General features: G+C 66.1%; 38 protein-coding genes. 18 read left to right on the plus strand and 20 right to left on the minus strand.

Going from position 1 to position 41,708, the window contains the following annotated elements:
• Nucleotides 1-556, minus strand: a 556-nt coding sequence (locus ISS20_RS07995) for an ATP-binding cassette domain-containing protein (protein ID WP_291435496.1), incomplete at its 3' end; no start/stop codon positions are given.
• A 35-nt stretch (nucleotides 557-591) separates the two neighbouring features.
• Nucleotides 592-2,538: an AMP-binding protein gene (locus ISS20_RS08000; RefSeq protein ID WP_291435430.1), complete on the minus strand. Its 1,947-nt coding sequence runs from the start codon at nucleotides 2,536-2,538 to the stop codon at nucleotides 592-594.
• Nucleotides 2,539-2,719: 181 nt separating this feature from the next.
• Here ISS20_RS08000 and ISS20_RS08005 point away from each other — a divergent pair, with 181 nt between their 5' ends.
• The gene (locus ISS20_RS08005) at nucleotides 2,720-4,465 is read left to right on the plus strand and encodes an AAA family ATPase (RefSeq protein ID WP_291435432.1); all 1,746 of its coding nucleotides are present in this window, start codon (nucleotides 2,720-2,722) and stop codon (nucleotides 4,463-4,465) included.
• A gap of 5 nt (nucleotides 4,466-4,470) precedes the next feature.
• Entirely contained in the window at nucleotides 4,471-5,286 is an 816-nt protein-coding gene (locus ISS20_RS08010) for a general secretion pathway protein GspB (protein ID WP_291435434.1), read from the plus strand.
• Nucleotides 5,287-5,420: 134 nt separating this feature from the next.
• On the opposite strand, the gene ISS20_RS08015 is transcribed toward ISS20_RS08010, so the two are convergent.
• Nucleotides 5,421-6,632: an ABC transporter substrate-binding protein gene (locus tag ISS20_RS08015; protein WP_108497014.1), complete on the minus strand. Its 1,212-nt coding sequence runs from the start codon at nucleotides 6,630-6,632 to the stop codon at nucleotides 5,421-5,423.
• Nucleotides 6,633-6,798: 166 nt separating this feature from the next.
• Here ISS20_RS08015 and ISS20_RS08020 point away from each other — a divergent pair, with 166 nt between their 5' ends.
• Nucleotides 6,799-7,524, plus strand: a complete 726-nt coding sequence (locus tag ISS20_RS08020; protein WP_291435437.1) for a Crp/Fnr family transcriptional regulator — start codon at nucleotides 6,799-6,801, stop codon at nucleotides 7,522-7,524.
• Between the two features lie 98 nt (nucleotides 7,525-7,622).
• Here the strand turns inward: ISS20_RS08020 and ISS20_RS08025 are convergent, their stop codons facing one another.
• A complete protein-coding gene (locus ISS20_RS08025) occupies nucleotides 7,623-9,335 on the minus strand; it encodes a methyl-accepting chemotaxis protein (RefSeq protein ID WP_291435439.1) in 1,713 nt (570 codons plus the stop codon).
• 405 nt (nucleotides 9,336-9,740) lie between these two features.
• On the opposite strand from ISS20_RS08025, the gene ISS20_RS08030 reads away from it, so the two are divergent.
• The 6 genes from ISS20_RS08030 to ISS20_RS08055 all read left to right on the plus strand — a co-directional run bounded on the left by ISS20_RS08030 (nucleotide 9,741) and on the right by ISS20_RS08055 (nucleotide 17,487).
• Nucleotides 9,741-10,634, plus strand: coding sequence for a DUF4394 domain-containing protein (locus tag ISS20_RS08030; RefSeq protein ID WP_291435441.1), 894 nt, complete (start codon nucleotides 9,741-9,743; stop codon nucleotides 10,632-10,634).
• Complete coding sequence (locus ISS20_RS08035; RefSeq protein WP_291435443.1) at nucleotides 10,631-11,302, plus strand: methylamine utilization protein; 672 nt, start codon at nucleotides 10,631-10,633, stop codon at nucleotides 11,300-11,302. The genes ISS20_RS08030 and ISS20_RS08035 overlap by 4 nt, the downstream gene beginning before the upstream one ends.
• Nucleotides 11,302-13,635, plus strand: coding sequence for an EAL domain-containing protein (locus tag ISS20_RS08040; protein ID WP_291435445.1), 2,334 nt, complete (start codon nucleotides 11,302-11,304; stop codon nucleotides 13,633-13,635). Before ISS20_RS08035 ends, ISS20_RS08040 begins: the two co-directional genes overlap by 1 nt.
• Nucleotides 13,636-13,775: 140 nt before the next feature.
• A complete protein-coding gene (locus ISS20_RS08045) occupies nucleotides 13,776-14,903 on the plus strand; it encodes a pseudouridine synthase (protein WP_291435447.1) in 1,128 nt (375 codons plus the stop codon).
• Between the two features lie 63 nt (nucleotides 14,904-14,966).
• Entirely contained in the window at nucleotides 14,967-16,268 is a 1,302-nt protein-coding gene (locus ISS20_RS08050; RefSeq protein ID WP_291435449.1) for an alpha/beta hydrolase, read from the plus strand.
• A gap of 283 nt (nucleotides 16,269-16,551) precedes the next feature.
• Nucleotides 16,552-17,487: an exopolyphosphatase gene (locus ISS20_RS08055; RefSeq protein ID WP_291435450.1), complete on the plus strand. Its 936-nt coding sequence runs from the start codon at nucleotides 16,552-16,554 to the stop codon at nucleotides 17,485-17,487.
• A gap of 53 nt (nucleotides 17,488-17,540) precedes the next feature.
• On the opposite strand, the gene aqpZ is transcribed toward ISS20_RS08055, so the two are convergent.
• Nucleotides 17,541-18,236, minus strand: coding sequence for an aquaporin Z (gene aqpZ / locus ISS20_RS08060; protein ID WP_291435452.1), 696 nt, complete (start codon nucleotides 18,234-18,236; stop codon nucleotides 17,541-17,543).
• A gap of 322 nt (nucleotides 18,237-18,558) precedes the next feature.
• Between aqpZ and htpG the strand changes: the two genes are divergently transcribed.
• Nucleotides 18,559-20,535 (plus strand): molecular chaperone HtpG, encoded by a 1,977-nt coding sequence (gene htpG / locus ISS20_RS08065; protein ID WP_291435454.1) that lies wholly within the window; start codon nucleotides 18,559-18,561, stop codon nucleotides 20,533-20,535.
• 191 nt (nucleotides 20,536-20,726) lie between these two features.
• Here the strand turns inward: htpG and ISS20_RS08070 are convergent, their stop codons facing one another.
• From ISS20_RS08070 to ISS20_RS08120, 11 genes are all read right to left on the minus strand, one after another.
• Nucleotides 20,727-21,035 (minus strand): hypothetical protein, encoded by a 309-nt coding sequence (locus tag ISS20_RS08070; protein ID WP_291435456.1) that lies wholly within the window; start codon nucleotides 21,033-21,035, stop codon nucleotides 20,727-20,729.
• 60 nt (nucleotides 21,036-21,095) lie between these two features.
• Nucleotides 21,096-21,863 carry a response regulator transcription factor gene (locus ISS20_RS08075; protein ID WP_291435458.1) on the minus strand — a complete coding sequence of 256 codons (768 nt, stop codon included), beginning with the start codon at nucleotides 21,861-21,863 and terminating at the stop codon, nucleotides 21,096-21,098.
• A 147-nt stretch (nucleotides 21,864-22,010) separates the two neighbouring features.
• On the minus strand, nucleotides 22,011-23,069 hold the full coding sequence (locus ISS20_RS08080; protein ID WP_291435460.1) for a serine/threonine protein kinase: 1,059 nt from the start codon (nucleotides 23,067-23,069) through the stop codon (nucleotides 22,011-22,013).
• A 46-nt stretch (nucleotides 23,070-23,115) separates the two neighbouring features.
• Nucleotides 23,116-24,210, minus strand: coding sequence for a DUF2855 family protein (locus tag ISS20_RS08085; RefSeq protein WP_291435462.1), 1,095 nt, complete (start codon nucleotides 24,208-24,210; stop codon nucleotides 23,116-23,118).
• A gap of 105 nt (nucleotides 24,211-24,315) precedes the next feature.
• On the minus strand, nucleotides 24,316-25,752 hold the full coding sequence (locus ISS20_RS08090; RefSeq protein WP_291435464.1) for a bifunctional serine/threonine-protein kinase/universal stress protein: 1,437 nt from the start codon (nucleotides 25,750-25,752) through the stop codon (nucleotides 24,316-24,318).
• Complete coding sequence (locus ISS20_RS08095) at nucleotides 25,749-26,507, minus strand: metallophosphoesterase family protein (protein WP_291435466.1); 759 nt, start codon at nucleotides 26,505-26,507, stop codon at nucleotides 25,749-25,751. Before ISS20_RS08095 ends, ISS20_RS08090 begins: the two co-directional genes overlap by 4 nt.
• A 131-nt stretch (nucleotides 26,508-26,638) precedes the next feature.
• The gene (locus ISS20_RS08100; protein WP_291435468.1) at nucleotides 26,639-27,025 is read right to left on the minus strand and encodes a DUF1304 domain-containing protein; all 387 of its coding nucleotides are present in this window, start codon (nucleotides 27,023-27,025) and stop codon (nucleotides 26,639-26,641) included.
• A 273-nt stretch (nucleotides 27,026-27,298) separates the two neighbouring features.
• Nucleotides 27,299-27,715, minus strand: coding sequence for an organic hydroperoxide resistance protein (locus ISS20_RS08105; RefSeq protein ID WP_056060042.1), 417 nt, complete (start codon nucleotides 27,713-27,715; stop codon nucleotides 27,299-27,301).
• A gap of 72 nt (nucleotides 27,716-27,787) precedes the next feature.
• A complete protein-coding gene (locus tag ISS20_RS08110; protein ID WP_099731384.1) occupies nucleotides 27,788-28,252 on the minus strand; it encodes a MarR family transcriptional regulator in 465 nt (154 codons plus the stop codon).
• A 271-nt stretch (nucleotides 28,253-28,523) separates the two neighbouring features.
• Nucleotides 28,524-29,342, minus strand: a complete 819-nt coding sequence (locus ISS20_RS08115) for a crotonase/enoyl-CoA hydratase family protein (RefSeq protein WP_291435471.1) — start codon at nucleotides 29,340-29,342, stop codon at nucleotides 28,524-28,526.
• A 203-nt stretch (nucleotides 29,343-29,545) separates the two neighbouring features.
• Nucleotides 29,546-30,394 (minus strand): 3-hydroxybutyryl-CoA dehydrogenase, encoded by an 849-nt coding sequence (locus tag ISS20_RS08120; RefSeq protein WP_146870108.1) that lies wholly within the window; start codon nucleotides 30,392-30,394, stop codon nucleotides 29,546-29,548.
• A 128-nt stretch (nucleotides 30,395-30,522) separates the two neighbouring features.
• Here ISS20_RS08120 and ISS20_RS08125 point away from each other — a divergent pair, with 128 nt between their 5' ends.
• Both ISS20_RS08125 and ISS20_RS08130 read left to right on the plus strand, forming a co-directional pair.
• Nucleotides 30,523-32,112, plus strand: a complete 1,590-nt coding sequence (locus tag ISS20_RS08125) for a choline dehydrogenase (RefSeq protein WP_291435475.1) — start codon at nucleotides 30,523-30,525, stop codon at nucleotides 32,110-32,112.
• A 188-nt stretch (nucleotides 32,113-32,300) separates the two neighbouring features.
• Entirely contained in the window at nucleotides 32,301-33,038 is a 738-nt protein-coding gene (locus ISS20_RS08130; RefSeq protein WP_291435477.1) for a hypothetical protein, read from the plus strand.
• 165 nt (nucleotides 33,039-33,203) lie between these two features.
• Here the strand turns inward: ISS20_RS08130 and ISS20_RS08135 are convergent, their stop codons facing one another.
• The 4 genes from ISS20_RS08135 to ISS20_RS08150 are packed head-to-tail and all read right to left on the minus strand — an operon-like array spanning nucleotide 33,204 to nucleotide 35,914.
• A complete protein-coding gene (locus tag ISS20_RS08135) occupies nucleotides 33,204-33,533 on the minus strand; it encodes a hypothetical protein (protein ID WP_291435478.1) in 330 nt (109 codons plus the stop codon).
• Complete coding sequence (locus ISS20_RS08140) at nucleotides 33,530-34,552, minus strand: GAF domain-containing protein (protein WP_291435480.1); 1,023 nt, start codon at nucleotides 34,550-34,552, stop codon at nucleotides 33,530-33,532. Before ISS20_RS08140 ends, ISS20_RS08135 begins: the two co-directional genes overlap by 4 nt.
• Nucleotides 34,545-35,066: a hypothetical protein gene (locus tag ISS20_RS08145; RefSeq protein ID WP_291435482.1), complete on the minus strand. Its 522-nt coding sequence runs from the start codon at nucleotides 35,064-35,066 to the stop codon at nucleotides 34,545-34,547. Before ISS20_RS08145 ends, ISS20_RS08140 begins: the two co-directional genes overlap by 8 nt.
• The gene (locus ISS20_RS08150) at nucleotides 35,063-35,914 is read right to left on the minus strand and encodes an ABC transporter permease (RefSeq protein WP_291435484.1); all 852 of its coding nucleotides are present in this window, start codon (nucleotides 35,912-35,914) and stop codon (nucleotides 35,063-35,065) included. The genes ISS20_RS08145 and ISS20_RS08150 overlap by 4 nt, the downstream gene beginning before the upstream one ends.
• Nucleotides 35,915-36,016: 102 nt before the next feature.
• On the opposite strand from ISS20_RS08150, the gene ISS20_RS08155 reads away from it, so the two are divergent.
• The 6 genes from ISS20_RS08155 to cynS form a co-directional block, all read left to right on the plus strand.
• Entirely contained in the window at nucleotides 36,017-37,225 is a 1,209-nt protein-coding gene (locus ISS20_RS08155; protein WP_291435485.1) for a PAS domain-containing sensor histidine kinase, read from the plus strand.
• On the plus strand, nucleotides 37,222-37,917 hold the full coding sequence (locus ISS20_RS08160; RefSeq protein ID WP_291435486.1) for a response regulator transcription factor: 696 nt from the start codon (nucleotides 37,222-37,224) through the stop codon (nucleotides 37,915-37,917). The genes ISS20_RS08155 and ISS20_RS08160 overlap by 4 nt, the downstream gene beginning before the upstream one ends.
• A 146-nt stretch (nucleotides 37,918-38,063) precedes the next feature.
• Complete coding sequence (locus tag ISS20_RS08165) at nucleotides 38,064-39,470, plus strand: CmpA/NrtA family ABC transporter substrate-binding protein (protein ID WP_291435488.1); 1,407 nt, start codon at nucleotides 38,064-38,066, stop codon at nucleotides 39,468-39,470.
• Nucleotide 39,471: 1 nt separating this feature from the next.
• A complete protein-coding gene (ntrB, locus tag ISS20_RS08170; protein WP_291435490.1) occupies nucleotides 39,472-40,341 on the plus strand; it encodes a nitrate ABC transporter permease in 870 nt (289 codons plus the stop codon).
• Nucleotides 40,331-41,215 carry an ABC transporter ATP-binding protein gene (locus ISS20_RS08175; protein WP_291435492.1) on the plus strand — a complete coding sequence of 295 codons (885 nt, stop codon included), beginning with the start codon at nucleotides 40,331-40,333 and terminating at the stop codon, nucleotides 41,213-41,215. The genes ntrB and ISS20_RS08175 overlap by 11 nt, the downstream gene beginning before the upstream one ends.
• Nucleotides 41,216-41,327: 112 nt before the next feature.
• Nucleotides 41,328-41,708: cyanase (cynS, locus tag ISS20_RS08180; protein ID WP_291435494.1), on the plus strand; the 381-nt coding region annotated here is incomplete at its 3' end.

Below are 41,708 nucleotides of genomic sequence, written 5' to 3' on the forward strand. Positions count from 1 at the left end.
TGGGTTCATCGAGCAGCAGCACCTGTGGCTCCATGGCCAGGGCCCGGCCCAGGTCCACGCGCTTTTGCAGGCCGTAGGGCAGTTGGCCCACGGGGGTCTTGCGGTAGGCCTGGATTTCGAGGAAGTCGATGATGTGCTCGACGTACTCGCGGTGGCGGATTTCCTCGCGCTCGGCCGGGCCGATGCGCAGCGCCTGCATCAGCAGGTTGCTTTTGATCTTGAGGTTGCGGCCAGTCATGATGTTGTCGATCACGCTCATGCCCTTGAACAGCGCCAGGTTCTGGAAGGTGCGGGCCACGCCCATCTCGGCCACCTGGCGCGAGTTCATGTGGTCAAACGTCTTGCCCCGGAAGGTGATGGAGCCTTCGGACGGCGTGTACACGCCGTTGATGCAGTTGAGCATGGAGCTTTTGCCTGCGCCGTTGGGGCCGATGATGGCGCGGATCTCATGCTCTTTCACGTTGAACGAGATGTCGGTGAGCGCCTTCACGCCGCCAAACCGGAGGCTGATGTTCTTGACGTCGAGGATGACGTCGCCGATCTTTTTGGTGGTCATGGTGGGGGGCTTCTCCAGCGGGTACGGCGCGGGTTTCATGCGGCGCTCTTCACAGGCGCAAACGTCTTCGTGTCCGACAGCTTGAGCGTGGCGCTCACGCTGCCCGTGCGGCCGTCTTCAAACTTCACCTGGGTCTCGATGTACTGCTCTGTGCGGCCTGCGTACAGCGCATCCACCAGAACGCCGTACTTGTCGGCAATGAAGCCCCGGCGGACCTTGTTGGTGCGCGTGAGCTCGCCGTCGTCGGCGTCCAGTTCCTTGTGCAGCACCAGGAAGCGGCTCACTTGGCTGCCGGCCAGCATGGCGTCGGTCGCCAGGTCGGCGTTGACCTTCTCGATGCACTCGCGGATCAGTTCATACACCTCGGGTTTTTGCGCCAGGTCGGTGTAGCCCGCATAGGGCAGGTTGCGGCGCTCGGCCCAGTTGCCCACGGCGTCGAAGTCGATATTGACCATCACGCAGACCTTCTCGCGCTTGTCGCCCAGTGCCACCACTTCCTTGATATGCGGGAAGAACTTGAGCTTGTTCTCCACATACTTGGGCGCAAACATGGCGCCGTCGTTGGCGCCGCCCATGATGCGGCCCACGTCCTTGACGCGGTCGATGATCTTGAGGTGACCGTGCGCGTCCAGAAAGCCTGCATCGCTGGTGTGGTACCAGCCGTCGGCCGTCAGCACCTCGGCGGTGGCGGCGGGGTTCTTGTAGTACTCCTTGAGCAGGCCGGCGGACTTGACCAGGATCTCGCCGTTGTCTGCCACCTTGATCTCGACACCGCGGATCGGCACGCCCACGGTATCGGCGCGCGCCTGGTTGTCGGGCTGCAGGCAGACGAACACGGCGGTCTCGGTGGAGCCGTACAGCTGTTTCAAGTTGATGCCGATGGAGCGGTAGAACGTGAACAGGTCCGGCCCGATGGCCTCACCCGCCGTGTAGGCCACCCGCACGCGGCTGAAACCCAGGTTGTTGCGCAGAGGTCCGTACACCAGCAGGTTGCCCAGCGCGTACTTGATCTTGTCGATGGCGCTCACGGTCTCGCCGTCCATCAGCGCCGGGCCCACGCGCTTGGCCACCGACATGCAGGCCTCGAACATCTTGCGCTTCAGGGTACCCGCGTCTTCCATGCGGATCATCACGCTGGTCAGCAGGCCTTCAAAAATGCGGGGCGGTGCGAAGTAGTAGGTGGGCCCCACTTCTTTCAGGTCGATGGTCACGGTGCTGGCCGACTCGGGACAGTTGACCACGTAGCCGCAGGCCAGCCACTGCGCGTAGCTGAAGATGTTCTGGCCGATCCAGGCCGGCGGCAGGTAGGCCAGCACTTCCTCGCTGCTGGTGAGCTTGTCGAATTCGGCACCGGCAGAAGCGCGGTCGAGCAGGGTGCTGTGCGTGTGCACCACGCCCTTGGGGTTGCCGGTGGTGCCCGAGGTGAAGAACATCGCTGCCACGTCGCCCGGCTGCACCTTGGCCACCTCGGCCTTGAACCAACCGGGGTTCTTCGCCGCAAACGCCTTGCCAGCCTCGATCAGCGCGTCCAGCGCGGCGAGGCCCGGCTCTGCGTAATTGCGCAGGCCACGCGGGTCGTCAAAGTAGATGTTGGAGATCTGCGGGCATTGCTCGCGGATTTCGAGCAGCTTGTCCACCTGTTCCTGGTCTTCCACCAGGCAAAAGCGCACCTCGGCGTTGTTGAGCGGGAAGATGCATTCGGCGGCCACCGCGTCCTGGTACAGCGGCACGGGGATGGCGCCCAGCGACTGGGCGGCCAGCATGGTGGCGTACAGGCGTGGGCGATTCGCGCCCACCACCACCATGTGTTCGTGGCGTTTCAGGCCCGCCAGGTGCAGGCCGGCCGCCACCTGTTCCACCAGGCGCACCAGGTCGGCCCAGCTGTGGGTTTGCCAGATGCCATATTCTTTTTCGCGCAGGGCCGGGGCATTGGGGCGCTCGGCGGCGTGCTTGAGCAGCAGTTGCGGGAACGTGGTCAACATTGCAGGTTCCTGAAAGTGAGAAGGTGTCAGCCCGGTGACTGCCGGGCGCGCAAGCTTGTGTTTGCGTGTTGGGTTCGATGCTAGGACGCACTTTGACGTTATCTTGTCTTTCTGACGACAATTTAAGGGAAACTACCTGTCGGGTTAAACCCTGCCTCGGCCCGGCGGTATGCTTGTTCGCATGTACGCCCCGTTCTTCGGCCTCCAGCATCCGCCGTTCTCCATTGCCCCCGACCCCCGCTACCTGTTCATGAGCGAGCGTCACCGCGAGGCGCTGGCGCATCTGCTGTATGGCCTGGACGCAGGCGGCGGTTTTGTGCTGCTCACCGGCGAGGTGGGCGCTGGCAAGACCACGGTGTGCCGCTGTTTTCTGGAACAGATCCCGCCGCACTGCAATGTGGCCTATATCTTCAACCCCAAGCTCACGGTGGGTGAGCTGTTGCGCTCCATTTGCGATGAGTTTGGTGTGCCCCACCAGCCCTCGGTGGCAGGGGTGGAGACGGTCAAGGATTACATCGACCCGCTCAACGCCTCGCTGCTGGCGGCGCATGGCGCCGGGCGCAATACGGTGCTGATCATCGATGAGGCGCAGAACCTGTCGGCCGACGTGCTGGAGCAGCTGCGCCTTTTGACCAACCTGGAAACCAGCGAGCGCAAGCTGCTGCAGATCATCCTCATCGGCCAGCCCGAGCTGCGCACCATGGTTGCCAGCCCTGCCCTGGAGCAATTGGCCCAGCGGGTGATTGCGCGCTTTCACCTCGATGCGCTGAGCGCGCAGGAAACCCAGCAGTACATTGCCCACCGCCTGGCCGTGGCGGGCCTGCAAGGGCCGCTGCCGTTCAGCCGGAGTGCCATCCGGCGGGTGCATGCGCTGTCGCGCGGCATTCCCCGGCGCATCAACCTGCTGTGCGACCGGGCGCTGCTGGGCGCCTATGCCGCCGGTGTGCGCGAGGTCAGCGCCCGCATCGTCCAGCGCGCGGCGAGTGAGGTGTTTGATGCGCCCGCGTCGGCTGCTGCCGCGCGCAACGCCCGGGGCCTGTGGCCGCGCTGGGCGGTGGCGGGCCTGGGCGTGGTGGCGGGGGCAGCCCTGGTGGCGGGCGGCTGGGCACTGGGTAGCTGGCCGCAATGGTCTCGGCAAGGCGCCGTGTCATCGACGGTGTCTGCAGGCGCTATGGCCAGCAAAACGCCAGCCAGCGCGCCACCCAGCAGTGCTGCGAGCACAGCGGTGGTAACAACGTCCCCGGCCCCTGCGGCAGGGGCCTCGGCTCCGCGTGGGGCAGCTCCGTTGGCCCTCACGGATTTGCAGCAGTTTGTGTCCACGCTGCCGTCCAGCGACGCTGCCGCCTGGCAGGCGCTGGCCTCGGCCTGGGGTGCCCGTGTGGCCGACGGCGCCGACGCCTGCGCGGCATTGCCCCGCGACGGCCTGCGCTGCTACCGCAACCGCCGCGCGGGCCTGAACCTGGTGCGGCAGATCGACCGTCCGGTGCTGCTCACGCTGTTCCCGTCCGAAGAGGGCGACGTGGCGGTGTCGGCCGTGCTGCGCCGCCTGGACGGCGACACGGCCACGCTCGAAGGCGCGGGCCGCACGGTGCGTGTGCCCGTAGCCGAACTGGCCCAGGTGTGGCGTGGCGACATTGCCACGCTGTGGCGCACGCCGCCCGACATGCCCGACAAAGGCGACCTGGCGGAGACCCCCGCCGGTGCCGCCTGGCTGGACCAGCAACTGGCCACGGCTGCGGCCGGGGGCACGCGCGCTGCCGCACCTGCGGCCGGCCGCGCGACCACGCCGGCCCAGCGCCAGTCCCGCATCCAGCGGTTCCAGCTGGCCCAGGGGGTGACCCCGGACGGCCGGGCGGGGCCCTTGACCCTCATGCTGCTCAACCGTGTCAGCGGCGTGAGCGAACCGCGCTTGCGCACCGGAGGCTGAACCCAGTGTCTTACATCCTTGACGCGCTGCGGCGCGCAGAAGCCGAGCGGGGCCGTGGCGCCGTGCCCGGCATCCATACCCCGGCGGTGCCTGTGCCCGGCGCCGTGCCGGTGGCAGGGCGGTCGGCCATCAGCCCGGTGCTGTTGGCTGTGGCGGTAGTTGCTGTGGCCGCAGTGGCGGCCGGCGGTACCTGGTGGTTCTTGCAGCGGCCTGTGCCTGCGGGCGCAGTCGTGGTCGCCGCAGCGCCCGCTACCCCCGCTGCTGTAGCTCCGTCCGTGCCTGCGGTGGCGTCCATAGCGCCGCCCGCAGCGCCAGCGGCTGTCGTGGCCTCCCCGGAACCGGCCCCTGCCGTGGTGGCGGCGGTAACGCCGCCTCCGGCGCCAGCGCCCCGCGCCGCGGCACCGCAGCGGGAGCGGCCTGCGCCCGTGCCCAGTTCCTCCGTGGCGCCGCGCCCCCCCGCCACAGTCCCCGAACGGTCACGCCCTGCAGAGCCTGCCCCCCGCGAGCGCGCGCCAGCGGCCCCAGCGCCGCGTGTACCCGAAATGGCTGCTGCCAGTCCCGCTCCCACAGCGGCACCGGTAGCTACGGGCACCGTGTTTGCCCAGGCCGACCTGCCCGAGGCCGTGCGGGCGCAGTTGCCGTCGCTCAAGATTTCTGGCGTCACCTATTCCAGCAACCCGGTGTACCGCATGGCCATCGTCAACGGGCAAGTGCTGCACGAGGGCGATCCGGCCGGGCCGGGCCTGCTGCTGGAAAAGATCGAGCCGGGCCGCACCATCTGGTCGTTCAAGGGCTACCGGTACGGGCTGGCTTCGCAATAGCAGAATTTGGGCGAAATCGGCCGGTAGCGCTAGTGCAATATGCGTCGATAGCTATTTAATTGGTAGCAATTGTGCGGGCATCCGCTGAGCCACCTGCGCCGCTCACATCTGCGCAGAACTGGCGTGACCCGTGGCTATCGCAAGAACCGCCCGTCGCGCCCCACCAGCGTGAGCTCCACAAAGCGCGAGGCGTTGCGGTCCGGCGTGCTGGCGCTGATCTCGAAACCGCCCAGATCCCACTTTTTCAGGTTCCAGGTGGCGTCGATGAAGGCCGCACGCGTGGGGTTGCGGCCTGCACGCTGCAGGGCCTCGGCAAAGACCCGGGCATTGATGTAGCCCTCCAGCGCCAGGTGCGAGGGCTCGGCCGTGGCGCCCGATGCCTTCCAGGCCGCCTGGAACTCGCGCACCACGGGCATCACCACGTTGGAGGGCAGGGGCACCACCTGCGAAATCGCCATGCCCGTGGCGTCCGCGCCCAGGGCCTTGACGGTGGCCGGGGTGCCCATGACCGACAGCGCGTACAGCGTCACGCCCCGCTTGAGCGCGCGGAACGCCTTCACGAACTCCAGCGTGGGCTTGCCCGCCAGGCCAATCACGATGGCCTCCAGGTTGCCGCCAGCCAGCTTGGCCGCTGCGCTGCCCGCGTCCGAGGCGTTGTTCTCCACCGTCACCGTGGTGGCTTCGGGCAGTTTCAGCCGGTCCATGGACTGCTTGGCCGCGTTGAACACCTCTTTGCCGAACGAGTTGTTCTGGTAGACGATGCCAATGCGCTGGATGCCGATGGTGGACAGGTGCTGCACCAGCTTTTCGGCCTCGTCGGCATAGCTGGCGCGGATGTTGAACACGTTGCGGGCGTTCTTGGTGCGGCTGAGCTGCGCGCCGGTGAAGGGCGCAAAAAACGGGATGCCGCTCTCGATCACCTTGGGCAGCATGGCGTCGATCATGGGCGTGCCCATGCAGTTGAACAGCGCAAAGTACCCAGGGTCGGCCAGAAACTGCTCCACATTGGCCAGCGCCTTGGGCACGTCGTAGGTGTCATCCTGCGTGACGAGTTCGACGGCCTTGCCATGCACGCCGCCGCGCGCGTTGATGCCCGCAAATGCGGCCTTGGCGCCCTGGTGCATGGCCGAGCCCAGGTCGCCCAGCGGGCCGGTGAGGGCGGTGGATTGCGCAATCTTGATCGCGCCCTCCTGCGCGCGGGCCGCGCCGCTCCAGCCCAGCCCGGGCAGGCCGACGGCCGCTGCGGTGGCGGCTGCGGCGGCCAGCACCTGGCGGCGGGCCAGGGGGCGCGGCGCGGTGGGCGCGGGTGGGACGGTGCGTGCGGTGATGGAAGGGTGTTGGGTCATGGTGCTTGTCTCCTCGGGGGCTCCGGCCCTGTACGGGCGGGGCGCGAGGCGACATCATCCCGTCACGATTGGCATTTTTTTGTCGGTCTGGCGACAATTGGGATCGTGGTATTCCCGCATGCCGAGGCGGCTGCGGGGCGCCCTTTTTCGTGAGAACCTTTGCGCCATGGACCCACGCACCCACCAGGACCTGTCGCTGCACCAGCGGCGCCGTTCGCCCACGCCGCAGGAGCTTGACGGTATTCCGTGGCTCGACTTGCTGCTGCCCGCCGAGCGAGAGCGCGCCGTGGCCTCGTTGCTGGTGGGGGACGCCAAGGCGGGCGACTATGTGTGCCGCGTGGGGCGCCCGGTGACCTACTGGTTTGGGGTAGTGGAGGGCCTGCTCAAGATGAGCACCGACAACGCACAGGGCCAGACCATGACCTATGCGGGCCTGCCGCCCGGCGGCTGGTTTGGCGAGGGCACCACCATCAAGCGCGAGCCCTACCGCTACAACATCCAGGCCCTGCGCAAGAGCGTGGTGGCCGGGCTGCCGATTGACAGCTTTCACTGGCTGCTGGACCACTCCATCGGCTTCAACCGCTTTGTGATGAACCAGCTCAACGAGCGCCTGGGCCAGTTCATTGCAGCCCGCGAGATCGACCGCCTGAACAACCCCGATGTGCGTGTGGCGCGCAGCCTGGCGTCGCTGTTCAACCCCGTGCTGTACCCGGGCGTGGGCGAGGTGCTGCGCATCACGCAGCAGGAGCTGGCCTATCTGGTGGGGCTGTCGCGCCAGCGGGTGAACGAGGCGCTGGCGGCGCTGGAGGCGCAGGGGGCGATCCGGGTGGAGTACGGCGGCCTGCGGGTGCTGGACCTGGCGGCGCTGCGGTCCAGTGTGACTGCCCCCTGAGGCGCTGTGCGCCTTCGCCCTGAGGGGACGACGCCCTCGCAGCGGGGCGGCTGTTGCTTGGCATCCCGGGCGTGGAACGCGCCCGATTGAAAGTCCAGTTAGCTACGTGGCAGTGCGGGAGCGCGGGATGTGGCTGAGGCCAGGTGGCGCGGAGCCGCCGCGCGCGTTGGCGCTGGCACCGCCATGGGCGATGCAGAGGGGGAGGCCGTGCCCCAGCTGTTATCGTCGCCCCCGTCGCGCGTCAGGCGGAAGGTGCCCACCATCTGCGTCAGGCGCCCGGCCTGGTCCTTGAGGCTGTCGGCAGCGGCTGCGCCTTCTTCCACCAATGCGGCGTTTTGCTGGGTCATCTCTTCCAGCGCACCCACCGACTGGCTCACATGCCCGATGCGCTGGCTTTGCTCCTGCGTGGCCGCCGTGATCTCGCCCATGATGTCGGACACGCGGCGCACCGACTGCACCAGTTCTTCAATGGTCTTGCCGGCGTGGTTGACGAGCGTGCTGCCCTCTTGCACCTGGTCCACGCTGGTACCGATCAGTGCCTTGATCTCGCGCGCTGCATTGGCCGAGCGGCCCGCCAGATTGCGCACCTCGCCCGCCACCACGGCAAAGCCCCGGCCCTGCTCGCCCGCGCGGGCGGCCTCCACAGCCGCATTCAGCGCCAGGATGTTGGTCTGGAAGGCGATGCCGTCGATCACACTGATGATGTCGGCGATCTTGCGCGAGCTGGCGCTGATGGTGTCCATGGTGCGGACCACCTGCGACACCACCTCGCCGCCACGTGTTGCGGCATCGGACGCGGTGGACGCGAGCTGGTTGGCCTGGCGGGCCGAGTCCGCGCTTTGCGACACCGTGCCGGTCAGGTCCACCAGCGCCGACGCGGCGCCCTGCAGGTTGTGCGAGGTCTGTTCGGTGCGCTGGCTCAGGTCCAGGTTGCCAGAGGCCACCTCGGAGCTGGCCACCAGGATGGAGTCGGCAGTCTGGCCGATCTCGCCCACCAGGGTGCGCAGGCGCTCTTGCATGGCGGCGATGGCTTCGAGCAGACGACCCGTCTCGTCGTGGATGCGCACTTCGACTTGCGAGGTGAGGTCGCCGCGCGCAATGCGCTCGGCCACCACCACCGCGCGGCCAATGGGTGCGGTGATGCTGGCCGTGATGCGCCAGGCAATCAGCGCGCCCAGGCCAATCGCCAGCAGTACCAGCAGCCCGCCCACCATCCGGGCGCTGCTCTGGGTTTGCTCTGCAGAGGCCGTGGCTTCGGCGTTCAGGGTGTTCTGCAGCTCGATCAGCTCGCGCAGCTTGGCGCGCCAGGCGGTTTCTGCGGGGGCCACGCGCGTCATCAGTGCCAGGGTGGCGCTCACGGTGTCGCCGTCGTCAGCGGCCTTGATGGCACTGTCGAGCTCGGGGCGGGTCTTGCCGCCCAGGGCCTGCACCTCGCCCAGCAGCTTGAGTTCTGCGGCGGTGGCGGTGGCGGGGGTGAGCAGCTGGGTCAAAGCGGCTTCTTGCGTGGCGTATTCCTTGAGCGTCTTGCCCACGGCCACGATCTGCTCGCGCGCCTGCTTGGGGTCGATGTCGTTGAGCATGGCGGCCGAGCGGCTCTGGATGCCGATGGCGCTCACGCTCTCCAGCATGCCGTTGACCAGCTTGGCTTTGTTCGCGCCCACGCCGGTGATCTGAATCATCTGATCGTGCACTTTGCCCACGGACAGCTGGCCCACTGCCGCCACCGCGACCAGGAGCACCAGCATGCAGCCAAACCCCAGGCTGAGCCGGCTGGAGATCGACAGGGATTTGAGGGTGGAAGCAGCCGACATGGGGGTCCTTGGGTATCGAAAAGGATCAAAGCGTGATCAAACGGGGGCCTCTGCGCAAAGCAATAACGGTGCCCACCGGCCTCATCGCGCCCGCTGAGCAGGCGCTGGGGTCGGTGCAGTGTAGGCAATAACAACAAAATGTGTCATGAGCGTTGAGGATGGTCCCATGCCCGATCTGCATAGCTGTATTTGTTACAAATGCAGCCATGCACAACCCTGGTGCGCTGGCGCCAAAGTGCAACAGAAGGTGGTTCGCAAACTATCGATAAAAACGCTATTGATGCAGGTAATGCGTGCTCACGTTGCTATCAAAAACAAAGTGAATACAGGGCTTGGGGTTTGCCCTTGCATCTGCCACGGGAGCAACCGATCAGGTATAAACCTGTAACACCTGCGAGGCCCTTCATGTATCCGTTTTTTCCCTCCTCCACGCTGCGCGCTGCCGTCGCTGCTGCGGCCCTGGCCGTGCTGGCCGGCTGTGCTGCCCCCCGGCCCGACACTGGTTTGCGCGAAACCCTGGTGGCCGTCACGGCCTCGCATGAACTCATCACCTTCCATGCCGCGCAGCCCGATCGCATCTTGGAGAGGCGCCCGGTAACCGGCCTGGCGCCCGGCGAGCGGCTGGTGGGTATTGACTTTCGCGTGGCCAAGGGCGTGCTGTATGCGCTGTCCCAGGCGGGGCGCCTGTACACGCTGGACATCCCTACGGGCGCGCTGCGCCCGGTGGGGCCCGCGCCCGCCGCGCTGGCGCTGCAGGGCGCGGTGTTTGGCTTTGACTTCAACCCGGCGGCTGACCGTATCCGGGTGGTGTCCAACACCGGCCAGAACCTGCGCCTGCACCCCGACACCGGGGCTGCGGTTGATGGCGACGCTGCCGTGGAGGGGGTGCAGCCGGACCCGAGCCTGCGCTACGCCTGGGGCGACGTGAACGCCCGCCGCAAGCCTGACATTGCCGGTGCGGCCTACACCTACAACCCCAACGACAGCAAGATCACCACCAACTACGCCATCGACCGTGCTCTGGGCGTGCTGGTGATGCAGGGCTCTCGCGAGGGCACTCTGCCCGTGGTGTCGCCCAATGCCGGGCAGCTGCGCACCGTGGGCCCGCTGGGGCTGGGGCCGCTCACGGATGTGAGTTTTGACATTGCCGATGTGGGCAACACCGCACTCATCGCGGTGCGCACCGGCGCCGATACCCAGACCCGGCTGCACAAGGTGGACCTGGCAACGGGTGCCACCCGCCCCCTGGGCGTGGTGGGCGACGGCGCGCCGCTGGTGGGCCTGGCGATCGAACCATGAGGCTGGGCGGCGCGCCGAGGCTGCGGGCACGCGCGGGGCGCGGTGCCTTGGGCGCCAGCTTGCTGGGCATAGCGGCGACGGTGGCCTCACTGGCATGGCTGACCCCCGCCGCCCAAGCTGGCACGGTGCAGGTTGATGTGACAGACGCTGCTGGCAAGCCGCTGGCCGATGCGGTGGTGTTTCTGGACTCCGCCGAAGCGCGCAAGCAGGTCAAACCGCTGACTGGTGTGGAGATGGCGCAGGAGAAGCGGCAGTTTGTGCCCGGCTTGCTGGTGGTGCCGGTGGGCACCGAGGTGCTGTTCCCCAACCGCGACTCGGTGCGGCACCATGTGTATTCCTTCTCGCCCGCCAAGAAGTTCGAGCTCAAGCTCTATAGCGGCACGCCGTCCAACCCGGTTTTGTTTGATAAATCTGGCGTGGTAGCTCTGGGTTGCAACATCCACGACCAGATGGTGGGTTGGGTGCTGGTGGTGGACACGCCGTACTACGCCCGTACTCCCGCCGCCACGGGAAAGGCGCAGCTCGACAACGTGCCGCCCGGCACCTACACGCTGCGCACCTGGCACACCCGTCTGCCGGTGGGCGCCCCGGCCCTGGAGCAGGCGCTGTCCGTGCCCAACACGGGCTCAGCTACGGCTTCGGTGCGCATGACGGGGTTGCAGCCTTGATGCGGCTGCGCCTGGCCCGGCGCAGCCTGATCCTGCGGTTGGTGGGGTTGTCGTTGCTGCTATTGCTCATCGTGCAGGCGGCAGGGTTTGCCGTGGTGCGCGCCAGCATCGACCGCAATGCGCGCGCCCAGATCGCGCGGGCCCTGGACCTGGACGAAAACATCTGGCGCCGCCTGCTGGACCAAAACGCCGAACAGCTGCGCCAGGGATCGGCCCTCCTGGCGGCTGACTACGGGTTTCGCTCGGCGGTCAACTCTGGGGATGAGGAAACCATCCAGTCTGTGTTGGAGAACCATGGCAGCCGCATCGGCGCGGCCGTGACGGCGCTGTTGGGTACCGACCTGGAGCTGCGTGCGTTCAGCCTGTCCGACAGCATGGAGCAGTTCCCAGACACGCTCCGGCAGGTGGTGCCGCGCCTGGCACAGCAGCCCCAGGGTAGCCAGATCGTCGTGATGGACGGTGTGCCCTACCAGTTTGTGATGGTGCCTATGCGGGCGCCGGTGGTCATTGGCTGGGTGCTGATGGGTTTTCGCATCGACCAGTCGCGTGCCGACGAAATGCGGCAGCTCTTGTCGGTGCATGTGGCCCTGATGGTCAAGGCCCCGGGAGGGGCGATGACCCTGCCGGTCAGTACCTTGCCCGCGGATGCGCAGGCCTTGCTGCTGGGCAGCGGCGGCGCGGCGGGCGAGCTGCAGACGGCCGAGGGTACCTTGCTTGCGCGCTCCAGCCCGCTCGACAGCGTGGGTGGCGAGGTGTATTCGCTGTTGCTGCGGTCGGTGGATGAAGTGGTGGCACCTTACCGGCAGCTGGAGGTGCTGCTGGCCATCATCACCGTGGCGGGTGTGCTGCTGTTTGCGGTGGGCGCAGGCCTGGTGGCGCAACGGCTCACCACGCCCCTGCGCTCGCTGCTGGCGGCCACTCAGCGGCTGTCGCGCGGTGAATACGATGTACCGCTGGAACACACTGACCGCACCGACGAGATCGGCAACCTGGCCCGCTCTTTCGACCACATGCGCGTGGACATTGGCGCGCAGCAAACCGAGATCCGCCGCTTGGCCTACTGGGACCGCCTGACAGGCCTGCCCAACCGGGAGCGGTTTCGTGACGCCGTGGTGCAGGCCATTGCCGGCAGTGCCGTCCCCGCGCAGCCGCTCGCAGTTCTTACGCTGGACCTGGACCGATTCAAGCATGTCAATGATGTGCTGGGCTACGCATTTGGCGACCGCCTGCTGCAGGCTGTGGCCGAGCGCCTGCGTCTGCAGGTGCGTTCGCCCGACGACATGGTGGCGCGTCTCGGGGGTAACGAATTCGCCATCCTGCTGCAGCGCGCCGACGCCGCAGCCGCGCACGAGATTGCCCAGCGCATCAACCAGTCGTTTGTGGAGCCGCTGGCTTTTGAGGACCAGACGGTGGACCTGAGCGCGGGCATTGGTTTTGCCTGCTGGCCGGGCGATGCAGGTGACGCCGACACGCTGCTCAGCCGCTCTGAAATCGCCATGTATGCCGCCAAGCGCAAGCTCAGCGGGGCGTTGCAGTACGACGCGGCGTTTGATTCGTCCAGTGCGCAGACCCTGTCGCTGCTCACCGAACTGCGCCACGCCGTGGAGCACCACGAGCTGCGCCTGTACCTGCAACCCAAGGTGCCCTTGCATGGGCAGTCGGGCCTGGCGGCCGAGGCACTGGTGCGATGGCAGCACCCGCAGCGCGGACTGGTGCCGCCCATGCAGTTCATCCCGTTTGCCGAACAGACCGGCTTTGTGCGCCACCTCACGCTGTGGATTTTTGAAGAAGTGGCGCGCCTCCTGGCGGACCCGCGCACGCAGGGCCTGCCACTCAGGGTATCGGTCAACCTCTCCACCCGCGACCTGCTCGACCCCGAGCTGAGCAACCGGCTGGCCGACATCCTGGCGCGCCACGGGGTCGAGGCCAGTGCCTTTTGCCTGGAGATCACCGAAAGCGCCATCATGGACGACCCCCAGCGTGCCGAGGCCATGCTCAACCGCCTGTCCGAGCAGGGCTTCAAGCTGTCCATCGACGATTTCGGCACCGGCTATTCGTCGCTGGCCTACCTCAAGCGCCTGCCGGTCGATGAGCTCAAGATCGACAAGTCGTTTGTGATGGGCATGGAGACGGGCGAGGACGACGCGATGATCGTGCGCTCGACCATCGACCTGGCGCATAACCTCGGGCTCACGGTGGTGGCGGAAGGCGTGGAGACCGCCGCCATCCTGGAGCGCCTGCGCATCCTGGCCTGCGATGAGGCGCAGGGTTATCACATTGCGCGTCCCCTGCCGGTGGACGACTTTCTGGCCTGGCAGGCGCGCCAGGGTTAAGGCGACCCTGAACCAGTCTCCGCGACGCGCCGTGCGCAAGGGGCTTGTTCCGCGTTGCCTTGGGCTTTTTTTCTATTCTTTTCTGGCCCTCACGCCTCCTGATGCAGGGGTTTGTCGCCCCGCAGGCGAAAATACCCGCAATGTCTTCTTCCAGTTCCCGCCCGCCTGCCGGCCCCGCCGCAGCCCCCACTCCTGCGCCTGGTGGTGCTGCGTCTCCAGCCCCCGCACCCCGTCCGGTGCTGCGTCGCCCCGCCGTTGCGGCCAAGCCGGCGCCGCCGGCACCGTCCGCTGCCCGGCGTGGTCCGCCGTCCGAGCGGCCTTCTCGAACCCCGCCGCCCACGGGCTACCGCACATCGTCAGGCGCGCCCTATGTCGCCCCGGTGCGCCAGGCGCCGCCCAAGCCAGTGCCTGCCACCAAAGCGGCGGGGACAGCGGGTATCTCCGGCACTTCCCGCCTGAACAAACGGATGGCCGAGCTAGGAATGTGCTCGCGGCGCGAGGCCGACGACTGGATCGCCCAGGGCTGGGTCAAGGTCAATGGCGAAGTGGCGCCCATGGGACTGCAAGTCACGCCTCTGGATCGCATTGAGGTGGACAAGGTGGCGCAGGGCTTTCAGGAGCAGCGCGTCACCATCCTGCTGAACAAGCCCATAGGCTATGTGAGCGGCCAGGCCGAGGATGGTCACACGCCCGCCGTGGCGCTCATCAACCCCCGCACCCACTGGCGCGACGACCCCAGCCGCAACCGGTTCTCGCCGCCGCAACTGCGCGGCCTGGCGCCTTGCGGACGGCTGGATATCGACTCGGTGGGCCTGCTGGTGATGACCCAGGACGGCCGCGTGGCCCGGCAGATCATTGGCGAGGACTCCGAGATGGAAAAGGAGTACCTGGTGCGCGTGGTTTATCAGGCGCCGGGCCAGGCTGTGCCCCGCCACCCCAGCGAGCGCTCAGCGCCGCTGCAGGAAATTGATGAGCGTGATCCTGTCAGCACCAATGTGCAGGCGGTGTTTCCCAAAGAGTTGCTGGAACGGCTGCGCCATGGCCTGAGCCTGGACGGCGAGCCGCTCAAGCCCGCCAAGGTCGATTGGCAAAACCCCGAGCAGCTGCGTTTTGTGCTCACCGAGGGCAAAAAGCGCCAGATCCGCCGCATGTGCGAGCTGGTGGGGCTCAAGGTGGTAGGCCTCAAGCGCATCCGCATCGGCCGCGTGACCCTGGGCAACCTGCCGGTGGGCCAGTGGCGCTACCTGTCGCCCCACGAGCGGTTCTGAGCCCGCGGGCTCCCGGCGCAACGCACGCGGCGCATTCATCGCATTGACTGAACGGAGCCTCCCATGTCCCATTCGACACCGCCCTCTGGGCCTCCTGCTCCTGGTGGACAGCGCCGCGTTGGCGCAGCGCCTGCTCCGGCCAGCCCGCTGCGCCAGTTGCGTGCGTCAGACCTGCGTGGTGTGGCCCGCCTGGCCACGCAGGCCACCACTGGCATCAGCCGGGTGGCTGAGGGGGTACACCAGTCAGTGCTGGGCACGCTGGGGCTGCCGGGCGGCGCACAGCCGGGCCGCACGCGGGGGCTGACCGGGCTGGTGTACCAAAGCATCCGAGGGGTAACGCAGCTGGTGGATGCGGGCCTGCAGGCCGGGCTGGCGCGGCTGGAGCCGTTTTTTGCTCCGTCCACGCCGGCCGGCGAGGTGCATTGGGAGCGCGAGGCGGTCGTTGCCGCACTCAACGGTGTGATGGGCGACCGCCTGCAGCGCGACGACAACCCGCTGTGCACGCAGATGGGCTGGTACCAGCAGGGACTGCCACTGGACCTGAGCGCGCTGGCCGCACCGGGCGCCGCCACGGGCAAACTCTTGGTGCTGGTGCATGGCCTGTGCATGAACGACCTGCAGTGGCTCCGCCACGGCCATGGCCATGGTGCCCATCTGGCCCAGGCCCTGGGCTATACCCCTGTGTACCTGCGCTACAACACGGGCCTGCATACCTCCACCAATGGGGCAGAGCTTTCGGCCCTGCTCGAAGCCCTGGTGGCCTCCTGGCCCGTACCGGTGACGGAGCTGTCCATCCTGGCCCACAGCATGGGCGGGCTGGTGGCGCGCAGCGCCTGCCACCATGCTGCCCAAGCGCCGGCAGGCGCCAGCGGCTGGCTGCCCCGGCTGCGCCACCTGGTCTTTCTGGGTACCCCGCACCACGGCGCACCGCTGGAGCGCGCGGGGCATTGGGTGGATGTGCTTCTGGGCAGCACCGCTTACTCGCGCCCCTTTGCACGCCTGGCCCAGCTGCGCAGCGCGGGCATCACCGACCTGCGCTACGGCCATGTGCTGGATACCGATTGGCAAGGGCGCGACCGCTTTCGCAAAAGTCCCGACCAGCGCACCCCGGTGCCGTTGCCCGCCGGAGTGGCTTGCCACGCGGTGGCGGCGACGCTGGCGGCGCGGCGCAGCCCGGTGGGCGAACGGCTGGTGGGGGACGGGTTGGTGCCCTTGCACAGTGCGCTGGGCATGCATGATGATGCTGAACGGATGCTGGGCTTTGCCAAGGCCCAGCAGGCAGTGTTCTATCGCCTGGGGCACCTGGACCTGCTGGCGGATGCAGGCGTGGCCCGGCAGCTGCAGGGCTGGATGCAGGGCCGTTGATCTAGAGCCTGTTCAAAGTCTTTTTGGAGATTGCATTGGAGTGCAATCGGGAGGGGTGGATGCTTCGAATGCGCCGCATGGGCTCAAGCCCATGCAAGCAGCCGAGACTTCCAATCGCCGATTTCACCCCAACCCTTCGGGCAAGGTACTTGTGCGACCTCAAAAAGACTTTGAACAGGCTCTAAGAGTACCCGAGCGGCCTGCTTTTTGACGCAGGCGGTGCTTGTCAGGTGCTGGGGCGCGGCTACCATGTCGCGGTGCGCTACGTAACAAGGAGAATTTAGTGAGTGATGCGAAATACCGCCTGGTGACCCGCAGTGACTTTGACGGCCTGGTCTGCGCGGTGCTGCTCAATGAGCTGAACCTGATTGACGAGATCACCTTCGTCCACCCCAAGGACATGCAGGACGGCAAGGTGCCGATCACGGACCGGGACATCACCACCAACCTGCCCTATGTGCCGGGAGCCCATCTGGTGTTTGACCACCACGAGTCTGAAACCATCCGCAATTCGGGCCGCCGCGACGAGAACCACATCATCGAAGCCCATGCCCCGTCGGCCGCGCGCGTGGTGTACAACTACTACGGCGGCAAGGCCGCGTTTCCACGCATCACCGATGAGATGATGGCTGCCGTGGACCAGGCCGACTCGGCGCAGTATTCGCGCGACGACATCCTCAACCCCCAGGGCTGGGTGCTGCTGAACTACCTCATGGACTCGCGCACGGGCCTGGGGCGCTTTCGGGAGTTCCGCATCAGTAACTACGCGCTGATGATGGACCTGATCCAGTACTGTCGCGACCACACCATCGATGAGATCCTGGCGCTGCCCGATGTGCAGGAGCGCGTGCAGCTTTACCGCGAACACGCCCCCAAGGCCCAGGAACAACTGCAGCGCTGCGCCATCCGCATCGGCAAGCTGGTCGTGCTCGATCTGCGCGAGGAGGACACCATCTGGGCCACCAACCGTTTCATGATCTACGCGTTGTTCCCTGACTGCAACATCTCCATCCACGTGATGTGGGGGTTGCAAAAACAGAACACGGTGCTGGCCACCGGCAAGTCCATCCTGGACCGCAGCAGCCAGGTGCACATCGGCAACCTCATGCTGGAGTTTGGGGGCGGTGGGCATGCGGCAGCGGGCACCTGCCAGGTGGCCAACGACAAGGCCGACCAGATCCTGCAGACGCTGGTGCAGCGCATCACGATCGAAGGTTGAACGCAAAGCGACAGGGGGCGGGCGGCAAGGCCGTGCATGCCGCCCCTTCGCAGTCAGTCGTCGCTCAGCAGCGCGCGGTAGATGGCGGCACCCAGCAGTGCGCCTGCAATGGGCGCGGCCCAGAAGACCCACAATTCCGACAGCGCATAGGCTGGGCCAAATAGCGCCGGACCTGTGCTGCGGGCCGGGTTGACCGAGGTGTTGGTCACCGGGATGGAGATCAGATGGATGAGCGTGAGGCACATGCCGATGGCCAGCCCGCCAAAGCCGCTGGCCGCGCGTTTGGCCGTGGCGCCCAGGATCACGATGAGGAAGATGGCTGTCAGCACGACCTCCGTCACCACGGCGGCCATCAGCCCATAGCCGCCGGGGGAGTGTTCGCCATAGCCGTTGGTGGCAAAGCCCCCGATGTCTGCGCCCGGCCTGCCTGTGGCAATGAGGTACAGCAAGGCCGCTGCAGCAATGGCGCCCAGCAGCTGGGCCAATACGTAGCCGGGCAGCTCCGACGCCTTGAACCGGCCCCCCAGCGCCAGCCCTATCGACACGGCAGGGTTGAAATGCCCGCCCGAGATCGGCCCCAGCGCATAGGCCCCGGTCAGCACCGTGAGGCCAAAGGCCAGGGACACGCCAACAAAACCGATACCCAGCTGCGGGAAAGCGGCGGCCAGCACGGCACTGCCGCAACCACCAAATGTCAGCCAGAACGTGCCGAGGAACTCGGCGGACCATTTTTTCAGGGATGTGGGCATGGCGAGAGGGCTCCGGAGGAAAAGGGGGCAGAAGATGGGAAGGCGGCCTCGCACCGAGCGCCTTTGGTGGTGTGCATCTTATGGGGCCTAAAGGGCAGAAATTGCTGTCAAATGCCTGCAAATTGTCAACAAACTTCAGCGCCGAAATGGCTATGGGGATGGCTTTGGTGCGGGCCGCGAGTGGTGAGAGGCGTGCGCCGCACAGTGCAACCCTTGAAATCACCGAGTCCGCCCCGAGGTGAACTCGCGCGAATGCATTTCCTGGCCTCCTGGGCGTGAAACGCGTTCTCTCTGCACCTTACACAGCAACCTTCAAGACACCATGAGTACAAAACAAACCCTGTCTTTCCAGGCCGAAGTAGCGCAACTGCTGCACCTGGTCACCCATTCGCTGTATTCCAACCAGGAAATCTTCCTGCGCGAGCTGATCTCCAACGCGTCGGACGCCTGTGACAAGCTGCGCTTTGAGGCGCTGGACAAGCCCGCCCTCTACGAGGACGCGCCCAACCTTGAAGTGCGCGTGACCTTCGACAAAGATGCCAAGACGCTGACCATCACCGACAACGGCATCGGCATGAGCCAGCAGGAGGCCATCGACCACCTGGGCACCATCGCCAAGAGCGGCACCAAGGACTTCATGGGCAAGCTCTCGGGCGACCAGAAGCAGGATGCCCAGCTCATCGGCCAGTTCGGCGTGGGCTTCTACTCCGGCTTCATCGTGGCCGACAAGATCACGGTGGAATCCCGCCGTGCGGGCCTGCAGGCCGACGAAGGCGTGCGCTGGATCAGCGGCGGCACGGGCGACTTCGAGGTGGAAGCCATCACCCGCGCCCAGCGCGGCACCAGCATCATCCTGCACCTGCGTGACGACGCCGAGGAATACCTCAACGCCTGGAAGCTCAAGCAGGTCATCGCCAAGTACTCTGACCACATCAGCCTGCCCATCCTGATGGAAAAGGAAGAGTGGAAAGACGGCGAGCTGATCAATCCATCGGACGAAAACGGCGGTCGCCAGCCCGGCGGCATGGTCAAGACCGGCGAGTGGGAAACCATCAACAAGGCCAGCGCCCTCTGGACGCGCCCCAAGAAGGACATCACCGAAGAGCAGTACGCCGAGTTCTACAAGACCATCAGCCACGACCATGAAGCCCCGCTGACCTGGGCGCACAACCGCGTGGAAGGCAACACCGAGTACACGCAGCTGCTGTACATCCCCGCCAAGGCGCCGTTTGACCTGTGGAACCGCGACAAGAAGGCCGGCGTGAAGCTGTACGTGAAGCGCGTGTTCATCATGGACGACGCCGAGGCGCTGATGCCCACCTACCTGCGGTTTGTGAAGGGGGTGATCGACTCGGCCGACTTGCCGCTGAACGTGAGCCGCGAGCTGCTGCAAGAAAGCCGCGACGTGCGCGCCATCCGCGAGGGCTCTACCAAGCGCGTGCTCTCCATGCTGGAGGACCTGGCCAAACACGACAAGCATGACACCAGCGCCAATGCCGACGGCGTGACCGATGTGGTGGATGCCGACGACAAGGCCAAGGAAGGCAAGTACACCGCCTTCTACAGCGAGTTTGGCGCCGTACTGAAAGAAGGCCTGGGCGAAGACTTCGGTAATCGCGAACGCCTGGCCAAGCTACTGCGTTTTGCATCCACCACCAGCGACGCCGTGACGGTCGGTTTTGCCGACTACAAGGCCCGCATGAAGGACGGCCAGGAGGCGATTTACTACATCACCGCCGACACCCTGGCCGCCGCCAAGAACAGCCCGCAGCTCGAAGTCTTCAAGAAGAAGGGTATCGAAGTGCTCTTGATGACCGACCGCGTGGACGAGTGGGCACTGAACTACCTGCACGAGTTTGACGGCACCCCACTGCAAAGCGTGGCCAAGGGCGCTGTGGACCTGGGCATGCTGCAGGACGAGGCGGAGAAGAAGGCCGCCGAAGAGGCCGCCGAAGCCTTCAAGCCCGTGCTGGCGAAGCTCAAGGAAGCGCTCAAGGACAAGGCCGAAGATGTGCGCGTGACCACGCGCCTCGTCGATTCCCCCGCTTGCCTGGTGGTGCAGGACGACGGCATGAGCACGCAGCTGGCCCGCATGCTCAAGCAGGCCGGACAGCAGGCGCCCGCGACCAAGCCCGTGCTGGAAGTGAATGCCGACCACGCGCTGGTCAAGAAGCTGGACGGCAGCGTGCACTTCCACGACCTGGCGCACATCCTGTTCGATCAAGCCTTGCTGGCCGAAGGCGGCTTGCCCGAAGACCCCGCAGCTTATGTGAAGCGCGTGAACGCCTTGCTTGTTTGACCCTGGATGTTTTGCAGGTAAAACGGCAGCAGGCGCTAGTGTCATAAGCGCTGGCTGCTACCAAATTTAAACCCCGGTGGTGCCAGGCACTACCGGGGTTTTTTGTTACGAACGGAGTGTGGCGTGTGCTGCGGCTGGGCTTTCAGGCCCTGGTGGCGAGGGTGATGGGAGGCCGGGCACCCCGTGGCCCGTCAATCCTGGGGCTCTGCCAGCTCCAGGATGCGTGCATGCGTCTGGTTGCGCTCCGCCGGGTCTGCATCGATCAGCCCCTTGAGCGCGCCGTCGGGCAACAGCATGCCTTTGCGCCGATCGGCCTTGACCGGCATGTTGCGCCAGCCCGACAGCACCAGCCAGTCCCACAATTCAGCGGGCACAGGGTGCGTGACCAGCATCTTCACCGGCCCCCGCACGATGAACACTCCCACTGCAGGCCGCGCTCCTACAGGCGCTGGCCGACGCGGTTGGCGGATTGATAGGGCGTTGCGGATCCAGTCTCTCATGGGGTGCGCTGCATACGGTGGGATGCCTTGCAGCATAGCCCAGCGTCGCCCGCAATGCCATCAGCTTGTTGCCAGTTGCGGCTGGAGATCGCTGCGCTCAGGTAGTGGTTCGGTAGCGGGTGCTGCGCTTCCATTCTTCTGCGGTAGCGACACCGCATCCAGCCGGTACCCCACCCCATACACCGCAGTGATCGTGTAGCCGTTGGCCTCCGTCAACTCCAGCTTGCTGCGCAGCCGCGACATGTGGGTGTCCAGGGAGCGCGAGGGGGTGTCGGTGGCGTCGCCCCATACCGCTTCGCGCAGGTGTGAGCGGGAAAGCAGGCGGCCCGCGTTGCGGAACAGGAACAGCGCGAGTTCGTATTCACGGTGCTTGAGCCCGATGGCTTGGTCGTGGATGCGCAGGGTGCGTTGTTCCGCGTCAAAGCGGTATGCGCCAAATTCCAGCCGGGCACCCATGGACTGGGGAAAGGCGCGGCGCAGCAGGGCGGTGGCGCGGGCCACCAGTTCGCCCATGCGCAGGGGTTTGCTCATGACGTCGTCCGCACCGCGAGACAGGGCCTCGACCACATCCCGTTCATCGCTGCAGCGGGTGATGAACAGGATGGGCGGTTGCATGCTGTGGGTGCTGCGCACGGTCTGTACCACGTCGGTGCCCTCCATGTCGGGCAGGTGCCAGTCCACGATCAGCAGGTCGAAGGTGTCGTTGCGCAGCGCCTCCAGCAGGCTGGTGCCGTCGGCAAAGGTGTGGCACACATGCTGGTGGCATTCCAGGGTGCCCTTGATCTGCTCCAGCAGGAGAAGGTCGTCGTCAAGGACTGCGATGCGCATGATGGTGGGCTCTGGGGGTTGGCACCCCGTTGGAATCAACAAAACACCCCCCGATGGGGAGCGCTTTGATGTTGCCCCACATCTGCCTGCTGTGCGCGCAGGTTGACAATCGTTTGCAATGGCCGGGCCCCGCCCGGTCGCGCCTTTTCAGGCCACCAGCGGTTCTTCCTCCATCGCCTCGATCTGCTCGATCAGCATGTCCACCTGCCCGCGCCAGTAGTCGCTGGTGCCAAACCACGGAAAGTTCACCGGAAAGATCGGGTCCTGCCAGCGGCGCGCGAGCCAGGCGCTGTAGTGGATGAGGCGCAGCGTGCGCAGCGGCTCGATGAGCGCCAGCTCGCGGCGGTCAAAACTGCGGAACTGCTCGTAGCCGTCAATCAGCGCGCCGAGCTGGTGGGTGCGCTGGCGCCGGTCGCCCGACAGCAGCATCCACAGGTCCTGCACGGCCGGGCCCATGCGCGCGTCGTCCAGGTCCACAAAGTGCGGGCCGCCGCGGCCCCATTCGTCGAGCGGCGTCCACAGGATGTTGCCGGGGTGGCAGTCTCCATGCAGACGGATGGGGGTGGCGTCTTTCAAGCCAAATCGACCTGTGGCGCTACTACTATCTGCGTGAGCAGCTATCAAATCGAGAGCTTTGTCGCACTGGGCCTTCCAGGTGGCCTGCATGTCGAGCGGAATGATTTCGTTCGAGAGCAGCCAGTCGCGCGATGCGGTGCCAAAGGTCTCCAGGTCCAGCAGTGGCCGGTGCACAAAGGGCTGGGCCGCGCCCACGGTATGAATCCGTGCCAGAAAGCGGCCTATCCATTCGAGCACCTCAAAGTCGTCCAGCTCGGGCTGGCGTCCGCCGCGCCAGGGGCTGACGGAAAACGCAAAACCGTCGTGCTGGTGCAGGGTGGCGCCGTTCAGCACCATCGGGCCCACGGCGGGCACTTCGGCGGCCATCAGCTCCGCGGCAAAGGCGTGTTCTTCAAGGATCTGCGTCTCGCTCCAGCGGCCCGGGCGGTAGAACTTGGCCACCACGCGCTCACCGTCTTCCAGCGTGACCTGGTACACCCGGTTTTCGTACGACGACAGGGCCATGAGGCGGCCATCGCCATACAGGCCCACGCCGGCCAGCGCGTCCAGCACATGGTCGGGGGTGAGGCGGGCGTAGGGGTGCTGGTCGTTGGGAGCGTTGGCGGCGGTATCGGGGAGCAATGGGGTCATGCCCCATTGTCGCCGCCTGCCCTACCGTCGCTTGCGCGGGGGGCCGTCAGCGCGGCAACATCGTCGCGATATGCCCCGCGCGTGGGTCACCGCTGCCCGCCAGCACGCTGACGAAGAGCGTCTGCGTGGCCTCGGGGCCCGTGTGGTGCTGCACCACCAGCCAGGGCTGCGGCCCCGACGAGACGGCGGCGCTGAACTGGTCCCAGGCCGTCACCAGGCGGTCGTTCAGGCCCTGCGCACCCCAGTCGGCGTGGCGCTTCTTGACCTGGGCGGGGGCGAAGAACATCACCGGGCGCGGGCCGGGCAACTGGCCTGCGCCGCCCAGGTCCTGCACATGGCTGGCGCCCACCGAGCAGCTGTAGGCCAGGCCCGTGAAGTGGGCATGGATGCGCTGGCGCAGGCCCACGCTGCCCGCAAAGTCGATGTAGACGCTGGGTGTGGCGCCATCGATCTGGTCCAGTGTGTCGTAGGTGACCACGCGGCTGTAGCAGCCCAGGCTTTCGCAAAACGCCACATTGCCGGGCGAGGTGAGGCCAATGACCTCGATGCCCTCCCGCTGTGCAAGCTGGAAGGCGGTGCCGTAGGCCGTTTTGCTCGACGCGCTGGACAGCAGCATGCGCCGGGCGCCAAAGAACTGCTGGTCGGCCAGAAAGTCGTCGATGAGCCACGAGGTGATGAACAGCGGCCGCAGCAGGGCCTGCACGTCTTCGTTGTCAGCGCGGTACAGCCCATCGGTGCTGGTGCGCAGGTAGTGGTTGTAGACCGCATGCAGGCCCGCGCGGTGCGGGGCGCCGTCGCTGAAGCCCGTGGGGTTGACCCGCTGGGGCGACAGCACGGCCTGACTGGCCATGGGCCAGTAGCCATACAGCCGCTCGCCCACGGCCACGGCCGGGTGCAGCGACTGCACCACGGTGCCGAAGCCCCACACGGGCACGATGCCCCAGCCGGCCTCGCCGGTGGGGAAGAACTGCCAGTAGTTCAGCATGTCGCCCAGCGCGGCATAGGTGATGTTGTTGGCCGTGAGGGCAAAGGACTCGACCCGCACGCGGACCTGGCCCTCGGCCAGCGGGGTGTCGTCGGTGGTCAACAGGCGGGTGGTGGCCAGCTGGTCCTGGCGCACGAGAAGGGTGGTGGTGCTCATGCCGCGACGCTAAACCAAAGCGGGTCCGCGCTCAAGCGGCGCGCGCCGCCTGGGCGACAGGTGCGGGGCGTGGCGGTGCGCCGGAGTGCCGGAATGCTGACGGGCTCAGTCCTCCGTGGGCTGGGCCAGTTGCTCGAAAGGCAGCGCCTGCTTGACCAGGATGACGGTGCAGGGCGCATCGCGCGCCACGCGCATGGGCACCGTGGCAAAAAAGCGCTGGGTTTGCAGCCCGTGGGTGGCGGCGCCTAGGATCATCATGCTCACGTGGTTGCTGGCCGCGTAGCGCACCAGCGCCTGGGCCACGTCGCCCGCTTCGAGCACGTGGTAGCTCACGGCATGTCCGGTCAGGTCCAGCCCCTGGGCCCACTGGCGCAGGCGCGCCATGTGCTGGCGGTGCAGCGTGGTTTCGCTGCGCTCGCTGTCGCTGGTGCTGCTGGCGCCGGGCGACACCACCGTCACGCAGGCAAGCCGCGCGCCGGGGCGTATGCCCAGGGAGCGTGCCACCGCCTGGCGCAGCGAATACAGCGTGGCGTCCGTCACGTCGGCATGGGGCACGGCCACCATGAGGATGGGCGTGTCCTCGATCTGCTGCGAGGGCAGGGGGCTGGGCGTGTAGTGCATGCCCGCAGCACGCAGCCAGCGGCGCACATGCGTGCGCAGTGGTGTGCGCTCCGTGCGTTCGCCGCGTTCGGTAACCAGCACCTGTTCGGGGTTGGACAGGTCGAAGGCCAGGTGTGCTGCCGATGGGTAGCGGCTCGCGGCCTCGGGCTCTAGGCAGCGCAGGATGACCTCCTGCAGCCAGGGCGGGATGTCGGCTCGGTGCTTGCGCGGCGGCGCGGGCGTCATCCACAGGCGCTGGCGCATGCCGCCGCTGGTGGCGGGTGCGCCAAAGGGCAGCTCGCCCGTGGCCAGCTCGTACAGCATCACGCCGATGGCGAAGATGTCACTGCGTGGGTCGCCGCGCACCCCCACCACCTGCTCCGGCGCAATCCAGGCGGGCGAGCCCACGGCCTGGCGCATTTCCTCGGCCAGCAGGTCGGGGTAGTGCGCGTGGCACGACAGGCCAAAGTCCAGCAGCACGGCCGTGCCATCGGCCTTGATGAGCACGTTGGCGGGCTTGAGGTCCAGGTGGCACACGTTCTGCTGGTGCAGGCTGTGCGCGGCGTGCGCCGTGGCCGCGCCCAGGCGGGCTATTGTGGCGATGTCGCAGCGCCCGGGCACATCCAGCCAGTGCTGCAGCGTCTGGCCGGGGATGTATTCCATGACCAGATAGGGCAGCCGCACCAGGTCGCCTGCCGCCACAAAACGCGGCACATGCGGGCCGCTGAGCACGGGCAGGATCTGCAGCTCCACTTCGAAGCTCACGATGTTCTCGGCCCCGTCACCCGCCGTCATGCGCGGGATCTTCATCGCCATGGCAAAGCCGGGGCTGCGGTCGGCCTGCGCGTATTCCACGGCGTAGATGTGGGCCATGCCGCCCGCGTGGATGCAGTCCATCACGCGGAAGCCGTCGATCTCGGTGCCGGGTTCGAGCAGTTTCATTGACCATGCTCCAGCCTGTCGGCATAGAACGCGGGCAGGCCTGCCGCGCGGATGGCGGCTGCGGCGGCCAGGTGGTCATACGGCACGCGGTGGAAGGTGATCTGCCTGGCGGTGTCGTCGAACAGTGCGTACATGGCGCGTGCATCGCCGTCGCGCGGCTGGCCCACCGAGCCCACGATGCCCAGCCACTGGCGGTGTGTCGGCACGGGAACCGGCACGCCGGGCTCGGGCGCAAAACGCATCAGCTTGGCCGTGGGTGTGAGGAAGTACAGCACCTGCTCGTGCACATGGCCGCAGAACACGTAGCGGATGGCGGGGTCGATGCCTTGCGCGGCGGTCATGCTGCGCTCGGCGGCGTTGGAGTCCTCCACATACCGCCACTGCGCGGGCATGTCGGCACTGGCGTGCACTAGCAAGGCGCTGCTGCCCAGCCGTGCCGTGAGCGGCAGCGACTGCAAAAAGGCGATGTGGCTGTTGCCGAGCTGGTCGTGCGTCCACTGCGCTCCCAGCTCGCTGCGGTTGCGTGGGTTGGCGGGGGGGGCCAGAGCCATGGCGTCGTGGTTGCCCAGCACGCACAGGGCGCCTTGCTGAGCCAGGTCACGCACCTGCTCCACCACCGCCACGGGCTCGCCGCCGTAGCCCACCAGATCACCCAGCAGTGCAAATTGTTCGGCGCCCTGGGCGCGGGCGTGTTGCAGGCAGGCGTCCAGGGCCTGGCGGTTGGCGTGGATGTCGGACAGCAGGGCGATTTTCATGGGGTTGTCTCCAGCCCCATCATCGCGCGCATGGCTGAATGCCAGCTTGCAGTCAGTAGCGTTTGCCCGGGTTCAAAAAAATAGCTGCTACCGCCCGTCTATAGGGCGGTGGCAGCTATTAATTTGATAGCTCAGAGGCTGTGCTGTGCGGCGGGTTTTTTGTCCAGCGCCAGCACCAGGCCCAGCGCGATGATCGCGGGCAGCGCCTGGCTGAAGAAGATCTTGGGCGCTGCGGTGGCGGCGCCAAACACCCCGGCCACGATCACACAGGCCAGGAAGAAAATCTTGAACACCCGGTTGCCGGTGAACAGCCCCCAGAACAGGCCCGCCGCCAGAAACCCGTTGTACAGCCCCTGGTTGGCCGCCAGCGTGGTGGTGGCGTCGGCCAGCTCCTGGGTCAGGTTGAAGGTCTTCGTGCCCAGGGGCTTGTTCCAGAAGAACATTTCGAGAACGAGGATGTACATATGCTCGATGGCCACCAGGGCCACCGCGATGCGGGAAAGCAAGTGGCGGCTCATGGTGCAGAACGTGTTGGCGGCCTCGCGGCGGCCGCGTTGGAGTGCAATCGGGATGAGTGGATGCGTCGGATGCGCCGCATGGGCTCATGCCCATGCAAGCAGCCGGGGCGTTCAATCGCCCGATTTCGCTCCAACCCTCCGGGCAGTGGTCTTTGCGGGCGGTCTGCGGCGTTGCAGCGCTTGTGGATAGCGGGGCTATCCACGGCGCACCGCGCCTTGCATCCCATCCCGCAAAGACCGCTGCGCGGCCACTGAGAGGTCGTCAACACGCTCTCAGACGATCGTAATGGTCACGTCGATGTTGCCGCGCGTGGCGTTGGAGTAGGGGCAGACCTGGTGGGCTGCGTCTACCAGCTTCTGGGCCGTGGCCTTGTCCAGGCCGGGCAGGCTGATGGCCAGGCGGGCAGCGATGCCGTAGGCGTTCGGAATAGGGCCCAGGTCCACTTCGGCGTCGATGGACACGTCCTGGGGCACGGGGATGCCGATCTTGCCGCCCACCGCCTTCATCGCGCCGATGAAGCAGGCTGCGTAGCCGGAGGCAAACAGCTGCTCGGGGTTGGTGCCGGTGCCGGACGTACCAGGCGAGGACAGCTTGACGTCCAGGCGGCCGTCATCGGTCTTGGCGGCGCCATCGCGGCCACCGGTCACGTGCGACTTGGCGGTGTACAGGACTTTTTCGAGTGTGGTCATGGTGTCTTCCTTGCGGTTGTTGCCCACTGGCGGGCGGTGGAGGGAATCGGTGTTTGCGTTGTCTGCAGGCCGTCAGCGTTGCTCGCTGAGCCGGTCTCGCAGCTGCTTGAGTTCGGTGGTCAAGGTGGTCAGCTCGGCAATCGAGCACTGGCTGCTTTGCAGCACGCACGGTGGAATGGCTTCGGCCTGGTTGCGCAGCGCGCGGCCTTGTGACGTGAGGGTGATGCGCACGCGGCGCTCGTCCTGCACATCGCGCAACCGGGCAATGTGGCCCTGCGCCTCCAGGCGCTTGAGCAACGGCGTGAGCGTGCCGGAGTCGAGGAACAGGCGCTCGCCCAGCTCGGAGACGGTCACGCCATCCTGTTCCCACAGCACCAGCATCACGAGGTACTGGGGGTAGGTCAGGCCGATCTGGTCGAGCAGGGGCTTGTAGAGCTTCGTCATCGCCAGCGAGGCGGAATACAGCGCAAAGCAGACCTGGTTGTCCAGCCGCAGGATGGCGGGGCTGGGGGTGTGGGGTGTGCTGTGGCTGGGCATGGAGTGAATTGTGGTGGTAAATTAAATTGTGCGCAATTGAATTGTGAAAAACTTTGTTAATGGATGGGATTGTGTGGGTGGGGGAGCGGCGCCGCGCCATCGGTGCTATCCGCGCGTCCCGCTTGCGCAGGCGGGGGCGCTGTGCCCCCTTCACCCTCGGGAAATTGCTATCAATAGCAGAGCTGCTAGCGCATTATTCATATGCGCTAGCGGCCGATTTGGCTTGAAATTTGGCATGTCGTGGTTCGGGCGACGACGAGCCACCAGGCCCTCAGCGCCCGCTGAACTGCGCGGGCCGCCGCTCGACAAACGCGCGCACGCCCTCGGCTGCGTCCTCGCTGTTGGCCAGCTCCTTTTGCACCGGGATGAAATCTGCCACCGCAGCGGCCTGGCCCTGCTCAATCGCCTTGAGCACATTGAGCCGCGTGGCCACTACCGCCAGCGGCGCCTGGATGGCGATGCGCTGGGCGATGGCCAGGGCTTCGTCCAGTTCCTGGCCTGCAGGCACCACCTTTTGCACAAAGTTCAGGCGGTACGCCTCGGCGCTGCCGAACTCATCGGCGGTCAGCAGGTGCAGCAGGGCATTGCCGGTGCCCGCGCGCTCGGCCATGCGCAGCGTGGCGCCGCCCGTGGCCATGATGCCGCGCTGCACCTCCATCTGCGAAAAGCGGCAGTTATCGGCCGCCACCACGATGTCGGCACCCAACATCAGCTCGATGCCCACGGTGAAGCAGATGCCCTTGACCGCCACCACCATCGGCTTGGTGCGTCGGCGGTAGCCGGGCAGGCCGTAGTCGTGGGGCTCCACCAGGCCTTCGGGGATGGCTTTTTCGCCGCGCTGCATGTAGGCGCTCACGGCGGGCAGGTCCAGCCCTGCCGTGAAATGGTCGCCCATGGCGTGCAGCACACCAACACGCAGGTCGGGGTCGTCATCAAGCCGGGTGTAAGCCTCGGCCAGCTGGCGGAACATGGGAGGCGTCCAGCCGTTGCGCTTGGCCGGGCGGTTGATGCCGATCAGCAAGACATGGCCGAGCACGAGGGTGTCAATGCAGCCCTCGGGCGGGGGCGTGTTGGACGTGAAGGTGGGCATGGTGTTGTGTCTCCTTGCCCATGATTGAAAACGTATCCAGTCGTGCACGCCGTCTCAAGCGGGACAGCACATGCGTGCAGGTCTTCCATGCGTCGGCGGCCTCAACCACCGGCGCAGCGCCCTGCCAGTGCCCCCGCGCAAGAGCCGCCCCGTCGCGCTGGGGGCGTCCCCCTCGGGGGGAAGGCGCGAAGCGCCTCAGGGGGTCAATAGCTATACACGCCCTGGCCTGTCTTGCGGCCCAGGCGGCCCGCCGCCACCATTTCCTTGAGCAGCGGGCAGGGGCGGTACTTGCTGTCGCCGAACTCGGTGAGGTACACGTCCATCACGGCCAGGCACACATCCAGGCCGATCATGTCCGCCAGCGCCAGCGGGCCGATGGGCTGGTTGCAGCCCAGTTTCATGCCCGCGTCGATGTCCTCGGGTGTGGCCAGGCCTTCCGCCAGCACGAAGAAGGCCTCGTTGATCATGGGCACCAGGATGCGGTTGACCACAAAACCGGGCGCGTTCTTCACGGTGATAGGGCTCTTGCCCAGGGCTTCGGCCAGCGCCTTCACGGCGTCGTGCGTGGCGTCGCTGGTCTGCAGGCCACGGATGATCTCCACCAGCGCCATCATGGGTACGGGGTTGAAGAAGTGCATGCCAATGAAGCGGTCGGCGCGGCTGGTGGCGGCGGCCAGCTTGGTGATGGAGATCGAGGACGTGTTCGATGCAATCAGCACCTCGGGGCCCACCAGTGCATCGACCTGCTTCAAGATCTTGAGCTTGAGCTCGTAGTTCTCGGTGGCGGCTTCGATCACCAGCTGCGCGGCCTTGAGGTCGTCGTAGCTGGTGGAGGTCTTGATGCGCGCCAAGGCTGCGTCCTTGTCGGCGGCGCTGATCTTCTCCTTCTTGATCAAGCGGTCCAGGCTGCCAGCCACGGTGGCCAGGCCTTTTTGCACTGCAGCATCCGAGATATCGACCATCACCACGTTGATGCCCGACACCGCACAGGCCTGTGCAATGCCGTTGCCCATGGTGCCTGCGCCGATGATGCCTACGGTCTGAATCGTCATATAGAGAGCCCTCTTCAAAGTGAAACGGATGGACGGAATGGTAAGGCGAATCGCACGACCGTTCGGTTATCGTGCGTCAAACCTGAACCAACAAGCCGCTGCGCAGCATGGCGGAGGAGACACAAAACATGTTTGACTACATCGTGATCGGTGGCGGATCGGCGGGCTCCGTGCTGGCCGGCCGTCTGACTGAGAACCCCTCCGTACGCGTCTGCCTGCTGGAGGCAGGGCCTGCCGACAAAAGCGTGCTCATCCACTGCCCGGCTGGGCTGGCCGTGATGGCCAAGTTCGAACTGAACGGCTGGGGCTTCAACACCACGCCGCAGGCTGCGCTGAATAACCGGCGCGGCTACCAGCCACGCGGCAAGGTGCTGGGGGGCTCCAGCTCCATCAACGCCATGGTCTACATCCGGGGCCAGCACGCCGACTATGACCACTGGGCCGCGCAGGGCAACCCGGGCTGGGGCTGGGAGGATGTGAAGCCTTACTTCGTGCGTGCCGAGAACAACGAACGCGGCGCCAACGCTTGGCATGGCCGGGGCGGCCCCTTCAACGTGGCAGACCTGCGTGCACCCAACCGGTTCAGCCAATATTTCACCGACGCAGGTGTGCAGGCCGGGCACCCGCACAACACCGACTTCAACGGCGCCACGCAGGAAGGTGTGGGCCTGTACCAGGTCACGCACAAGAACGGCGAGCGCCACAGCGCAGCCAAGGGCTACCTCACGCCGCACCTGGCGCGACCCAACCTGCAGGTCATCACCGGGGCGCATGCCACGCGCATCCTGTTCGACGGCACGCGCGCGGTGGGTGTCGAATACCGCCAGGGCGGCGCGATCAAGCAGGTGCGAGCGGGCCGCGAGGTGCTGCTGAGTGCGGGCGCGCTGCTGTCGCCGCAGTTGCTGATGCTGTCGGGCGTGGGGCCTGCCGCGCATTTGCAGCAACACGGCATCCCGGTGCTGCACGACCTGCCGGGCGTGGGCCAGCATCTGCACGACCACCCCGACGTGGTGCAGGTGCTGGACGCACCCGAGCTCAAGGACCTGTTCGGCCTGTCACTGTCGGGCATGGCGCAGACGCTGCGCGGCATAGCCGAATGGCGCAAGCACCGCACGGGCATGTTGACCACGAACTTTGCCGAGGCGGGGGGCTTCATCAAAAGCGACCCGTCCGAGCCCGCGCCCGACCTGCAGCTGCACTTTGTGATCGGCAAGCTGGTGGACCACGGGCGCAAGACCGTGTTCGGCCATGGTTACTCGGCCCACGTGTGCCTGCTGCAGCCCAAGAGCCGGGGCTCGGTCACGCTGGCCAGCCGCGACCCCATGGCCTTGCCTTTGGTGGACCCGAACTTCCTCGCGGACCCGGATGACATGGCGCGCATGGTGCGTGGCTTTCAGCGCACGCGCGAGATTCTGGCGCAGCCCGCGCTGGCGAAGTTCGGCGCCAAGGAGCTGGCAGCCTCGGCCAACGCGCGTACCCCTGCCGAGATCGAGCAGTTCATCCGTCAGTACGCCGACACCATCTATCACCCCGTGGGCAGCTGTCGCATGGGCCCTGGGCCTCTGGATGTGGTGGATGCACAGCTGCGTGTGCACGGCCTGTCGGGCCTGCGCGTGGTGGACGCGTCCATCATGCCGCGCATCGTGAGCGGCAACACCAACGCGCCGACGGTGATGATTGCTGAAAAAGCGGTGGACCTGCTGCGGGCCGCGCCGTGAACGATTTCACGTTTGGCGCCCGGAACGCGATTTTTAAGGTTTTCAAAGGGTCTGTTTAAGGAGTTTTTAACAGGCAAAAGCGCGGCGAATTTCTAGACTTCTTTGCATGGAAAAGGGTGCATGGTGCACCCGGCCCGGCGCCAAAAAAAAGGCGCTGAAAGAGCCCACCGGGGCCATGAAAGAACGTGATGAAGATTGATGCCCGCGAAATTGCCGCACTGACACAAGCCCAGCCCGCCGCCCCCCGCATGGATATGTACGCCAGCATCCACAAGGCGCTGCGCGCCTTCATGGCCGACACGCTGCTGGGCCTGGGCCGCATGGATGTCGAGGACGACCTGGAGTTTGCCCACACCTGCGACCGCGTGATGCAGTTGCTGGACCTGTGCCGCGCCCACCTGCACCACGAGAACCAGTTCGTGCACGCCGCCATGGAGGCGCGCCAGCCCGGATCCAGCCAGAGCATTGCCGGTGAACATGTGGAGCACGAAGAGGCCATCACGGCCCTGGCAGACGGGGTGAACCACCTGATGGCCTGTGCCAAGCCCGCACGCCCCGCAGCCACCCAGGCCCTGTACCGCCAGCTGGCGCTGTTTGTGGCGCACAACTTCGAGCACATGCACGAGGAAGAGACTGCGCACAACCGAGTTCTGTGGCAGTGCTACACCGACGCGGAACTGGCGGGCGTGCACGATGCGCTGGTGGCCTCGATCCCGCCGCAGGAAATGATGGTGGTGGCCCGCTGGATGGTGCCGTACATGTCACCGGCAGAGCGCACCGCCATGTTGTCGGACATGCAGCAACACGCCCCAGCCCCCGTGCTGGCGGCTGTGCTGGCGCAGGTGCAGCCGCATCTCACGCAGCCCGAGTGGACCAAGCTCATGCGCAGCCTGGGGCTGCCGGTGGTGCCGGGTCTGGTGCACTGAGAAGGTGTGAACAAACCCGCCATGCCCGCTCATCCCGCCAAAACACACCCGTTCGTCGTTACAAATGCTCGCCATAGCCCAAGCTATGGCTGCGCTTTGCGTCTCGATCGGCCGCGTTTTGACGGCCTGCTCGGGCTCGCCGGACTCATTCACACCTTCTGAGGCTCAAGCGTCTTCCAGCACCACAGGGCGCAGCACACACAGCCGAAAGCGCCCGCGCCCCGTTTTTTCGATGTGGATGTGCGGGCAGTTCTCCTGCAGGCGGCGCTGCAGCAACAGCAACCGCGCTTCGAGGTTGTCGGCCACATCGGGCAGGCGCAGGGCGGGGTCCAGCCGCAGTTCGCGGTTGGTGAAGTCCACGCGGCCCGTTTGCTGGTGGTCGCGCAGCAGCTTCCAGACAATGGCGCCCGCAACGCCCTTGATCAGGTAGTCGTCGTTGATGAACACGCTGTCGTTGGCTGCAAAGTGGCGCACCCGCAATGCGCTGCCAGTCACGGGGGGGCCGCAGAGATGGCGGGCAGTGGATCGGTGGCATCGGGCGACGCCTGCAGCAGGTCAATGGCAGCCGCCAGTTGGCCCGCCATGGCCACCAGCAGGTCTTCATCCTCAAAACCAAACCGCATGTCCTGCGGGCTCTCGGCAAACAGCACGCCCAGCAGCCGCCCGGCTGACAGCAGCGGCACAGCCACCTGGCTGTGCGGCTCCGGCAGGCCGGGGTAGGGGATGTCCAGGCCGCGCAACGCGGGCGCATCGGGTGTGGCGTGCGCGTCCATGCTCTCGCGGATGGCATGGCTGTACAGGGCGGCGTGCGTCATGTGGCTGATGCGCACCGGCGTGCGCTCGCGGGCTGCCATGCCGATCACCCCCTGGCCCAGCCGGATTTCTGAACCCACGCCCGAGGTGGCGTAGCCGCAGCTGGCCACGGTGTAGAGCTGCTGGGCGCTGGCGTCCAGCATCAGCACCATCGCGTGTTCGATGCCCAGCTTGTCCTGCAGGCCTTGCAGTGCGCCTTGCAGCAATTCGTCCAGCCCCGTACAGCGCGCGATGCTTTCGCTGCACAGGCGCAGCGTGTGCAGCAGCCCGGAGCGCGGCGCCGGTGCAGGCAGGCCTTCACCCGCCACCGATTCGATGCGCTCCACGGCGTAGATGTCGGCCCCTTTGAGTTCAAACACTTCGGCCATACCCTCATGCGACGCAATGCCCGCCAGCTGCGCGCGCATGCTCTCAAACACGGGGCCGCTGTCTTCGGTGCGTTCGTACAGCAGGTGCAGGCGGTAGAAATGGGCGGTGACCGGGTCCAGCACCAGCACTGATGCGCGCGGGTTGCGCAGGATGTTCTGGCGGGTCTTGTTGAAGAACTGGAACGACAGCGCCACATGCGCTGCGTCTACATAGACCACCTGCGAGATGTAGGCCACGTTGGGCGTGCCATCGGGGTCACAGGTCGCCATCACTGCCGGGATGGCGCCCTCCAGGCATGGGCGGATCGTGTGCAGGGAGGGGGCGTCACTCATGGCTGGCAAGCGCAGGTGATGGACGTGTCGCGGGCGTGGTGGGTAACGCAGCGCCCGCGCGCGGGCCGGGGGTCTGGTCGAACGCACTGGTGGGGGTGAAGGTCACTGCCACCACATCCTCCAGTGGCGCCGCCAGCATGGCCGCCACGTAGCGAGGCCCGTAGCCAACCCTGCCTACCTCGTGCACCATGGACTGCAGGTAGGCCTGTAGCACCGGAAGATCATCGTCATGAGCCGGGCGCTGGGTGGCTTGGCGGGCCTTGAGCTGCAGCGTTCGGTGGGTGGATGGCTCGCTGAAGACCACGGCAATCTCACCGGTTTCGGCAATGTCCTGCAGCAACTGCCTGGACTGGGTGCTCCGCAGGTAGACCGTGACTTCCTGTCCGTCGGCACTGATGTGGCTGCCCACGGCCCGCATGATGCTCGGGCGCAGGGCTGCATCGCGCGACGCCACGATGGCCGACACGCCTTTGGCCACCATGGCGATGCGGTCCGGGTCCAGCACGACCGTCATGCCTTGAAGCGCTTGCGGGTCAGTGCCAACGCCGCCCAGAACGCCACCACGGTGGTCACCACCAGCACCAGACCATGGCGCCATGGGTGGGCAGGCCACTGGTCCATGAACAACGGGCGCACCAGTTCGACCGCGTTGGTCAGCGGCAGCCAGTCGGAGATCGCTCGCACGATGGGGGGCAGTTGCTCGCGCGGGAAGAACACACCCGAGAGAAACATCATGGGCGTGAGCACCAGGGTGAAGTAGTAGGTGAAGAAGTCATACCCCTTGGCCAGGGCATTGAAGATGAGCGCGATGCTGGAGAACATCACCCCCACAAACAACAGCACCGGCCAGGCCACCAGCAACTTGGGGCTGTGGCTGATGGAGAGCGCCAGCATCACGCCCAGGATGGCGGTGACGGTAAAAAGCGCCTTGAACGCGGCCCACAGCATTTCGGCCAGCACCACGTCGTCCAGGCTGACCGGCGCGTTCATGATGCCGTCCCAGGTCTTTTGCACATGCATGCGCGAGAAGGCCGAGTACAGCGCCTCGAAGCTGGCCGCGTTCATGGCGCTCATGCAGATGGAGCCGCTGGCGAGGAACAGGATGTAGGGCACCTTGGTGTCGCCCGCCGCGCCGCCCACGTTCACCTGCCCCACCAGGGCCCCCATGCCGTAGCCAAAGGCCACCAGCCACATCAGCGGCTCGGCAATGTTGCCCACCAGGCTGGGGATGGCCAGCTTGCGCCAGACGAGCAGGTTGCGCATGAACACGGGCCACCAGCGCACGGACAGGCTGGGCGGGCGCCATACCGACGGCGGGGGCGGGGCCACAGAGGCCACGGAGGACGGGGTAACGGTTTGCATCCGCTTATTGTGCGATGTTGGCGGGCGGACGCACAGCCCCTGGCGCGCCTGCTGGAATGGCCCGCCTGGCCGGCTGGGCACGCCCATTGCTTGGGTGCTGTCATGCCCACCCATGTCCTGAACCTGCCCGCCGGTGCCAGTGCCCTCTGGCAAAACCGCCTGGGGTTGCTGCTGGAGTCCACGGGCGAGGGCGTGTTTGGTATCGACCTGGCCGGCAACTGCGTGTTCATCAACCGGGCGGGCGCACAGATGCTGGGCTTTGCCGCTGAGGAGGTGATGGGACGCAACATGCATGCGCTCACCCACCACAGCCACCCCGACGGCAGCCCCTACGCCGACAGCGACTGCCCCATCTTCAATGCCTTCCGCCAGGGCCTGCCCTGCCGGGTGGACACCGAGGTGTTCTGGCGCCGCGATGGCTCGGCGTTTGCCGTGGAGTATTCGAGCCACCCGATTCTGGAAGGTGACCAGGTGCAGGGAGCCGTGATCGCCTTTGTGGATATCACCAGCCGCAAGCGTGCTGCCGATGAGCTGCAACGCGCGCACGATGAACTGGCCCGTGCCAATGACGAACTGGAGCGCCGCGTGGCCGCCCGCACGCACGAGCTGTCGCAGGCGCTAGCGCAGCTGCGCGAGCTGTCGGCTTACTCGGAGCAGGTGCGGGAGGACGAACGCACCCGCATCGCCCGCGAAGTGCACGACGAGCTAGGCAGCCTGCTGGTGGCGCTGAAGATGGATGTGAACTGGTTGCACAAGCGCCTGGGCGAGCAGGGCGAGCGCACGCCCGAGGCGGCGGGAGACATGCGCACCCAGATGCGCTGCAAGTGCCAGAACATGAGCCGCCTGATCGAAAACGCGGTGGACAACGTGGGCCGCATCATCACCGACCTGCGCCCCAGCATCCTGGACCACCAGGGGCTATGGGCCGCGCTGGAGTGGCAGGCGCAGGAGTTCGTGCAGTCGGCCGAACTGGAGCTGGCATGGCAGATGGATGTGCCCGCCACCCTGCACTTGCCCGAGCCTGCAGCCATCGCTGTGTTCCGTATCTTCCAGGAGATGCTGAGCAATGTGGGCCGCCACGCGCAGGCCAGCGCCATCGACATTGCCATCGACGTGCAAGATGAGATGCTGCAACTGCGCGTGCGCGACAACGGCGTGGGCGCCACCCGCCAGGCCCTGGAGGCGCCCACCGCCTATGGCGTGATGGGCATGCGCGAGCGGGCGCGGCAGCTTGGGGGCCGGCTGAGCATCACCAGCGAGCCGGGGCAGGGCTCGTGCCTGCAATTGCTGATTCCTCTGGAGCTGTCATGAATTCCGTGGTTCGAGTGTTGATCGGTGATGATCACCGCATCGTGCGGGAGGGGCTCAAGCAGGTGCTGGGCGACCCGGCCAATGGCGCGCCCGAGATCACCGTGGTCGCCGAGGCCACCCAGGGCCGCGAGGTGCTGGAGCTGGTCGCCGCCCTGCAAGGGCCCACGGGAACACCGGGGCTGGACCTGGTGCTGCTGGACATCGCCATGCCGGGCATGGACGGCCTCGAAGTGCTGCAGGCGCTGCGCAAGGCCTGGCCTGCATTGCCGGTGCTGATGCTCAGCACCTACCCCGAGCGGCAATACGCGGTGCGCTGCATCCAGATGGGCGCGGCGGGCTACCTGCACAAAAGCGCCGATCCCGACGACATGGTGGCCGCCGTGCGCAAGGTGGCAGCAGGCGAGCGTTACCTGACGGAGGCGACCGCGCAAGCCCTGGCAGGTGCACTGGAACGCACCGGGGTGGTGCGCACCGCCCAGCAGGGCACGCCCGCCGGGGTGGACGCGCTCTCCTATCGGGAGCACCAGGTGTTCCGCCTGCTCACTGCCGGGCAGAGCGTGAGCGAAATTGGTGCGCAGCTCAAGCTAGCGCCCAACACGGTGAGCACCTACCGCGCCCGCATCCTCGAAAAGACCGGCGCGCGCAACGACGTGGAGCTGGCGCTGCTGGCGCGTGGCGCACCGGCAGAGTGATTTGCGGGGCGTGCACCTCCGATTTGTAGTGCTGGCCCTACACGCTGTAGACACCACACCCACGAATTCATGACAGCGGGCCGACATCGTCAAAAACTGGCCCGCGCTTTGCGTAACGCCTGGTACCAACTTCTTCGAGGTGTGCCATGTCCGAATTCTTCTCGCCCTACGATGCCGACCGCCCGTTGATGCTGAAATGCAGCTGTGGCCGCGACCACACGGTGGCTGACCACCACGCCGAGGTGTCGGCCGATGCTGCGGCCGCCACCCTGCGCCAGCGCAGCGAGACCCGTGAGTTCGAGCTCTACAGCAACGAGTTCATCGAGGCCACGCTGGTCAAGGCGCTGTTTCCGCAAGACGCAGTGCGCCGCCGCTTCATCAAGGCGGTGGGCAAGGGCACGGCCATGGCGGCCATCGCCAGCGTGCTGCCCGTGGCCAGCATGCAGGCCATGGCGCAAGAGAAGCAGGGCGCGCTGGAGAAGACCAACCTCAAGATCGGCTTCATCCCGATCACCTGCGCCACGCCGCTGATCATGGCCCACCCGCTGGGCTTCTACAGCAAGCAGGGCCTGAATGTGGAGGTAACCAAGACGGCGGGCTGGGCGCTGATCCGCGACAAGATGATCAACAAGGAGTACGACGCCACGCACTTCCTGTCGCCCATGCCGCTGGCGATCTCCATGGGCCTGGGCTCCAACGCCACTCCGATGAACGTGGCCACCATCCAGAACGTGAACGGCCAGGCCATCACGCTGAGCCTCAAGCACAAGGACAACCGCGACCCCAAGAACTGGAAGGGCTTCAAGTTTGCGATCCCCTTCGAGTACAGCATGCACAACTTCCTGCTGCGCTACTACCTGGCCGAGGCGGGCTTGAACCCCGACATCGACGTGCAGCTGCGCGTGGTGCCACCCGCCGAGATGGTGGCCAACCTGCGCGCGGGCAATATCGACGGCTTCCTCGGCCCCGATCCTTTCAACCAGCGTGCCGTGTTCGAGGAAGTCGGCTTCATCCACCTGCTCACCAAGGACCTGTGGAACGGCCACCCCTGCTGCGCCTTCGGCACCAGCACCGAGTTCATCCAGAAGAACCCCAACACCTTTGCCGCGCTGTACCGCGCGGTGCTCACCTCGGCCGCGATGGCGCGCAACCCGGCCAACCGCGAGCTCATCGCCAAGGTGATTGCGCCCCAGGCCTACCTGAACCAGCCCGAGGCAGTGCTCAACCAGGTGCTCACCGGAAAGTTCGCCGACGGCCTGGGCAAGATCCAGAACGTGCCCGACCGGGCGGACTTCGACCCCATGCCCTGGCAGAGCATGGCCGTGTGGATGCTCACGCAGATGCAGCGCTGGGGCTACATCAAGGGCGATGTGGACTACAAGCAGATCGCCGAAAAGGTGTTCCTCATCACCGATGCGAAAAAGCAGATGAAGGCGCTGGACCAGAAGGTGCCCGAAGGCGCGTACCCCAAGTTCAAGATCATGGGGCGCGAATTCGATGCCGCTAAGGCGAGCGAGTACGCAAAGAGCTTCCCCATTCGCAAGGCGGCATGACATGACTCCCGCCAAGAACCTCAACCTGCGCGCGGGCCTGTTGTCCGTGCTCATCTTCCTGGCCCTGCTGGGGATCTGGTACATCGCCACCGCTTCTTCGGGCGCGGGCAACAGCACGGCCGGCATGACCGCCGAGCAGATCGAGTACGCCAAGATGATGGGCAAGGACCCAGGCGCCAGCGCCAAGGGCAGCGGCTTCCCCTCGCTGGCAGAGATGGGCCGTACCGTGTGGGGGCATTTGTCCAACCCGTTCTATGACAACGGCCCCAACGACAAGGGCATCGCCATCCAGCTCGCGCATTCGCTGGGCCGTGTCGCGCTGGGGTTTGGCCTGGCCTGCCTGGTGGCGATACCGCTCGGTTTCGTCATCGGCATGTCGCCGCTGCTGCGCCGTGCGTTCGACCCGTTCATCCAGGTGCTCAAGCCCATCAGCCCGCTGGCGTGGATGCCGCTCGCGCTCTACACCATCAAGGACTCATCGATCTCGGGCATCTTCGTGATCTTCATCTGCTCGGTGTGGCCCATGCTGGTGAACACGGCGTTTGGTGTGGCCTCGGTCAAGCGCGAGTGGCTCAACGTGTCGGCCACGCTGCAGGTCAACCCGCTGCGCAAGGCCTTCCTGGTGATCCTGCCCGCCGCAGCGCCCACCATCCTCACGGGCATGCGCATCAGCATGGGCATCGCCTGGCTGGTGATCGTGGCGGCCGAGATGCTGGTGGGCGGCACGGGAATTGGCTACTTCGTGTGGAACGAGTGGAACAACCTGTCGCTCACCAACGTGATCTTCGCCATCCTGGTGATCGGTGTGGTGGGCATGTTGCTCGACCTGGCGTTTGGCCAGCTGCAGAAGGTGGTGACCTATGTGGAGTGATGTCGCCCAGGGCCCGGCTGTTTCAGCCCCTCTTTCCACTTACGCCACTGACATACCGTACCGAAAGGCCTCTGCCGTGACCCAAGGCTTCCTCCAGATCGACAGGCTGAGTAAGGCCTTTGTGCCCGCCAAGCCCGTGTTTGCCGATGTGTCGTTTACGCTCGACAAGGGCGAGTTCGTCTGCATCATCGGCCACTCGGGCTGCGGCAAGACCACCATCCTGAACGTGCTGGCGGGGTTGGACACCGCCACCTCGGGCACCGTCATCATGGACGGGCGCGAAGTGGCCGGCCCCAGTCTGGACCGGGGCGTGGTGTTCCAGAGCCACGCGCTCATGCCCTGGCTCACGGTGCGCCAGAACATCGCGTTCGCCGTGAAGTCGCGCTGGCCTGACTGGAAGAAGAGCCAGGTGGATGCGCATGTGGAGAAGTTCGTGGCGCTGGTGGGCCTGAGCCCTGCCATCGACAAGAAGCCGTCGCAACTCTCAGGCGGCATGAAGCAGCGCGTGGGCATTGCGCGCGCGTTCTCCATCCAGCCCAAGATGTTGCTGCTGGATGAACCCTTTGGCGCACTGGATGCGCTCACGCGCGGCACCATCCAGGACGAGCTGATGGCCATCGTGCGCCAGACGCAGCAGACGGTTTTCATGATCACCCACGATGTGGACGAAGCCATCTTGCTGGCCGACCGCATTCTGCTCATGAGCAACGGCAACGAGACGCCCGAGGGCTACCGCCCCGGCGGCATCGCCGAGGTGGTGGTGAACCCGCTGCCACGCGAACGCACGCGCACCAGCCTGCACCACCTGGACGGCTACTACGCGCTGCGCAACCACATCGTGGACTTTTTGGTGACCCGAGCCAAAGCCCACTGATTTCCTGAATAACCAAGCCCTGTCGTGTTGCCCCTTGGGGTGGCAGGGAGGGCGGCACCCTGAAGTTCCTGTTCCCCGTTTCAAATCCCACCCCAACCAAGGAGTCATCCCCATGAACCGCAACGACGTCACCGAAAAAATCATCAGCACCAAGGTCGCCAAGGGCCTGCAATGGGACGCCATTGCCAAGAAAGTCGGCCAGTCCAAGGAGTGGACCACGGCCCTGTGCTTGGGCCAGATGACTGCATCGCCCGAGCAGGCCAAGGTGCTGGGCAAGATCTTCGGCCTCACGGCCGAAGAGCAGAAGTGGCTGCAGGTAGTGCCCTACAAGGGCTCGCTGCCCACGCCCGTGCCTACCGACCCTCTGATTTACCGCTGGTATGAAATCGTGAGCGTGTACGGCACGACCATCAAGGAGCTGATGCACGAAGAGTTTGGCGACGGCATCATGAGCGCCATCGACTTCAGCATGGACATCCAGCGCGAAGCCAAT

The organism is Acidovorax sp., assembly GCF_016783915.1.
GTDB lineage: Bacteria > Pseudomonadota > Gammaproteobacteria > Burkholderiales > Burkholderiaceae_C > Acidovorax.

Bases quoted from the DNA above. Each gene is read 5' to 3' on its own strand.
- ISS20_RS08000 (WP_291435430.1), bottom strand. From the start codon at position 2,538: ATGTTGACCACGTTCCCGCAACTGCTGCTCAAGCACGCCGCCGAGCGC.
- ISS20_RS08005 (WP_291435432.1), top strand. From the start codon at position 2,720: ATGTACGCCCCGTTCTTCGGCCTCCAGCATCCGCCGTTCTCCATTGCC.
- ISS20_RS08015 (WP_108497014.1), bottom strand. From the start codon at position 6,632: ATGACCCAACACCCTTCCATCACCGCACGCACCGTCCCACCCGCGCCC.
- ISS20_RS08020 (WP_291435437.1), top strand. From the start codon at position 6,799: ATGGACCCACGCACCCACCAGGACCTGTCGCTGCACCAGCGGCGCCGT.
- ISS20_RS08025 (WP_291435439.1), bottom strand. From the start codon at position 9,335: ATGTCGGCTGCTTCCACCCTCAAATCCCTGTCGATCTCCAGCCGGCTC.
- ISS20_RS08030 (WP_291435441.1), top strand. From the start codon at position 9,741: ATGTATCCGTTTTTTCCCTCCTCCACGCTGCGCGCTGCCGTCGCTGCT.
- ISS20_RS08035 (WP_291435443.1), top strand. From the start codon at position 10,631: ATGAGGCTGGGCGGCGCGCCGAGGCTGCGGGCACGCGCGGGGCGCGGT.
- ISS20_RS08040 (WP_291435445.1), top strand. From the start codon at position 11,302: ATGCGGCTGCGCCTGGCCCGGCGCAGCCTGATCCTGCGGTTGGTGGGG.
- ISS20_RS08045 (WP_291435447.1), top strand. From the start codon at position 13,776: ATGTCTTCTTCCAGTTCCCGCCCGCCTGCCGGCCCCGCCGCAGCCCCC.
- ISS20_RS08050 (WP_291435449.1), top strand. From the start codon at position 14,967: ATGTCCCATTCGACACCGCCCTCTGGGCCTCCTGCTCCTGGTGGACAG.
- aqpZ (WP_291435452.1), bottom strand. From the start codon at position 18,236: ATGCCCACATCCCTGAAAAAATGGTCCGCCGAGTTCCTCGGCACGTTC.
- htpG (WP_291435454.1), top strand. From the start codon at position 18,559: ATGAGTACAAAACAAACCCTGTCTTTCCAGGCCGAAGTAGCGCAACTG.
- ISS20_RS08070 (WP_291435456.1), bottom strand. From the start codon at position 21,035: ATGAGAGACTGGATCCGCAACGCCCTATCAATCCGCCAACCGCGTCGG.
- ISS20_RS08075 (WP_291435458.1), bottom strand. From the start codon at position 21,863: ATGCGCATCGCAGTCCTTGACGACGACCTTCTCCTGCTGGAGCAGATC.
- ISS20_RS08080 (WP_291435460.1), bottom strand. From the start codon at position 23,069: ATGACCCCATTGCTCCCCGATACCGCCGCCAACGCTCCCAACGACCAG.
- ISS20_RS08085 (WP_291435462.1), bottom strand. From the start codon at position 24,210: ATGAGCACCACCACCCTTCTCGTGCGCCAGGACCAGCTGGCCACCACC.
- ISS20_RS08090 (WP_291435464.1), bottom strand. From the start codon at position 25,752: ATGAAACTGCTCGAACCCGGCACCGAGATCGACGGCTTCCGCGTGATG.
- ISS20_RS08095 (WP_291435466.1), bottom strand. From the start codon at position 26,507: ATGAAAATCGCCCTGCTGTCCGACATCCACGCCAACCGCCAGGCCCTG.
- ISS20_RS08100 (WP_291435468.1), bottom strand. From the start codon at position 27,025: ATGAGCCGCCACTTGCTTTCCCGCATCGCGGTGGCCCTGGTGGCCATC.
- ISS20_RS08105 (WP_056060042.1), bottom strand. From the start codon at position 27,715: ATGACCACACTCGAAAAAGTCCTGTACACCGCCAAGTCGCACGTGACC.
- ISS20_RS08110 (WP_099731384.1), bottom strand. From the start codon at position 28,252: ATGCCCAGCCACAGCACACCCCACACCCCCAGCCCCGCCATCCTGCGG.
- ISS20_RS08115 (WP_291435471.1), bottom strand. From the start codon at position 29,342: ATGCCCACCTTCACGTCCAACACGCCCCCGCCCGAGGGCTGCATTGAC.
- ISS20_RS08120 (WP_146870108.1), bottom strand. From the start codon at position 30,394: ATGACGATTCAGACCGTAGGCATCATCGGCGCAGGCACCATGGGCAAC.
- ISS20_RS08125 (WP_291435475.1), top strand. From the start codon at position 30,523: ATGTTTGACTACATCGTGATCGGTGGCGGATCGGCGGGCTCCGTGCTG.
- ISS20_RS08130 (WP_291435477.1), top strand. From the start codon at position 32,301: ATGAAGATTGATGCCCGCGAAATTGCCGCACTGACACAAGCCCAGCCC.
- ISS20_RS08140 (WP_291435480.1), bottom strand. From the start codon at position 34,552: ATGAGTGACGCCCCCTCCCTGCACACGATCCGCCCATGCCTGGAGGGC.
- ISS20_RS08145 (WP_291435482.1), bottom strand. From the start codon at position 35,066: ATGACGGTCGTGCTGGACCCGGACCGCATCGCCATGGTGGCCAAAGGC.
- ISS20_RS08150 (WP_291435484.1), bottom strand. From the start codon at position 35,914: ATGCAAACCGTTACCCCGTCCTCCGTGGCCTCTGTGGCCCCGCCCCCG.
- ISS20_RS08155 (WP_291435485.1), top strand. From the start codon at position 36,017: ATGCCCACCCATGTCCTGAACCTGCCCGCCGGTGCCAGTGCCCTCTGG.
- ISS20_RS08160 (WP_291435486.1), top strand. From the start codon at position 37,222: ATGAATTCCGTGGTTCGAGTGTTGATCGGTGATGATCACCGCATCGTG.
- ISS20_RS08165 (WP_291435488.1), top strand. From the start codon at position 38,064: ATGTCCGAATTCTTCTCGCCCTACGATGCCGACCGCCCGTTGATGCTG.
- ntrB (WP_291435490.1), top strand. From the start codon at position 39,472: ATGACTCCCGCCAAGAACCTCAACCTGCGCGCGGGCCTGTTGTCCGTG.
- ISS20_RS08175 (WP_291435492.1), top strand. From the start codon at position 40,331: ATGTGGAGTGATGTCGCCCAGGGCCCGGCTGTTTCAGCCCCTCTTTCC.